Below are 55,917 nucleotides of genomic sequence, written 5' to 3'. Positions count from 1 at the left end.
CGTTGGCTCGTCGCGGTCGCGTACGGGTGGCTCGAAGTCACGTGCCATGTATTACTCACCCCGCCAGTGCCTTCGGAATTGTCGCGTGCTCCGGCAGGATCACCCCGCAACCGAGCGAGGCCGCGAAGGCCGCCGCCTGGTAGCGGTAGCACCGCCGGATCTTCAACCGCGCCTGCGTGGACAGGTCGCGCGTGATGGCTTCGATACGCGGCAGATCACCGCGCAGGGGCTCGGTGATGGTCACCAACGCCCCGAAGCGGGTCACACCGTGACCCCGGGCTTGCTCCTCGCGAGCCTGCTGGGTGGCGCCCACCCGCAGGGTCGCCGCCGCGGACACCACACCGCGTTCGCTCTGCTGGGCCACCAGCGCGTTCTTGAAGTCGTCGTCGACGATCTCGGCGGCGTCGGCGGCCGAGTGCGGCCGGTACACGATGGCGATGCGCTTGCGCGGCACTTCGGGATTGGGCGCGAGCAGCCGTTGCAGCACCCGCTCGTCCACCGCGCCCTCGGGGGCGGCGTCCATCTCCCAGGTGACCGAGCGGCCGCCGTCGTGCACGAAGTGGTCCCACTTCTCGTCGTGCGACACCGGGCCCGCGTCGGCCCAGTCCAGGCCGTGGCCCTCGGGTTCGCTCGACGCGACCTCCAGGTCCGCCTGCGAGGCCGGGTCGTAGCTGCGCCGGATGAACGCGATGACCTCGTCCGCCGACATCGGCTGGGCGCGCACGCCCGCCTCGGCCAGCGCCGCGCAGATGCCGGGCAGCCTGCGGCCGATCTCGACCGCTTCCTCCGCCGGGTTCTTGCGCCGCTCGGCGGTGGTGGCCTTGAACGTGATCGCCACGCGCGGCAGCAGTTGCACCCGCTCCTGCGGCAGCTCGGTGGCGAGCTCGTACATCACCTGCTGCGCCAGCTCCGGCGCCTCCGGCCGGGTGATCGTGGAAACCTCGGTGAGCAAACGGTTTCCGGTCTCCGGCACGGTGTCGATCACCGGCACGACCGCGACGATGTCACTGGTCTGGCCGACCGAGGCGAGGAACGTGCCCCAGGCCGACACCCAGCGGTCGATCACCGGCTGATCCACCGCCTCGTGGCCTTGCGGCCAGGCCCGCAGCACGACCGTGTACTGGGCGAACTGCGGCAGGTGGATCATGCCGAAGCTGTAACCGCCCGCGTCGATGCCCTCGTAGAGCTTCGACGGCGCGAGCAGGCCCGGCAGCCGGGTGACGCCGCCCGGGATCCGGGAGAACCGGCCACCCCGGTACACGTGCTCGCCGTTCTTGCGCGAGCGCATCCAGTTGAACATCATCAATCCCGTCTCGTAGCCCGAGCGGCCCCCGGTCCGCCACACCAGTGGAACCATGATCACGACGCCGGTGACTCCGACGATCAAACCCCATTTGAAGCCGCCGACCATCGCGGTGATCAACGCCGTGATCACCACCACGAAGCCGATCACGGTCTCTTCCCAGCGCAGGCCGAAAAGTCCTGCGCTGCGGGGCTTCTGCCACAGCCCGTACGAGCGACGCTCGTAGGTATCGTTCGTCGTCATCGTCATCGCGGAATGGTGCTCCTCCCGAGGTCGGGCGAGCGATTCGCCCAACGGTCACCGGCCACATCACCCATTGCCTGGTCGGCACGGTTCAGGCTGCTCGTCGCGGCCCGCGCCGCACCGATCCGCCCCGCCGCCCTGGTCGCACCGGACGGTACTCCCGCCGCGCCCTGGGGCCCGGAGGCGCGCGGTGCCGCACCACCGGCCGGACCGCCGCCACCGCGCGGCGGCGTCGGGCGCGGGGCGCCGCTGCCGCGTCCGCCCGCGCCGCCCGGCGGGCGCGGACCCGCGCCGCTGCCGCCGACGTACCCCGGCGCGCCCGAGGCCGCGGTGCCTTTCACGCCAACGGCCTTGGTGCCCATGGCACCCAGACCGGCGACGGCGAGCAAGGTGCCGCCGGTCGCGGTCAAACCGGAACCGCCGCTGCCGACGATCGCGACCGCGGGCGTGACCAGCCGCATCAGCGCGGGCAGCACGAACGCGACGCTGCACAGCAGCACGATCGCGACCAGCATCCGTTGCGCCTGTTCACCATCCGGCAAACCGTTGGTGCCGGTCAGCGAATCCACGTGGCCCGCGGTGGTGAACGCGATCATGTAGACGATCGCGGCCACCGGTTTCCACAGCATGAACGCGATGATCCAGCCGATCAGCTTCTGGTAGGACTGTTTTCCGACGTTCATCCCGGACGCGGCCGCGGCCAGCGGCAGCACACCGGCCGCGATGATCAGCAACCCCTGCCGGACGATGGCCAGCACGATCTGCGCGAGCGCGCCGAGCAACCCGACGATCGCGATGATCAGCACCAGGCCCGGCGAAAACGCCTGCAGCTTACTGGTTTTGACCATCAGCTCGGCCAGGTCCTTGGCGTTGCCGTTGGTCGAGTCGTTGATGATCCACTCGGCGAACCGATCCGAGGCCTGGGTGCCCGCGACGATCACCGCGCCGAGCATCCAGGAACTGAACACCACCCTGGCGAACATCCGGAACGATTCGGCGGCCTCGTTCATCGTGGCCCCGCGTCTGGCCTCGGCCAAGCGCGCGCCGGAAAGGATCACCGAGGCGATCAAGAGCAATATCTGCGCCTGATAGGTGTATTCGTTGATCTTGGTGAACAACGAACCGCCGTCGCTGGCCGCCTCGTTGGGCACCTTCATCCAGAAGGTCAGCGCCAGGATGATGGCCTCGCCGAGGCCGTTCATCAGCGAGTCGACCACCTTGCCGAAGGTGGAGTCCCACGCCTTGTCCTTGACCGCGGTGGCCGCCTGGCCCGGATGCGAGGCGGCATTGCCCGCCTTGCACGCGGCGGAGGCGGCATCGCCCAGGGAGATGCCGGGCAGGCCGACGTTGTCGAGCGTGTCGTGGATCTCGTTGCACGTCTCGTCGAAGCCGTACTGCTGTCCGTAGGCCACGGTCGGCGTCGCCATCATCACCGTGAAGATGACCGCGAAGATCGTGAGTAGTCGCCTCACCATTGTCTGCACCCCTCGCTGCTCCGCAGGTCGGCCATCGTGTTCTCGTCGTGTCCTGCCCATCGTGCTCACCATTTCGTCCACCCGCTCAGCGATTCGACGTACTCGGTTTGTGCGGTATTGGACGTCGATGGCTTGAGTCGCCAGTCGCCGGCATCCCAGACCATCACCAGGCGGATCGCCGCCCATAACTGTTTGCCGTCGACCACCGGGCCGCGCGAGGCGAGCCGGATGATGGCCAGGTCGTCGGCGTAGTCGTCGACCTTGAACGCGTCGGAGGCGACGAAGTACTTGGTGACCCGCTCCGGCTGCTGCTCGGGCAGCTTGTTGCTGCCGAGCGCCTTGTCGTAGGCGGCGATCTGCTGAGCCGAGACGCGCACCTGCGTCACGTACAGATCGCGGTCGGCCGGGCGGGCGTTGAGCCGGTAGGTGATCTGCGCCGCGGCCAGCACCGCGCCCTGCGGCGTGTGCGAATAGCCAACGGCCAGGCCGTCTTCGATGCGCGTGGGCCCGTCGGAGGTGGAGAACGGCACGGACGCGCCGTACACCCGCTGCCAGCCGTGCGCCGCGGTGGTGCCCGCCGGCGCCGCGGTCAGCCAGTCGCCGTCCGAGGGCTTGCGCTGCCGGGTCGGGTCCTGCGGAAGCGGTTGTCCGGCAGCATTGTTCGGCACGTCGACGCGCCGGCCGAGGATGTCGACCTCGGGGGCGGCGAAGCCGGTGCCGCCGGCCGACTCGGCGGGCGCGGGCCCGCTGACCGCCGGGCTGCTGTCGTCCCGGCTGATGTAGACGACGATTCCCACGATCACGATGAGCGCCAGCACGGCTGCGGACGCGACAGCACCGAAGGAGACGCGATCACGCGCGTACGACCCCTTCTCGGTCACTTCGGTGCCTCCAATTTCACTGAGTCATCAGGTATTACGTCGATCGCGTCGATAGGTCTCTCGGTGGCGCCCGGATCGGGCAGGCGTAAGCGCCAGTCCTGGCCGAACCATTCGACGGTGGTGTGGTTCACCGCCTTGGAGTTGTCCGAGTACTCGGTGTGCACGTCCACGGTGCTGCGCTGGTCGGTGTAGCCGGTGACCTTGTAGCCGAGCACCCGCGGCGCGTAGTCGGGGCTGGCCGGCCCGCTGATCGACAGCTGGATCCGGTTCACCGCCCACTCGTCCTTCGCGGCGCCCGGAACCACCTCCCGCGCGGCCACTTTCGCCCACTGACTGTCCGCGGCCACGGCCAACCGCACCGCGTGGGTGATCGCCGCGACGCCGGCTCCGCGCGGCGAATGCTCGAAACCGGTCGCGGCGCCGTCGGCTGTCGACTTCGGCCCCTGGTCGGTCTGCGGCAGCGGCACACCCTGGAACGGCTGCCACCGCACCCCGGTCGGCGCTGCGGACAGGTCGGGCCCGGAGCGGCCGTCGCCACCGCCGCAGCCGACCGCGGCGATCAGCACGATCGCGCCGAACGCCCCCGCGGTCCCCCGATGTTCGGTCATGTCGGCAGGAAAGCCAGCGCGATTCCCGACGCTGTGCTCGCCACGATCGCCCCGAGCAGGCTCATCAGCACCCCGTGCGAGGCGTCGTTCATCGCGAGGTCGCTGCGGAACGCGATCCACAGCTTGCCCGCGGAGAGGATCATCCAGGCCAGACACACCAGCAGCACGAACCACAGCAGCCAGTTCAGCAGCTGCATCAGCGGTTCCAGCACCTCGGCGGGCATCTGTTTGTAGGCCAGCAGCTCGGCTGCCGACGCGCGCACGGTAGATATGTCGGACATCAGGTTCCAATAACGGCGTTCATGATGGTGCCGGCGCTGGTCGCGACGACGCCGCCGATCATGGCGCCGGCCACCATCTTCGGCGATTCGAGCCCGCCGCCCGTCCACTTCTCCCACGCGAACTTGCCGCCCGCGTAGGTGATTCCGCAGATTCCGGACAGCAGCACGAACCAGGTCAGGTAGCGCACCAGCTGCAGGATCTTCTCCGAGCCCGGAGGTGCCTCGGGCGTCGGATTACCGACCTGCGCGAGTACGGTGCCGTACGTGTCCTGCACGGCGAGGAGAATCGTGCTCATCGGGTGCCTTTCTCGAAAGTAGTTGAGTCGTCGCCGATTCGATGCGTACGTTCACTGATCGGGTGGCTTTCTGCTTGCCCGGTCCTGCGCCGGATCGCCGAGTTGCGCCTCCTCCAGTGCCGTTCGAGCCGCCGCCACGATGTCGGCGCCGAGCTCCCGGACATCGAGCGGTACCTCTTCCAAGGGGTCGATCTTGCGTTTCTTCGATGGCAGCGGGTCACCGGGCGCCCACACCGGCAGCTTCTCCGGTTCCACCAGCGTCCATTCCTCGTACCACGGGACCTGCCACAGCTGCCCGGCCAGCGAGCCGACCACGTCGCGGTAGCGCCGGATCTCCGCGGGCAACCGGCCGGGGCGCGCGGCGACGGTGATCAGGCCGAGCACCTCGCAGGAGCCGGCGAACCCCGAATGATGTTGGCGCAGTAAGTCATGCGCCCGGGTGAGACCCGCGATGGTCTCGCGCGCCACCAGCACGACGAACGGGGATTCGCGGTCGTAGACGCCGGGCCAGCGGCGGCTCGAATCCGCCGCCGGCGCAAGCACATGCGCGAGGCTACTGGCTCCGGCGCCGCCGTGCACACCCATCACCCACACCAGCGGCGCGCGGCCGACCCCGGGCACCGGACGGTCCCAGATCGGCGCGCGGCGCGACTCCGGCGGGGCGACGACGCCCGCGGGCGCGGATTCGGTCTGACGGCGAAACTTCATGGCGGCCGTCATGATGCCACCCCGGCCAGCAGCCGCCCATACGCCCGGCGCGTATCGAGAGCCAGCGACGCGTGCCGGACCAGCTCACCCCTGGCGAGGTGCGGGTCGTAGGGGATCTCCCTGATATCGCGGACCCAGCCGGACAGATGTTCGCGCAAATGCTCGGCTACGCCGGACTCGGTACCCGGATGCTGGTGTGAGACAACGATTGTCGTGTCGCCGACGATGCCGCCGCCCTGCCCCTCCGCGGAGTCGCCGAACTGGTCGTCGAGCCATTCCAGGGTGACCCGGAGCCGGTTCGCGGCGTCGGCGCGCGCCGGAATGGCAAGCACCAGAGCAACATCCGCGTCGTCGAGCAGCGGGCGCAGCTGCCGTCCGGCAATCGGGTTGCCGCCGTCGTAGACCGCGGTGAAGCCGGAGTCGTACACCGCGCGCGCCACCGTGAGATAGGTCGCCCGCCTGCGCAGCGGCGCGGAATCGCGCCACAGTAAACCGATTCCGGAGGTAGCCCGGGACAGGCACTCCTTCAGCGGTGCCGGTTCGTCGTCACCGCGCCCGTACAGCCACGATTGCAGGCTGATCGGGTGCAGGTGTTCGTCCGCGCCGCGCAGCGCGAGGTCGCTGCCCGCGGCCGTCGCGTCCACCGCGACGGTCGGGGTACCCGCCATGCCGAGCTCGCCCGCGATCCCCAGCGCCGTCGTAGTGGTGCCCGCACCACCGCAGCCGCCGACCACCAGGATGGGCCGCTGCAAGGGTTGTTCCGCGCCGGAACCGCTGCCCTTGCCGCGCCGCAATCGCACCACCGGAGCCTTGGAGCGCGCAGGCCGGCTCGACGGTTCACCCGGCTCGGGCGCCTCGTCGAGCCAGCGGCTCCAGTCCTCTCCCATCGCTTCCTGCTCTCCTCTATCCGGCCGCGATGCCCGTGATCAGGGTGCGGCCGTCGATCACCGCGGTGGTGACCGTCTGCTTGTTGTACGTGGCGGGCACGCCGCCGGGGCGGTACTCGGTGACCTCCACCGAGTACCGATTGTCCGAGATGGTGACGATCCGTACGCAGTGCGTGGTGCCGACGGGGATGGTATCGATGCCGCGCTGAATCGTCTGCGCGGGTGAGACATTGGCGTCCGGCGCGACGACCTGACGGACCTGTTCGCCGGAGCGCTCGACGTAGTACGCGTACTGGAACGCCAGGATAGCGTCGGGACCCGTTGCGGTGCCGCCGGTTTCGGCGCCGCGCACGATCGTCGCGGTGCGCTCGGTCGGGCAGGGACCGGTCGCGCGGTAGGTGGTCACGCCGGCCTGCGACTTGCCGCGCAGGCTGTCGGTGCTCACGCCGGCCTGGGCATTGTTCGCGGGCAACTGCATCGAGGCCCAGCTGACCGGGGGCCGCGGGGCCGCGGCGCGCGAGTTCGAGGTGTGCAGCAGGAACAGCACACCCGCGGCCGCCGCGCCGAGCAGCAGCACGGCGATGACGAGGACGACGAACACGCGTCCGCGCCGTGCGTACCTGGCGCGCGCCTCCAGTCGCAAGGCGCTGGACGAGCGCGGTCGCGGCTCGTCCAGCGGGTCGTCGTAATCCTCGTCGTCGGGCCAGGGGAAACGCACCAGGTCCGCGTCCCGCGGGACGTAGTCGTCGTCGGGGCCGGGCGCCCGGCCGACCCAGTCCGACCAGCCGCCGGTGAACTCGCTGCGCTGCGGCAGATCGGCGGGGACCTCGGGCTGCGGTTCGTCGCGAATGTAGTGCGGATACCGAGCCGGTCCGTCGTCGTCGAGCGGCACCCCCGCGGCGCTCGGCGGCACCGGCGCGGTCTCCGGCTCCAACGCGGCATACCACCGGGACAGTTCTTTGTACGACTTCAACATTCCCCCATTCCCGCTGCGCGAGGCACATAGCTCATCGTCGGACCCTCTCGGCGATCAGTTCGTGGAGAACGGGTAGGTGTTGGGTGTGCCGGGTCGATCGGTGGGCGGAATCGACGTCGCGCCGCCGGATGAGGCGCCTTCGGCTCCTGTCCCGAACGGAAATTGTCCCGTACCGGATGAATTAGGCGTAGTCGACGCGCCGGATCGCTCGCCGAAGAATCCCGTCGGCGGCTTGTCCGCGCCGCCCGCCGGCCTGCTGTTCGCGCCGAACGCACCGGCGATGTCGCGGGCGATCGCGGCGAACCAGTCGGCGACGAAGGCGGTCGGCGTGTCGCCGTTCGCGGCGACCGTCGCGGTGTTGTACGCGCCGTGCCGCTGGATGGTGTCCCAGTACCGCACCCAGGTGGCGGTGTTCAGCAATTGGCTGTTGTCGGTGATGTTCTGCACCACCGCGTCGAACGCCTGGGTGACCAGGCGGACTCCGGTGGTCGGCGGGACCAGCTGGGCGACCGCGCCGACCAGCTTGGTGCCGAGCGACAGCAGCGCGGCGGGCGGGTTCGACAGGCCAGCGGTGGCGAGTTCGGCGATGGTCGACGGGTTGATCACCGCCTTGACCACGGTGACGACCGCGTTCAGGCCGATCATGCCGACCTTCAGCAGCGCCTGTAGCGCGGCGGGGAGGTCGAGCGGGGTGCGGGGGTCGGCGGCGTCGGCGAGGCGCTGCGAGATCGACTTCTTGGGCGAGATGGCCAGCGTCGCGAGCGAGTTGCCCTGGATGTCCTCGTTGGCGACCTTGGTCGCGGTTTTGATCGAGGTGTACGCCAGCGCCTGCGCGATCGAGACCAGCGAGGCGATCGGGTCGCCGCCGCTCAGCTTGGACTGGCCGACGACATTGGTGACCGCCTTGAGGATCGGCGCGCCCGACGGTGCGTCACAGGCGAGATCGCCGGCCGCGCAGAAACTGGCCACCCGGCCGGTGAGCGCGCCGAAGTTGGCCGCCCGGTCCCGATCCGGGCCGATGCCGCCGCCGTCGGCGGGGATCTGCGGCAGCGCGGCGATCGCGGCGAGTTGATCGCCCGCGGTGCCGGGCGCCGGATCCGGTGATGCCTTGCCCGGCGAGCCGGGGAACAGCGGCGCGCCCGGGTTGCGGGTCGGATCGGCGAACAATGCGACCGCCGCGACCTTTTCGGCCGGCAGCACGCCTTGGCCCTGCCCGACCTCCTGGGCGAACATCGAGGCCACGTGCGCGCCCTGCGAATAGCCGACCACCGCGAACCTGGTGTCCACGCAGCGATCGGCGACGGTCTTGGCCATCGTGCGCAGCCGGGCCAGCCCGCCGGTCACCGATTCGGCGTACGGCGCGGCGCCGCCCGCGGTGGCCCCGCCGAAGCCGGATTCGTAAGGCACGTAGGCCCGATCGACCAGTCCGGGATCGGTGGCCTTGGCCAGCATCGGCCGGAAGACGGTGGACAGCATGCCGGTGTCGGTGGACGGTGCGGCATCCGGTGACGATTCGCCGGTGCCCTGAATCCCCAAGGCGTACAATGCCGGACACGCGCTGAGCGCGATATCGGTCGAGGGGCCTGCGGGATTCGACGGACCGGCCACGGCGGTACCCGCCGTAGCCACCGTCACGGCGAGTGCTGTCAGCACCCCCGTGACTCTTGCCGCATAATCAGTCATAGCGATCCGCAATCAATCCGTGTTGCCGCAGTTACCCTCAACGCCATGAAACGCAATAGACCGTAACAGATTCCGACTATTGCCGGGGCGTCGCCGAAAACTTTCCATGAACTGCCGAAACGGGTTTCACACATTCCCGCGTGCCGAGCAAACCTACCCGGCAAGTTTCCGGCGGTCCGAAAACGAGAGCAACCGCTCGGCGACCCACCCGTAACGCCAAATCCCTACCGGGACTCCAGCTTCCGTTCGCCCGAAGGCTTCGGCATTCATGCAGATATCCCGGTCTGCGCGAATGGTTCGCCGAGAGGTTGCTACACGCAGGACAATTGACACGTCAAGGGGAGCTGACCCTGCCGGACTATTTCAGGCGGGCCCGGAACATTCGTCTGCTACGCCGCGGAAGTGACGCGGTAGACGTCGTAGACGCCCTCCACATTCCGGACCACATTGAGCAGATGCCCGAGGTGCTTCGGGTCGCCCATCTCGAAGGTGAACTTGCTGATCGCGACCCGGTCACCGTGCGTGGCGACGGACGCGGACAGGATGTTCACCTTCTCGTCGGCCAGCACCTTCGTCACATCGGACAGCAGGCGGGTGCGATCGAGCGCCTCGATCTGGATGGCCACCAGGAACACCGACGACGGTGACGGAGCCCAGGACACCTCGATGATGCGTTCGGCCTGATCCCGCAGCGAGCCTGCGTTGGTGCAGTCGGTGCGGTGCACGCTGACCGCGCCGCCACGGGTCACGAAGCCCATGATCTCGTCGCCGGGCACCGGGGTGCAGCACTTGGCCAGCTTGGCCACGGTGCCGGAGGCGCCGGGGATCAGCACGCCGGCGTCGCCGGTGGTGCGCTGCCGGTTCGGCGTGGTGGACGGGGTCGACCGCTCGGCCAGCTCGTTCTCCACGTCACCGATGCCGCCGAGTTGCGCCATCAGTCGCTGCACCACGTGGTGCGCGGAGACCTGATGCTCACCGACCGCGGTGTACAGGGTGGAGATGTCGGTGTAGTGCAGTTCGTGCGCGACCGCGGTCATCGCGTCCACGCTCATCAACCGCTGCAACGGCAGCCCGACCCGGCGGACCTCCTTGGAGATCTGCTCCTTGCCGTTTTCGAGCGCCTCCTCGCGGCGCTCCTTGGCGAACCACTGCCGGATCTTGGCCTTGGCGCGCGGCGAGACGACGAAGTTCTGCCAGTCCCGGCTGGGTCCGGCGTTCTGCGCCTTCGAGGTGAACACCTCGACGACCTCACCGTTCTCCAGCTGTCGTTCCAGCGCGACCAGTCGCCCGTTCACCCGAGCGCCGATGCACTTGTGCCCGACCTCGGTGTGCACCGCGTAGGCGAAGTCCACCGGAGTCGACTTCTGCGGCAGCGTGATCACGTCACCCTTCGGGGTGAACACGAAGATCTCCGGCGACTTCAGGTCGAAGCGCAGCGACTCCAGGAACTCGGCCGGGTCGGCCGCCTCCCGCTGCCAGTCGAGCAGCTGGCGCATCCACGCCATGTCGTCGACCTCGGTGGAGTCGTTGGAGTGCTTGCCGCGGGTTTCCTTGTAGCGCCAGTGCGCGGCGATGCCGAACTCGGCGGTGCGGTGCATGTCCTGGGTGCGGATCTGCACCTCGAGCGGCTTGCCGTCCGGACCGACGACGGTCGTGTGCAGCGATTGGTACACGCCGTAGCGCGGCTGGGCGATGTAGTCCTTGAACCGGCCCGCCATCGGCTGCCACAGCGAATGCACCACGCCGACCGCGGCGTAGCAGTCGCGCACCTCGTCGCAGAGGATGCGAATGCCGACCAGGTCGTGGATGTCGTCGAAGTCCTTACCCTTGACGATCATCTTCTGGTAGATCGACCAGTAGTGCTTCGGACGGCCCTCGACGATCGCGTTGATCCGGGATGCCGCAAGGGTATTCACGATCTCGGCGCGCACCTTGGCCAGGTATGTGTCGCGTGACGGCGCCCGGTCGGCGACCAGGCGCACGATCTCGTCGTACTTCTTCGGATGCAGGATCGCGAACGCGAGGTCCTCGAGCTCCCACTTGACCGTCGCCATGCCGAGCCGGTGGGCAAGCGGCGCAATGACTTCGAGCGTTTCCTTCGCCTTCTTCGCCTGCTTCTCCGGCGGCAGGAAGCGCATGGTGCGCATGTTGTGCAGGCGGTCGGCGACCTTGATCACCAGCACCCGCGGGTCGCGCGCCATCGCGATGATCATCTTGCGGATGGTCTCGGCCTCGGCGGCCGCGCCGAGGTTGACCTTGTCCAGCTTGGTCACGCCGTCGACCAGGTGCGCGACCTCGGCGCCGAAGTCCAGGGTGAGCTGCTCGAGCGAGTAGCCGGTGTCCTCGACGGTGTCGTGCAGCAGCGCCGCGACCAGCGTGGTGGTGTCCATGCCGAGCTCGGCCAGGATGTTGGCCACCGCCAGCGGGTGCGTGATGTACGGGTCGCCGGACTTGCGGAACTGGTGCTTGTGCCGTTCGTCGGCCACGTCGAACGCGCGCTGCAACAGCGTCAGGTTCGCCTTCGGGTACAGCTCGCGGTGCACGCTGGCCAGCGGCTCGAGCACCGGCTTGACCGCGGCGATGCCGCGCTGACCGGTCATCCGGCGGGCGAGGCGGGCACGGACGCGGCGGGACGCGGAGGTCGGTACGGCGGCGGAGGTGCCCGGCTGACGCGGCTGCGCGCCATTGCCCGCCGGCTTGCTCTGCTTCGACTGTTCTCCTCCGGTGGCGGCACCGTTCGACTGCGGGGCGTCGTCCGATTGCTCGACATTCGCCTCGCCCAAGTGCTGAGTCATGCCACCACCTCTCAGTGCCCGATTCCGGCGCTCCCGGTCCCTGTCGTGGGTACGCAGGCAACCGCCTCCGGGCCTGTCGTTCACGCCGCGTGCCTCGATCGAACCACCCTATCCGACCGCTGCAACCGCCCAGGCCACCAACTTTAGTCCCGGCCGCCCGCCGGCGTCCGGCACGCGGTTGCGGCGGGCGTCCTGCGGGTTCCGCGGCCGGGATGGCGCTGGGTTCGCTGGGGGCTGTGCGAGGCGTAGGGGACAGCGTGACAGATCACGCGGCGATCTGGCGGCGTTGTGACCGAACGGATGGTCTAGCGAATGGTGGCGGGCGCGGCGGGCTCGCGGTCGAGCATCGACCGGCCGTCGAAGTCGGGGCTCGCCGGGACGTGCAGCAGGTCGACGATGGTCGGGGTGATATCGACCAGGGTGTAGCGGGAGGTGGTGTCGCCCGCGCGGAAGCCGGGCCCGCGGGCGATGACGAAATTGGTTGTCTCGTCCGGGGATTGGCCGCCGTGACCGCCCCTGGGCCGGTGGCCGTGGTCCGCGGTGACCAGGATGGTCCAGCGTTCGGCGGGGTTGGCCGTCGCCCTGGCGTCCACGGCGGCGGCGATGCGGCCGACCTGTTCGTCGATCCGGCGGACCGCGTCGAGGTACTCGCCGGAGGCGGCGCCGTCCCGGTGACCGGCGTGGTCGACCTGGTCGAGATGGGTGAAGAGGAAGTCGGGGGCGAACTTGCCGATCGCGGCGGTCACCGCGGTGGCCGTGGCCGCGTCGGTCTCGGCCTCATCCGGGTCGTCGGGGACCGGTGGGGTGGAGACGACCACGTCGGCGCGGGGATCGCCGCTGCCGGACATGGTGGCGATCTGGTCCCAGGTGGCGATGGAGTGGGTCTTGCGGGCCGGGTCGGCGCGCTCGATCCGGGTGAAGACCGTCGGATACTTCGCGAACGGGGCGGCGGTGAAGGTGTTGTCCTCGATCCCGTGCTTGCGGTCCCAGACGCCGGTCAGCACGGTCGCCCAGGACGGACCGGAGATGGTGATGTGCGGGGCGATCGAGGAGCGGCTGAGCAGGCCCTCGGCGGCGAGCCGGATCAGGTTCGGCGCCTCGACCTGGAGGACCTTGTCGTACATGAGGCCGTCGAGACCGATCAGGACCACCTTGTCGACGCGGTCGTCGGCCTGTGCGATGCCCGCCGCGCCGGTCAGCGGGAGGAGGGCAACAGCCATGACCGCAACTGCTTTCGAGAAGAACCGGAGCCGACTCCTACGCTCGCTCATAGTCCGAACCATGCGGGGCGGGGCGACCCGGCGGAAGCCTGCCGCGGCACTGTTCATGGACGTTTCATCGGTCGAGCCATCGCCGGTCGCCTCGCTGAACGCGGGCTGAACTCTCGATAGCCGGAAGCTATGTCGGCAGCTCACGACGGGGTGGCGGGCGGATGAACGGCAGCTTGCGGTTGACACGTCGCCGCCGATGTGGCTGGCTGACGCCATGCCAGCCGAGCCAGCGCAGCCGAGCATCCGGATCGCCGCCGTCGCCGATCTGCACATGCGCGGCGCCGTCGCGGGACGGTTCCGGCCCGAGTTCCTGCGGGTGGACGAGTATGCCGATGTGCTGCTGCTGGCGGGTGATCTCACCGAGGGCGGCGGGTCGGCCGAGGCGGACCTGCTCTGCGCCGAAATCGCCGGTCTGCCAGTGCCGGTCGTGGCGGTGCTGGGGAATCACGATCACGATCGCAAGCAGGGGTTCCGAATCTCCGCTCAGCTCAGCGATATCGGGGTGCACATGCTCGAAGGGACGGCGATCACGCTGGAGCTGAACGGGATTCAGCTCGGTATCGCCGGGGTGATGGGCGGCAGCGGTGGGTTTCCCGGCTATCCGGGGACTCCCGACGAAGGGACCGAGGAGCATCGGGAGCGGATGCGGCGGGGGCCGCTGGACGCGCTGCTGCTGCGTCAGGCCCTGGACACCTTGGACACCGAGGTCCGGGTCGCGCTGACGCACTTCTCCCCCGTCGTCGACACCCTGGCCGGTGAGCCGCCGAAGATCTATCCGGGGCTCGGTTGCCATGCGCTCGGTGAGGCCATCGATGCCGGGCGGGCGTCGCTCGCGGTGCACGGGCATGCGCACGGCGGAACCGAAATCGGTGGTACCGCAGGTGGAGTGCCGGTGCGCAACGTTTCGTACCCGGTGATCGGGCGGCCGTACGCGGTCTACGACCTCATTCCGGTGCGGTCGTCCTGCGGGGGCGATGGGTAGCAGACTGTTAGCTCGTGGCCGGCCGGCCCGCACCGGCGGCGCGCGGCGAAAGTCTGCCGGGGCGCACCGGGCCGGTACTTTCACTCCATGACCGTCGCCCGCTCCCTGCTGCTGTTCGCCTTGGCCGCCGTCGCCGAGATCGGCGGGGCCTGGCTGGTGTGGCAGGGCTGGCGGGAGCATCGCGGCATCCTGTGGATCGCGGCGGGCATCGTGGCGCTCGGGGCCTACGGATTCGTCGCCACGTTCCAGCCGGACCCGAACTTCGGGCGCATCCTCGCCGCCTACGGGGGTGTGTTCGTCGCGGGTTCGCTCGCCTGGGGAATGCTCGTCGACGGGTTCCACCCCGATCGCTGGGACTATCTCGGCGCGGGCGTATGCCTCGCCGGAGTCGCCATCATCATGTACGCGCCGCGATAGCGTTCTCCCGCATCGGGATTCGGGACCGGAAATCGGGATGGCCGCGGAGGTTCCCGGCGTTACCTTCAGCACTACCGTCATCGAAACGATCTCGCGAGGAGCCATCGTGGCACAGGACAGCCAGCCCATCACCGACACCCAGCGGGCCGCGGCAGCCGCCTTCCGGGCGCTGCACGAACAAGGCATCTTCGTGCTGCCGAACGCGTGGGACGCGGCCAGCGCGGCGGTGATCGCGGCGGCGGGCGCTCCGGCGATCGCGACGACCAGCGCGGCCGTGGCCTGGTCGCTCGGCACCGGCGACGGCGAGCGGCTCACCAGGGCGGACGCGATCGGCGTCATCCGCAGGATCGTCGCCGCCGTCGAGGTGCCGGTGACGGCGGACATCGAGGGTGGGTACGGGGCCGCGCCCGAGGACGTCGCGACCACTGTCCGCGCCGTGGTCGCCGCCGGGGCGATCGGGATCAACCTGGAGGACTCGACCGCGCCGGGCGGGCCGTTGTTCGAGGTCAGCGCCCAGGCCGAGCGGCTGCGCGCGGCCCGCGCCGCCGCGCGGGCGGCCGGCCTGCCGGAACTGGTGATCAACGCCCGCACCGACGTCTACCTGTTCGGCATCGGCGCACCGGAAGACCGTTTCGACGACGTCCTCGCCCGGGCCGCCGCCTACGCCGAAGCCGGCGCCGACAGCCTGTTCGTCCCCGGCCTCCTCGACCTCCCCACCCTCACCGACCTGACCGGCAAATCCCCGCTGCCGATCAACGTCATGGCCGGCGCGGGCGCGCCCTCCGTCGCCGACCTCGCCGCCACCGGCGTCCGCCGCGTCACCGTCGGCTCCGCCGTCGCCCAGGCCGCCTACAAACTCGCCGAAACCGCGACCGCCGAACTCCTCGAACACGGCACCTACACGTCCCTGGAATCCGCCCTCGACTTCGGCACTATCCAATCCCTGCTCACCCGCTGACCCTGGGCGCCGAGGCCGCGCCTTCGGGTATCTGCTGTCGCGCAGTACTTTTCGGCTAGGCGTTCGCGCCGAAGGCCCACACTGCGGCGGGTCTGCCGGTGGCCTTGACCCGGCGGCGTTCGGTGGTGCGGGTCAGGCCGGGGAGGGCGGCGAGGGTGCGGTTGAGATTGGCGGGGTCGGGGCGGGCGCCCGCGAGGGTGGTGGTGGCCGCCACCGCTCTGGTGGCGGGGAATTCGTCGCCGAGCAGGGCTCGGGTGAAGGCGAGATCCTTCCAGAGCAGTCCGGCGAGCAGGCCGCGGGACGCGTCGACGATGCGATTGTGGTCGAACGCCAGCTCGGGGACCTCGTCGAAGCCCACCCAGTGCGCGGGTCCCGCGTGCGGGCCGACCACCGCCCACATGGCGATCGACAGCGTCGGCCCGCGCGGATCGCGATTGGGCTCGTCGAAGGTCACCAGCTGCCCCACCGCACCGATCGCCGCCTCGGGCACCCCGAGTTTCGTATGCACCGCCCGCCGCGCCGCCCCCACCAGCCGTTCCCCGCGCCCGAGCAGCACACCCGGCAGCGCCAACTGCCCGGTGAACGGCGCCATCGCCCGCGGCGCGATCCCCACGCTCACCCCGGCGTCGTCCGCCCAGAACCGCAACGCCACCACATCCACCGACACAACGGATTGCTCCACGCGTCCCAATCCTGCCGCACCCGACCACCCCTCCCGCCCACCGGCACCCACCGAATCCTGACGAACCCCCGCTGGTTCGAGTAGCCGGTAGGGCGGGTGCCGCTGGTTCACGCGGCGGCGATGGTTGTCGAGGTTGGGGTGCGGTGGGTTCGGGTGGGGCCGTTCGAGGTCAGGACCACCGGTGTGTCGAGGGTCTGGGCGAGCCATGGGGGCACGTCGTCCGGCATTTCGGTGAGGATCGGGCGGGCGGCGGTCAGAAGGTCGGTGAGGCGTTGCTGGTGGTCCAGGTCCTGCCAAGCGCCTGGCGTCAGGCAGTCGATCACGCCTTCGTCGGTGGCGTATCCCGTTGCCGCGTAGTGGGTGCCATGAGCGTCCAGGTGGGTCAGGGCCAGGCCGTCGATGCCTCCGGATACCGCGATGGCGTAGTGGAGCAGGATCGGGTCCAGGTGGCCTCGGCGGAACTCGCCTTGGTAGCGGCCGGTGGCATTGTGCGGCTCCGGATGGGTGAGGGTGGGGTCCTCGGTAGGGAGCGGGCCGGCGCCGTGTCGGGTCATGTAGGTGCGGGTGACGCCGAGAACGTAACCGGGCGCGTCGATTTCGGCGAGCAGGGCGCGGGCGTTGCGCGGTTCCACGGTGGACCAGGTGGTGTGCGGATGGAAGCCGCGCCATTCGTCGAGCAGGACGCCCTGGGCGCCCTCGAAGACCAGGCGGCCACGCCGGGCGAACCGGGCGAGCTGTTCGCCGCCGACGATGCGGACGGCGGCGGCGAACTCACGGTACATGTCGATCAGGACGTCGATCGGCTCGTAGCGGTGCTCGCTCGGAGCGATCAGCGCACCGTAGTGCGCGGCAAGCGCCTGGAGCTTGTCCCGAAGAACGTTGGGGCGCAGGCAGTCCGACACGGTGGGCGCGTCGTGCTCCAGCGCGTACCAGGCCGTCTCGCCGATCCCGCGCCCACAGGAACCGTGCCGCGAGGAACCCCTCGCGTCCTCGCGGGCACGGTTCGCGGCGATGTGGATCGGCGTGGTGAGCAGCGCCCGGCCGTCGATGTGCAGCAGCGCCAACGGATCCCGCACCCCGAGCACGGCCAGCTGCCGCGCCTCCCCCGCCAGCGCGATCGGCTCGACCAGCACGTGCCGCGAAAGCAGGGTCGGCACACCGGAAAAGGTCCCCGACCCGAACTGCGCGAAGGTGTGATGCTTGCCGTCGGCGATCACGTTGTGCGCCGCCTGCGCGCCGCCGTTGAACCGCACCACGGCCGAGACACCCAACCCCGCCGCCGCGGAGCAGAGCCAATCGACCGTGGCTCCCTTCCCGGCATCCCCGAAACCGAGGTCGACCACCACGATGTGCGACTGAAACACAGTGCGCTCCCTCCTATCTCGATCCACCCGACCACCGCACGCCAAGGCGGCCGGCAGCTCCCCTCCCGACGTGGCCGCCTGCCCGAGACCGGCGGACCGGCGCACGGTCAGCTGCGACCGCTGGACAGCGCCCGCATCCGCCGGCTCGTGACCCCCAGCGCCTTGCCGACGGACTTCGCCTCAGCGGCCGACCCGACATCACGCAGATCCGCGAGCCCGGCATCCATGTCCACCCGCCCCTCCGCCAAACCGACGGTCAGCGCGATGAGTTCGCAGACCGCAGCCGGATCGTCGAGCCTGAGGAAGCTCTGCCCGAGCAGCTCGCGCCAGTGATCGGCGATCTCCGGATCGTCGTAGTAGCTCGACTGGTTCGGCAGGATGTAGTGAACGTGCCAGCGTTCGGTGAGTTCGCGGTAGATCGATGCCACCGAAACGTCGCGCCGCACCGGATCACCGATCACGCTGCGGATATGCCGTGCGGCGAGCTTCGGCTTGTTCAACTCGTCGCCGATCAGGAACAGGTAGCCCTTCTTGTTCCGCTTCTCCCAGGCGTCGGTGACGATGTGGGTGGCCATGAAATAGGCGGCCAGTTCATAGCTTTCGGACTTCTGCCCGCCCCCGCCGCCTTCGAGCAGGATGGCGCGCAGCTGCTCGTCCATCCGGTTGTCCGACTCGAATTGCCCGACCTGCAACGGAACCCGGTCGGTGTCGGCATCCCCGACGGCGCCGAACAGGATCTGCGGGTCCTCCGCGTATCCCTTGCGCTGCAACAGCCCGTGCAGCCTGCCCAGCTTCTGCTGCATGATCCGCGGCACCCGGCCCATCGAGCCGGTGACATCGAACAACACCGCGATGGGCAGCGAATTGCCGTGATCGGCCGAGTCCCGGCATTCGCGCACGTCGACACCCAGCGGATCGAGGGTCGGGTGCGCCTGCCAGTCCTCGTACGGCACGGCCTGCAGCTCGGCGGTGTAGCCGAAGTCGTCGAGGCCACGGCTGGCGCGGAAGGTCTTCGCCGCCCGATAGGCGGTGTCGTCCCAATTTCCGTATCCCATGTGATCACTTCCTCTCGTGGATCCTGTTTTAGTGTATGTGACTAAAACTCTGACCGTCAAGGAACTCCCTCGGCGAATCCGCTTCCCTGGCAAGATCGGAGCGGTGGAGCTCCTACAGCGCAATCCGACCGAAGGCGTCTACGCCGCCACCGACGACTATGTGCACGCGATGGAGGTCCGAGGCGCCGAGCGGCTGCTATTCGTCTCGGGCACAATGGGTCTCGATCCGGACGGCAAGCCGGCCGCGACCCTGACCGAACAACTCGACCTGATCTGGTCGAACCTGCGCACCATCCTCGCGTCGGCGAACATGACCGTCGACAACATCGTCCGGCTCACCAGCTACCTGCGCGACGCCTCCGACGCCGAGGCGAACGCCGCGGCCAGGGTGGCGGCGCTGGGCGGGCGGGCCGTGCCGACCACCGCGATCGTGGTGCAGACCCTGGACAACGACTGGCTGGTCGAGATCGAGGTCGTCGCCGCAGGCTGAACCGGGAATGCGGCGCGGACCGCCGACGTTGGTTCGACTCGACATCATCGAACGTCGAGGGGAATTGCATGTCGCCGATCGTGACCGTCTACGGCGCCTACGGCCACACCGGCCGCTTCATCGTGGCCGAGCTGGCCCGGCGCGGCTGGACGCCGATCCTGTCCGGCCGCAACGAATCTCGGCTGCACGAGGTTGCCGCCGACTACCCGGGCACGGCGGTGCGTCCGGCGGCGGTCGATGATCCCGCGGCCCTGGATCGCGCGGTCGCGGACAGCGTCGCGGTGATCAACGCGGCAGGACCGTTCGGTGACACCGCGCCTCCGCTCGTCGAAGCGGCCCTGCGCGCGCGCATCCACTATGCGGACGTCTCCGCCGAGGTCGAGGTGGTCGCGAAAACCGTTGCCACCTACCAAGATCGAGCGGCGGCCACGGGAGTGGTCGTCGCGCCGGCCGTCGCGTTCTACGGCGGACTCGGCGATCTGCTGGCCACCGCCGCGCTGGGCGACCTCCCGGCGGCGGACGAGATCCGCCTCGCCTTCGCGCTGGACAGCTGGATCCCCACCGAGGGCACCCGGGCGGCGGGCCGCGCGTCCCGCGGCCGCCGCAACGGAAAACGCCTCGTCTACACCGACGGCGAACTCACCCTGCGCGACGACGAGGCGCCGATCACCGACTGGACCTTCCCGGCTCCGTTCGGAAAGCAAACCGTCGTGGGCGATTTCACCACCGCGGACAGCGTCACCATCCCCCGCCACGTGAAAACCGCTGCCCTGCATACCTATATGACCACGGCCCCGCTGGCCGATCTCGCCTCCACCGCCGACCTCGCGGCGCAACCCGCGGACGAGCTCGGCCGCTCGCCCCAGCGATTCCTGATCGAGGCGGTGATCAGATCCGGCGCCACCGAACGCCGCGCGGTCGTCGCCGGCCGCGACATCTACGCGGTCAGCGCACCGATCGTGGTGGAGGCGTTGGCGCACATCACCTCCGGGACCTACACCGGACTGCGCACCGCGGGGCAGATCGGGGCGCCGGGCGAGTTGCTGCGCGCCCTGCTCCCCGTGCATATCGATCGCCTCGAGATCGACGAGCGCTAGCCCGGGAAAATTGCGGGCCCGCAACCGGGGCCGCGGTTTAGGATCGCGGCCATGGACGAAATCTCCCGGAAGCCGACCGTGCTCGCCGTCGAGGCCGCCCTGCGCGCCGCCGGAGTCACCCCGCGGGTCCGGGTGCTCCCGGAGACCGCGCCGACCGCGGCCGCCGCGGCCGAACAGCTCGGCTGCCCGGTGGCCGCGATCGCCAACAGCCTCGTCTTCGACGCCGAGGGCGCGCCGCTGCTGGTCCTCACCAGCGGTGCGCACCGGGTGGACACCGGCAAGGTCGCCGCGCACCTCGGCATCGCCGAGCTGTCCCGCGCGAGCGCCGAGTTCGTCCGCACGCACACCGGTCAGGCCATCGGCGGCGTCGCCCCGCTCGGACATCCCGCGCCGCTCCGGACGCTGATCGACGAGACGCTGGCCGATCAGCCGGAGATCTGGGCCGCGGCCGGACATCCGCACACCGTCTTCCCGACCACCTTCCAGGAGCTGGTCGCGGCGACCGGAGCGGAGCCGGTAGCGGTCAACTGACCACCGTCAGCTCGGCGCCACCATGTGGTCGCCGACGAGCATCGTCCCCGGCCCGCGCTGCCCTCCCGGCCCCTGGTGAAACCGCACGTTGTCCGCGGTCAGCGGGGACCCGCACTCCCGGCACACCACCACGCCGGCGGTGACCTTCCCGCAGTCCGCGTGCACGACCAACGCGGGCGGCCCCTCCGGCCCGGCGAGCCAGGTGTCGCCCCAGGCGGCGAGCATGGTCAGAACCGGATACAGGTCGCGCCCCTTGGCCGTGAGCAGATACTCGTGCCGCACCGGATTCGACTGGTACACGCGGGTTTCCACGATGCCGTGCGCCTGCAACGCGGCCAACCGGGCGGTGAGCACATTCGAGGCGATACCGAGATCGCGCCGAAGGTCCTCGAACCGGGTCAACCCGACGAACAGGTCGCGCAGGATGAGCGGCGTCCACCGCTCACCGACCGCGTCCAGCGTGCGCGCGATCGAGCAGACGATATCGGACAGGGCAGCTTTGGGCACCCCGCCATCGTAGTCCATTGCTTTTTGCAAGCGACTCCGGCAGGGTTCAAGCTATGCCACTAGGAGAAGCAACCACCGACTCGGTAGCCGAGTTCTGCGCGGCGACCACGGCCGCCGACTTCGACGCACTGATGGACACCCTCACCCCCGACGCCACATTGGCCTCACCGCTGTCCGGTCGCTTGGTCTTCCGCGGCAAGGACGACCTGCGCATCCTGCTCACCGCCGCCTACGGCGGACTCTCCGACCTGCGATGGACCGAACAGATCGGCGACGGCCGGCGCCGGGTACTGCTCGCCGAGGCGACCGTCGGACCGTTCCGCCTGACCGAGGCGCTCGTCCTCGAACTCGCCGAAGACGGCCGGATCCGGGCGATGAACCCGCACCTGCGCCCGTGGCTCACCCTCACCGCGCTCGCGGTCTGGCTCGCTCCGGGGCTGCTCAGGCACCCCGGCGTGCTCCGAAGGGCGATGCGCGGAGCCGCCGCGCCGTAAACTGCGCCCATAGACCCGTTGACGCGGATCCGCGCGATCTGCCTGGAGCTACCGGAGTGCAGCGAACGGCTCAGCCACGGCTGCCCGACCTTCTTCGTGCGCGGGAAGACCTCGTTCGTCAAATACATCCCCGGCGGATACAACGAACCCGGCCCGACCATCTGGTGCCCCGCACCCGACGGCGTGCAGGCCGAACTGGTCGACGCCGAACCCGACCGTTTCTTCGTCCCGCCCTACGTCGGCCACAGCGGGTGGATCGGCGTCCGCTTGGACGCCGACCCGGACTGGACCGAGTTCGCCGAGATCATCCACGACGCCTACCGCAGGGTCGCGCCGAAAAAGCTTGTCGCCGAACTCGATTGATGACAGCCGCACACCCTCTGACCGGCCGCACATCGAATCGCAGGCGAATACGTGTGCGGGAGGTCGAGGGGTATGCGGCTTGCTACTCGATCAGCCCGTCGGCGGTCAGCTCGACCCGCCGGGTCAGACCGATGTCGTCGAGGAAGCGCGGATCGTGGCTCACCACGACCAACGCCCCCTCGAAGCCGGCCAGCGCCTGCGTGAGGTGCTCGAGACTCGGTAGGTCGAGGTTGTTGGTCGGCTCGTCGAGCAGCAACAACCTCGGCGCCGGATCGGCCAGCAGCAGCATGGCCAGGGCGGCCCGCAGGCGTTCACCGCCGGACAGCGCCGCGACCGCCACGTCGGCGTCGCCGCCCCGAAACAGGAAGCGAGCCAACTGCGCCCGGATCTGTTCCGGCGACGCGTGCGGCGCCGTCGACGCCACGTTCTCGAACACCGACCGCTGCTCGTCGAAGATATCGAGGCGCTGCGGCAGCATCCGCCACGGCACCTTCGGACCCGCCGCCGAGATCCGTCGCAGCAGCGTCGTTTTACCGATGCCGTTGCGTCCGGTCAGGGCGATCCGTTCCGGTCCGCTGATCCGCAGCGAAACCGTTGGCCCGCAGGCCAGCTCGACCTCGTCCAGGTCGATGACGTCCTGTCCGGGATAGAGCCGGGTGGCGGGCAGATCGACGCGGATCTCCCGGTCGTCGCGCAACAGTTCCTGGGCCTGCTGGAGCTGGTCCTTGGCCGTCTCCAGCTTGCCGATGTGGTTGTTGCGCAACTTGCCCGCGGCCACCTGAGCTTGCCGCTTGCGCTGGGCCATAATGATTTTCGGTTCCCGCTTGGTATCCCACATCTTCTGCCCGTAGCGCTGCCTGCGGTCCAGCTTGATCCGCGTCTCGACGAGTTCGCGCGCCTGCTTGCGCACGTCGCCGCGCGCGTCGCGGATGGCCGCCTTGGCCGCCGCCTGCTCGGCCTCGATGATCCGCTCGTACTCGCTGAAATTGCCGCCGAACATGCGCAGTTCGCCCTGGCGCAGCTCCGCGATGGCGCCCATCCGCTCCAGCAGCTCGCGGTCGTGGCTGACCGTGAGCACGGTGCCGGAGAATTGTGCGACCACCTCGTAAAGCCGTTCGCGGGCAAGCCGATCCAGGTTGTTCGTCGGCTCGTCCAGCAGCAGGATGTCCGGTTCGGCCAGCAGTTCGGCGACCAGCCCGAGCAGCGTGGTCTCGCCGCCGGAGAGGGTCTCCAGGCGGCGATCCAGCTGGTCGGCCGAGTCGGCGACATAGTGCAGGCCGAGCCGGGCCAGCAGGGCGATGGCCCGTTCCTCGACGTCCCAGCGGTGACCGACGAGATCGAAATCGGACTCGTCGGCACCCCCGGATTCGATGCGGTGCAAGGCTTTCCGAACCTCGGCGATGCCGAGCACGGCATCGACCCGCTGCCCGGCGGCGAGGCCGAGGTCTTGGCGCAGGTAGCCGAGATGGCCGGTGACCGTGACCGACCCGAGGGCGGGGGTGAGCTCACCGGCGATCAGCCGCAACAGGGTGGATTTGCCCGCACCGTTGCTGCCGACCAAGCCGACATGCCCGGGACCGAGGACGCCGTCGAGCCCGTCGAACACCGGTGTGCCGTCCGGCCAGGCGAAGGTGAGATCGGAAAATGACAGATTTGCCATGATGACTCCAGAGGTCGCTCAGAAAACGCGGCGCGTGACAGCGGGCCGCCCGAGTGGCTACCTCAGGAAATCAACGTTAGGGCTCCGATCAACGGGAACAAGACCTGTCCAGATTAACCACACCCGCGCCGAAGTCGCCAGTGATATTTGGATCACACCAGCTCACAACCGTTTTCCGGCTACCCGGCCCCGATCACGCCCGCGATCTCCGTGGTCAGCGGGTAGGGCCGCTCCACCGGCAGCGCGCGGGCGGCGGCGTCGAGTTTGCCCTCGGCCACCAGCCGCCCGATCCGCTGCGCCTCGGCGGTGATATCGCGGATGCCGGTGACCCAGCGGTCGACGTACAACCCCACCGCCGGACCACCGAGCCCGACCTGGAGCGATCGATGCGCCAGCGGCCGGTGATGCAGGTCGCGCTCCGGATCCCACTGAATCCGGACCGGACTCACCCGCAGTCGGTCCATCCACGCCTGCCGATCCGAATACATTTCCGGCACATAGTGACTCAGACAGGACTGCCACAGCGCCCACTCGAATCCGCTGCGCGTGATCGACACCGCGAGCACCCGCTCCTGCCCCGGTTTCGTCGCCCACCCGCAGCGATACATCATCCAGAGGAACGAAGGCTTGATCCACGTCATCCGGTCCCGTTTGAACGGGTCGACGAAAGTTCCTGCGGCAACGGCCGCTTCGGCGATCTCCGCCGGATATGCCTGATAGACAACCACGGTCGCCGTGTCGTAGTCAGCTCTGACCTGCCGCAGGGGCGGCGCAACACTCACGCGCAGATCCTTGCAGTCCGATCGCCGGCTGCCAACGGGATTCGCGCTATCCGGACGACGCTCCGGAAAACGTCCGGCTCAGCCGTTGGTGAAGGTGAGGCTGGTGGCGTCGTAGCGGGTGCCGGCGATCTGCTCGCGCGGGGCGGCGGCCTCGATGGCGGCGAGGTCGTCGGCGGACAGCTCGATGGCGAGGGCCGCGAGGTTTTCCGCCAGGTACTGCGTGCGGCGGGTGCCGGGGATCGGCACGACGTTGTCGCCGCGGTGCTGGACCCAGGCCAGGGCGAGCTGCCCCGCGGTGACGCCCTTGGCCTCGGCCAGCTCGTTCAGCTGCGCGACGATCGCCAGGTTGCGTTCGAGATTGCCGTCGGCGAACCGCGGCTGGGTGCGCCGCACGTCGTTGTCCGCCAGGCCGTCGACCGAGTTGTATTTGCCGGTCAGGAAACCGCGACCGAGCGGGGAGAACGGGACGATGCCGATGCCGAGTTCACGGCAGGCCGGAGCGATCTCGGCCTCCAGGTCGCGGGTCCACAGCGACCACTCGCTCTGCAACGCGGCGATCGGGTGCACGGCGTGCGCGCGGCGGATGGTGTGCGCGCCGGCCTCGGACAGTCCGAGGTGGCGGACCTTGCCCGCCCGCACCAGCTCGGCCATCGCGCCGACGGTCTCCTCGATCGGCACCTGCGGGTCGACTCGGTGCTGGTAGTAGAGGTCGATGTGGTCGACGCCGAGACGGCGCAGGGACGCGTCGCAGGCCTGGCGCACGTAGGCGGCGTCGCCGCGGATGCGCGTCGGCTCCCCCAGCTTGTTGGCGAAGCCGAACTTCGTGGCCAGCACGACCTCGTCACGCCGGCCGGCGATCGCCTTGCCGAGCAGCTCCTCGTTGTGCCCGGAACCGTAGAAGTCGGCCGTGTCCAGCAAACTCACGCCGAGGTCCAGGGCGTGCCGCAGCGTCTCGATCGACTGCGCGTCGTCCGCGTCCCCGTACCCGTGACTCATGCCCATGCAGCCCAGCCCCTGTGCGGAAACCGCTAGCTCACCGAGGTGCCGGGTGGGGACGTTGATCATGTTGTGCCTCCTGAGATCCGAACTTGCTACGCACAACGCTAGGAGTTGGAGCGCACTCCATGTCAAGCGATGATCTTGTAGCTATCGGATGGCACTCGGACCGGGGAATGTGTCGGTGGGTGCGGATAGCGTGGCGGCATGGTCGCATCGCGGGACATTCGGACGGGTGACGGGCGGATCGTGCGCGCATACGACAGCGAGCACGGTGGCGACGCGGGAGTGCTTGTGTGGCACCATGGTTCGCCGCAGACCGGCGTGCTGCTCGACCCGCTGCTGGCCGCGGCGAACGCGCGCGGAATCCGGCTGGTCTCCTATGGGCGACCCGGTTACGGGGGTTCCACCCGGCTGCCAGGGCGCGATGTCGCGGCGGCGGCGCACGACGTCGAGCGGATCGCCGATGCGCTGGGCATCGAGCGATTCGCGGTGATGGGTGCATCCGGTGGCGGACCGCACGCCCTCGCGTGTGCGGCCGGGCTACCGAACCGGGTCACCGGGCTGGTCTGCCTGGCCGGAATCGCGCCGTTCACCGAGGACTTCGACTGGTTCGCGGGCATGGTCGCGCCGGGCGGGCTGCGCGCCGCGATGAACGGGGCAGCGGCCAGGACGGAATTCGCGGAGATCGACGAATTCGACAGGGACAGTTTCACTTCCGCGGATTTCGACGCGCTGGCCGGCGCGTGGGCGAGCCTCGGTGCGGACGCGCGGCGCGCCGGGGAGGCGGGCAGTGCCGGGCTGGTCGATGACGACCTCGCGTTCGTCAACCCCTGGGGCATCGAACTGAGCGCGATCACCGCGCCGGCGCTGCTGGTTCACGGCGGGCAGGACCGCGTCGTCCCGCCCGCGCACGCCGACTGGCTGCGGCAACGACTTCCCAAGGGGCAGTTGTGGAGTCGGCCGGACGACGGACATGTCTCCGTCCTGCGCGCGTGCCCGGACGCCATGGACTGGCTGCACGGAAACTAGTGACACCTAATCGGCGCGCGGGCAATACGATGCTGTCGCATGATCGAAAAGACGGAAGTGCTGACCGGACGCCAGGTGCTCTGGCAGGTCCAGGAGACCGCGGGATTCGAATCGTCCTGGATCGCGCTGGACGGGTTGCGACTACAGGGTACGGGCCGGGCCGTCGGTCAGCTCCCGGAACCGTATTGGTTGACCTACACCCTCGACACCGACGCGGACGCCGTCACCGAGCGACTACAGGTCACCTGTGTCACCGCGACCGAACACCGTCAGCTGGATCTGCGGCGCGCGGACGGCGTCTGGACGGTCGACGGGGAGCCGCGACCGGACCTCGCCGACGCACGCGACTGTGACCTAGCCTGCTCGCCGCTGACCAACACCATGCCCATCATCCGCACCGGACTGCACCGGCATCCGGGTACCGCCGAGTTCCTGATGGCGTTCGTCGAGGTGCCGACCTTGCGCGTGGTCCCGTCCCGCCAGACCTACACCCATCTCAGCCTGGCCGAGGACGGGTCCGATATCCGTTACGCCTCCGGCAGTTTCACCAGCGACCTGCACATCGACGAGGACGGCCTGGTCCTGGTTTACCCGACGCTGGCCCGCCGGGTGCCGCCCAAGACGACCATCACGGATGGCGAACGCCAGCGCGGGCCGGGCTCCGCGCGGCCCGACGCCTGACCGCTACCGCCGGTGGCGCCCCGCCATGGTCGCGGGACGGGTCAGCGGGACGAACTGTCCGGTGGACGGATCTATTCTGTGCGGCGACAGACAGCGCGGATCGCCGGAAGTCGCGACCGCGAGATTCGGCACGTCATCGTGGTACTTCGCGGCACTCTGCTTGGCCGCTTCGATGGCTTCGGCTTCATCGGCGCGTTGCGCGCCACGGAAGACGGTGACCGAATGCAGGTGCCGGATCTGGCCGGTCCTCGGCTCGTACAGCGCCACCACCAGCGTCGACTCGACCGCGGGCGGCGATGCGTAGCGCTTGTCCGTCCATCAACTCCACCTCGTTTCTGTTTACCGATGACTCGGTACGCGTGCCGCCGGAAACGGAAGTGGTCATACGTAGCGGACTACTCGATTTACCGCGACGCTCGCCGTGGTCTACCCATCGACGCAGGTAGGGCGGCTATTCAGTCACCAGGTGACGGGAAGACGCGGTACGCCGTAGACACCGATGGTGTTCACGCGGGGGCGGATCTCGTCCACCGGTACCGCGAGGCGCACGGTGGGGAACCGGGTCGTCAACGCGGTCAGCGCCGTGCGCATTTCGACCCGGGCCAGCTGCTGGCCGAGGCAGCGGTGCGGGCCGTACCCGAAAGCCAGGTGGCCCAACGCATTACGTCGCAGGTCGAGAAGGTCCGGGTGATCGAACACGGCGGGGTCGCGATCGGCGGCCTGCAGCGCGAGCGCCACCGGCGCACCGGCTTCGATCTGCTGGCCGGCCAGTTCGACATCCGTCAGCGCGGAGCGGGTCGCGGTGTGGGCGATGGTCAGGTAGCGGAGCAGCTCCTCGATTGCCCGGTCCGGGTCGGCGCGCCACGCGGCCAGCTGTTCCGGGTGGCTCAGGAGCGCGAAAGCGCCGAGGGCGAGCATGTTCGCGGTGGTGTCGAAGCCGGCGATCAGCAGCAGCACACCCACGCCTGCCAGTTCGAGATCGGTGAGATCAGTGCCGGTCAAGTCGCTGAGCAGGTCGTCGGCCGGCGCGGCGCGTTTGGCGGCGACCAGGTCGCGCAGGTATTCTTGCGCCGCTTCGAAGGCGCCGAGGCCCTGTTCGAGACGCTCATCCGGCGCAAGTGCGGGATCGTTGAACTTGGTGACCAGGTCGGCGATCAGCCGCCCGAATAGCTCCCGGTCGGTTCCGGGCACGCCGAGCAGCTCGCACATCGTCAGCGCCGGAACCGGATACGCGAACGTCGTCACCAAATCCACTGGACCACCGGCCCGTTCGAGCGCGTCGAGAAGGTCGGTGCTGATCTCCGCCACCCGCTCGGTGAGCAGTCGCATCCGCCGGGCAGTGAACTTGCCCGCCAACAGCTTTCGATAGCGGGTGTGCTCGGGCGCGTCGAGGTTGAGGAAGTTGCCGGGCGGGGCCGGTGGGAGCGGGCCGAGATCTACCAGCGGGGAATGCAGGAGTTCCGCGCGCGCACTGAAGCGGGGGTCGGCCAGGATCGCGCGCACCACGGCATGCCCGGTCGCCAGCCAGCCGTGCTGGCCGTCCGGAAACACCATGCGGGTCAGTGGGTTTCGCTCGCGGATCCGCGCGTATTCGGTCGGCGGATCGAACGGGCAACCCGCGGGACGGGTGGCGGGCAGCGACAAGAGCGGGGTCTGCGGCTCGGTCATGGTGATCCTTCTGACGCGCGAGTTTCAGTAGGAGCCGAACGCTAGGTTGCGTTCAGTGATCACTCAACAGAGATTGCCCGACTATATTCTTTCACCCCAGGTAGATTCGATTTCATCCGTGCAATGACCTTGCCGTCGAACGCACGCGCACGACACCCGGCAGGCAATGAGCTGCCACTGAACGCATACCGAGGAGAACCGCGCGATGCCGGGAGGCCGACTCACCCTGGGCGAGCGAGAATGCATCGCCGCCGCACTGGCCGAAGGACTCGGCTACACCCAGATCGCCGGCCAACTCGACCGCCCCGCCTCGACGATCAGCCGCGAGGTGACCCGAAACGGCGGCCCAGGCCGGTATCGCGCCGACCGAGCCCACCGCGCGACCGCCGCCCGCGCACGCCGCAGTAAGGCCGCCACCCCGCCGACGGCCTCGGCGGACCTCCCGGTCGACAACGAAGCCCTCCGCGATTTCGCCACCCGCTTCACCGACCTGCTCGTCTACGACGGCATGCCCCGAATGCAAGCCCGCGTCATGGCCGCACTACATCTCACCGACTCCGGCAGCCTCACCGCCGCCGACCTGGTCCGTCAGCTGGCGGTCAGCCCCGCCTCCATCTCCACCGCCGTCAACGCCCTGGAGAAACGAGACCTCATCCGGCGCGACCGCACCACCCACCGCCGCGACCACTACTACATCGACAACAACACCTGGCACCGCACCACCCTCAACCTCGCCCACGCCGCCCAGGCAAAAGTCGAGGCCGCCCGCCACGGCGCCGACCTCCTCGGCCGCACCACCCCCGCCGGCGCCCGCCTCCACGAAATCGCCCAATACCTCGACTACCTCGGCAACCAAATGGTCCAAGTAGTCGAACGCTGGCACGACCACTGACTACGGCGGTTCACCTTCGGTCGGAGGCGACAGCCTGAGCCTCGGTGGCGGCGATAAGCCCTCGCCGACCCGAGGCACCCGGCCTCGGTGTGGACCTCGGCCACGGCGGACGAACCGCGAACGATCAGACCTTGACGATGGAGGTCAGGGGGTAGTTGCCCTGGTGGTCGCGGCCGTTCAGGAAGGTGAGTTCGAGGACTACGGCGGCGGCGATGACTTCGGCGCCGGCCTGGGTGAAGAGGTCGGCGGCTGCGGCCAGGGTGCCGCCGGTGGCGAGGACGTCGTCGAGCAGGAGGATGCGTTTGCCGGCAAGCGGCACTCCGTCGGCGGGGATCTCCAGGGCCGCGGTGCCGTATTCGAGCTGGTATTCGCGGGTGATGACGGGCGGGGGCAGCTTGCCCGCCTTGCGGACCGCGAGCACGCCGGTGCCGAGACTGGCGGCAACCGCGGCGCCGATCAGGAAGCCGCGGGCGTCCACGCCGGCGACCAGGTCGGCGTCGGGACCGCAGGAGGCCAGGCAGTCGACGACGGTGCGGAAGCCTTCGGCATCGGCGAAGACGGGCGTGAGGTCGGCGAACCGGACCCCGGGGGTGGGGAAGTCGTCACGCCAGCGGGTCAAACGCTCGACCGCTTCGGCGGCCCGGCCGGTCCGATCGGCGGCTAGCTCGTCGGATTCGATCGCCGCGTGCTTACTCATCGACACCTCTCCATCATCACAACACCACAAGCACCTGTCACCGCTTCAACACCCAGCGGTCCATGTTCCACCCTGACCCAGCCTGGTTCGGCGCAGCTATCCCGTTCTGCAGACCGGCGCCGAACGCGATGGTGCGCGGCGAGGCGAACAGGGGGATGCTCGGCAACTCCGCCCACAGCAGGTTTTCGGCCTCGGTGAGCAGATTCAGCTGCGTGGTCGAGTTGTCGTCGGCCGCAAGCTGATCGGTGATCGCATCGTAGCGGCCGTTACCGAATCGGCCGAAATTGAGCCCGCTACTACCGCGCAACGCACTCATCGCCGCGACACCGGACAGCGACCCGGCCGGACCCGGCGCGGACGCGGTGCTGCCCAGGATGGCGTCCACTTTGCCCTCGGTGAGCTGCGACGGCGTGAAATCCGCGGCCCCGGCGTCAACGATGTTGATGCCCGCGGGTTTACAGGCCTCGGTGATCATCGCCACGGTCTGCGCACGCCGGTCATCAGGGCGCAGATAGCCGATCCGCACGGTCGGATTGTTCGCCCGCGCCGCGGCGACCGCCTGGGTGGCGCCGCCGGTGTCCCCGCCCTTGAACTTGCCCGCCGCACCGGTCACCGACGGGTAGTAGAGCGAATCCTGTTGCACGATATGCGCGTTCAACGGACCCGAACCGAGCCCCTCCTTCGGCGCGTCCGGCACCTTGCCGAGCTTGTCGAACAGCGCCTGCCGCGGCACGCACAGCGCGAGCGCCCGGCGCATGTCCACCGAGCCGAACACTCCCCCGGTGGCCAGCACCAGCTGCTCGACGCCCCGCCCCGCCACGGTGCGCACCTGAAATCCGTCCAGGTTCAGGTCTTTCACCGATCCGGTGCCGAGGTCGACGACACCCGCGGCGCTGTCCCTGACCTTGGACGCGAGATCGACGTTCTTGGGCCACACCATGATCCGGCCGGTCGCGGGCTTGTTCCCCCACCACCGCTCGTTCGCGACCAGGACCAAACCGTCCTTGTCGCTGAAGGATTCGATCCGGTACGGCCCGGACGACGGGAACTTGGTCAGGTCGAGATTGCCGCCGGCGAAGTTCCAGCCGGTGTTCCAGAAGTCGGCGATCCGGCCCAGTCCGCTCGGATCGCCGGTCTGCAAGGCGGACACCACATTCGGCACGTTCGCCACCCGCGCGACCACATGCGCGGGCATCAGCTCGCCCGCGGTGAACAGGTTGCGCCACGGCGTGTAGTGCCGGTCCGGCCGGAACACCACGGTGGCGTCGCGCGAACCGGGCTGGCAGTCCACCCGCTCGATATCGGCGTAGCCCGCCGTACTGGCCGCGTCGAACAGCGGAACCTGGCCGCGGTCACCGGGTTTGGTGAACCGGCCGCTGCGCGCGGCCCAGGCGAGCACCAGATCGTCACACGAGGTCGGCACCCCGTCGGAGTACACACCGTCCGGGTTGAGCCGGTACTGGATGGTCTGCACCTCGCCGGGAACCTCTTTGGCGGTGCCGAAGTCGGTGTCGGCGACCTGCTGACCATCCGGCCCGGTGTAGTAGAACCCGGTGACCACCCGGCTGAACACCGCGTTCGATCCGGTGCTCGCGCCGAGCGTGCTGCCGCCGTTGTAGCTGGCGATGGTGGCATCGACGGCGTAACCGATGGACGGCACCTGGTTCTTGCTCGAGCACCCGACCACCAACCCGGCGGCCAGGGTGCTCGCGGCCAGCACTCCGATCAGACGTACCGCTCGGCTATCCGGCTTGCGCATGAAACCCCTTGCCTGTGTGTCAGTTCCGCCGCTTCTGCCGTTTTCCGCTGGGGCGCGCGCCCGGCCGGGGCGCCTGCCCCGGTTCCCGCGACCGGCGCGGTTCGTCACCGTAGCCGCGACCGGTCGCGGCGGTCGCGCGGCGCTCGGCCTCGACTCCCGCCCGCGCGCTGGCCACGCCGGCGCGCTTGGCCTTGACCTTGTCGGTGTGCCGGGCCACCGGCCCCCACCGCTCCTTGATCGACACCAGCAGCGGCGTCGCGAAGAAGATCGAGGAGTAGGTGCCGACCAGCAGGCCGACCAGCTGCACCAGCGCCAGGTCCTTGAGCGTGCCGACGCCGAGCATCCAGACCGCGATCACCATCAGTCCGACGATCGGCAGGATGCCGATGAGGGCGGTGTTGATCGAGCGCATCAGGGTCTGGTTCACCGCGAGGTTGGCCTGCTCGCCGTAGGTGCGGCGATTCAAATGCAGGATGCCCCTGGTGTTTTCCTCGACCTTGTCGAACACGACCACCGAGTCGTAGAGCGAGAAGCCGAGGATGGTCAGGATGCCGATCACGGTCGCCGGGCTCACCTCGAAGCCGACGAGCGAGTACACGCCCGCCGTCACGGTGACGTCGAAGACCAGGGCGGCCAGCGCGGCGATCGCCATGTGCGGTTCGAAGCGCACGGCGATGTAGACCGCGACCAGGACCAGGAACACCGCCAGCGCGATGAGCGCCTTGCGGGTGATCTGGCTGCCCCAGGTCTCGCTGACGTCCGAGGCGCTGATCGCGGCCCGGCTCGGGTTGCCGTCCTTGCCCTTGGGCTGGAACTTGGTGAACAGCGCGTTGTTCAGCGCGTCCACCTGTTCCCGGCTCAATGCCTCGGAACGGATGAGGATGGTGGCGTTGCCGCCGCTGCCGACGGTCTGCACCGAGACCGGATCGGAGCCGATAGCGGACCGGTAGACCTCCTCGACCTGGCTGGTGCTCGCCCCCTGTGCCGGGAACTGGATCCGCGAACCGCCCTCGAAGTCGATGCCGAAGTTGAAGCCGCGGAACAGGATGCTGCCCAGCGAGATCAGGATGATCGCGGCGGTGATCAGGTACCACATCCGGCGCTTGCCGATGACGTCGATGGCGCCGGTGCCGGTGTAGAGGCGGTTGAAGAAGCCGTGCTTGGGCTGCTCGGTCACCGCGGCGAACACGTCCGTGGTCTCGGCCGGGTTCGGGGTGCGCGACGTGCTGGTGTGGTTGGTCATCTCGTTCACGCCTTCCCGAGTGCGGCCTCGGCCGCCTTACGCTCGCGCGCGACCTGCTGGATCGCACCGAGCCCGTTGACCGACGGCTTGGCCCAGTAGTTCGTGCGCGAGGCGAGCAACACCAGCGGCGAGGTCACCAGGAACACCACGACGACGTCGAGGATGGTGGTGAGGCCGAGGGTGAACGCGAAGCCCTTCACCTGGCCGACCGCGAGGATGTAGAGCACCGCGGCGGCGATGAAGCTGACCGCGTTGCCGGACAGAATCGTCCGGCGGGCCCGCTGCCAGCCGCGCGGGGCGGCGGAACGGAAGCTGCGGCCCTCGCGCATCTCGTCCTTGATCCGTTCGAAGAACACCACGAACGAGTCGGCGGTCATGCCGATACCGATGATCAGACCGGCGATGCCGGCCAGGTCGAGGGTGAACCCGATCCATCTGCCGAGCAGCACCATGATCCCGTAGACCGCGAAACCCGAAGCCACCAAAGACAATCCGGTGACGAAACCGAGCATCCGGTAGTAGGCGAGGCAGTAGAGCAGGACCACGGCCAGGCCGACCGCGCCGGCGAGCAGACCCGCCTTCAGCGAGGACAGCCCCAGCGTCGCCGACACCGTCTCGGCCTCGGAGGTCTGGAACGACAGCGGCAGCGAACCGTACTTCAGCGTGTTCGCCAGTTCCTTCGCCGAGGCGGCGGTGAAGTTGCCGGAGATCTGGGTGCGGCCGCCCTGCTGCGGGCCCTGCTGCACGGTCGGCGCGCTGACCACCTTGGTGTCGAGCACGAAGGCGACCCGCTTGTACACGTATTCGCCGGTGAGCTGGGCCCACGCGTCGCTACCGCCGGACTTGAACTCGAGGTAGACCTCGTGCCGCGCCTGCTGGGTGTTCAGGCCCGAGCTGGCGGACTTGATCTCCTGGCCGTCGATGCGGCTCTTGTCCAGCAGCAGGATCTCCTGGCCGTCGGTGGAGCAGGCGACCAGCGGCAGGTTCGGATCGTCGTTGCCCTGCAACGGGTCGGGCTTGTTGCAGTCCAGCGTGGCCATCGCGGCCTGCTGGATGCTCGGATCGGTGCTCTGCCGGATGGCCTTGGCGTCCTGGATGTCCTTGGTCGCCTGTTCCTGCGGCGTGAGGTTCGGGTCCGCGGGCGGCTGCGTCGGCCCCTGCGCGGGGAACACGCGCTGCTGCGGCACCGGATCGACGGTCGCGCCACCCGAGGCGGGGGCACCCACCGACGGCTCGCCATTCGGGGCCGGTGGTGCCTCGCCCGGCGGCGCGGGCGGCACCGCACCCGGCGGCGTCGCACCCGGCGCGGGCTGCTGACCGCGCTGGGCGGCGGGCACGGCATTGAGCACCGGACGGATGTACAGCTTGGCGGTGGTCGCCAGCGCGCGCGCCTGCTGCCCGTCGTCACCGGGCACCGTGATCACCAGGTTGTCACCGTCGATGATGACCTCGGACCCGGCCACGCCGAGACCGTTGACCCGGTTCTCGATGATGTCCTGCGCCTTCTTCAGGCTGTCCTGGTTCGGCTTGCCGCCGTCCGGCGTTCGGGCGGTCAGCGTGACCCGGGTACCACCCTGGAGGTCGATGCCGAGCCGTGGGGTCGAGGATTTGTCACCGGTGAAGAACACCAGCGCATAGATCACGGCCAGCAGCGCGGCGTAGACGCCGAGCAGCCGGAGCGGATGCGCCGATCCCTGGGAAGGTGGCACAGTACGTCATCTCCTAGGCGGGAAGTCGAACATGGAACAGGCAGGCACGCACCGGCGACGCCGGTGCAGGCGGTAGTGGCGCGAGCCACGGGGCCCGCGGATCGGACGCCGCCGCGCGTCGGCCGAGGCCGTGGTCGCGGCGGCATCCGGCGCGCGGGCGCACCGGGGACGGTCAGTCCTTGGTGAGCCGGGTCTCGGTCTGCGCGGCGGATTCCTCGACCGCGTCGGTCACGTGCGCGCCGTTGGCGTCGGCGGCGGCCGGCTCGACGGCGACCGTGTCGGCGTCGGCGTCGATCGTGTCGGCATCGTCGGCGATCGTCTCGGTGTCGGTGCGCACCTCGCGGATGGCCGCGCGCAGCCACGTCGTGACGACCTCCTCGGCGATCTCGAGGTCAACCGTGGTGTCGTCGAGATCGACGACGGTGCCGTACAGCCCCGACGTGGTGATGACCTGATCGCCCGCCTTGAGGGTGTCCTGCATCTCCGTGACCTTGGCGGCTTCCCGCTTCTGGCGGCGGACGCCGAGGAACATCGGCACGAGCAGGGCTACCAGCAGCAGCGGAAACAGAAGTTCCATCGTCGAAGTCAGTCCCTAGTCTTGTGGGTGGGATGGGTATGTACCCCGACAGTCTGCCAGTTCATGTCTCCGCCGCCACACCGGCACACCTGCTGGGGAGCACCGATGTGCCGATCTGACATATCCCATGACGAATCCGGCGGGGTCACCGGAGTCCGAAGTGCCCGGTCGGTTTGCCCGGAAATTCTCCGGCGGGAAACCGGTCCGTAACGAATTCTGTTGCCTTACAGTAGAAATCGCAGGGAATTCATCAGCGCAGGACGTCCCGACGGCGTGGCCGGGGAGCCTGATCTACGCACGAACTCATCGATCTTCGAGCCGTGTCTCGGGACCTTCTGTGCCTTCACAAAGGGGACGATGATGGCCAAGGAAGCCAGAATCGACGTCAAAACGCTCATGCAGCAGGCGGCGGGCGATCTTTCCGCGCCGGAGCTGTACGACCTGGCGCGCAGCGCCGAATCGGGGCCGTGGTTCGGCACCCCGATCGCCCGTAACGGTGAGACCGCGCGGCGTCCGGACTATGAGTGGCCGCTCGTATCCGAGCATGCCTACCTGGGTAAATATGGCAGAGGCACGGCAGCGGTGCATCTGGGGAACGGGCACGAGCGGCTGATGAATCCGATGATCTTCGCCGACGGGTTCAACTACGGCCCCAGCGACCTGGACGGCCTGTGGCAGTGGTTCAACCACCCCTATTCCGACGCGGGTGAGCGCCTGTTCGACCAGTTGCTCGCGGCCGGCATCGACATCGTGCTGCTCGGCTTCGACGCGCGCCACGACTACGTCCAGGTCAACGCGGGGGTGGCGCGCGCCTGCATCGGCAAGGTGATGGCCGAGCAGCAGGGCACGACGCCGCTGATCACCGGCGGGGTGAGCATGGGCGGCCTGATCACCAGGTACGCGCTCGCCGCGATGGAGAAGGCCGACGAGGACCATCGGACCGGGACCTATCTGTCCTGGGATTCCCCGCACAACGGGGCGTGGATTCCGCTGATCCTGCAACAGATGGCCTACTTCTTCGAGTTCTTCGAGACGCTCACGCCCGGTAAAGCGAGCAAGGCCAGTCTGATTCGCAGCCCTGCGGCGCAGCAGTTGCTGTGGGCCTGGGTGGAGGACGCGCGGTATTCGGGTCCGGTCGCGACCGCGTCGCCGTTGCGCGCCCAATTCGTCCAGGAGCTGGCCGATCTCGGCGGCTTCCCGCAGCGTCCGGTGCGGCTCGGCGTGGCGAACGGGCGCGGTGACGGGCAGGGGCCCGAGCTCCCCGCCGGGGAGGTCGTGTTCGACAAGAAGTTCCTCGGCGGCCTGGTCGGCAGCGCCACCGCGCGCTATCAGCCTGCGTTCGGGGACAAGCAGCCGATCGGCGGCATGCATCTCGGGCTGACCGCGCGCACCTCGACGACCACCGCGGTGGCGCCGTTCGACGGCGCGCCCGGCGGCCTGCTGGATTCGTTCGGGCAGGTCGCGACCACGCTCGGGATCGACCTGGAGGAGGCGAAGCGCTGGAGCTGCTTCGTCCCGTCGGTCAGCGCGATCGCGCTGGACTTCGACCCGATGACCTGGGAGGTCGAGCTGGACAAGGATCTGCGCAAGGTGACCGCCGAGCACACGGCGCTCACCGAATTCTGTTGCAACGCAACCAATACCGAACACTCGGTGGTGACGCCGATGCTCGCGGAATGGGTGCTGCGCAAGATTGCCAAGTAACGAACGCGAGCCCCGCCGGATCGATCCGGCGGGGCTGGCGCAACGGAAATGCCCAGGGTCAGGCGGACTTTCCGTAGACGTAGTCGTCGAGCGGGAAGCTGACCGCCTCGCGGTGCGCGTTGAGCGTGCTGGTCGGGCGTAGCAGCGCGGCCTCGCCGTGCGGGTTGAAGTAGTAGCTGCGCGCGGTGGCGCAGTTGCCGCCGTAGAAGACGGAGGTGCCCAGCTTGTCGGTGACCCGGTCGAGGAAGCCCGCGTTGGCCTGCTCGGTCACCTCGAACGTGTGCTCGCCGCGGCGGAACAACTCGGTGAACAGCCGGCCCATGTGCTTCATCTGCGCCTCGATGGTGGTGAAGTAGGACAGGCCGCTGTAGGAGTACGGGCTGTTGAGGCTGAGGAAGTTCGGGAACTTCGGCACGGTGATGCCCTCGTAGGCCTGGAAACGGTTGTCCCGCCAGAACTTTCCGAGGTCGACCCCGTCCCGGCCGATGATCTCGATGGCCGGGAAGTTCACGTCCCACAGGTTGAAGCCGGTGGCCAGGATCAGCGTGTCGATCTCGGTCTTGTGCCCGTCGGCGGTGACGATGCCGTCGGCCTCGATGTGGTCGATCGAGTTCGTCTCCAGCCGCACGTTCGGCTGGTTGAACGAGCGGAAGTAGGTGTTGGAGAAGGTGGGGCGCTTGCAGCCGAAGTCGTAGTGCGGAGTGAGCTGCTTGCGCGTTTCCTTGTCCCGGACCGAGGTCCGCAGGTGTGCCTTGGCGAGCAGGCCCGCGGCCTTGTTCAGCGGCTTGGCCTGGGTGTAGTGCAGCACGCCGACCACCATGAGCGCCTCGAGCAGGCTGGTGTTGAACAGCCGCGCGGCCTTCTGGGTGGCGGGCACCCGATCGAACAGCTTCTGCACCGGCTTCGGGATGGCGGTGTCGATCTTCGGCACCACCCAGATCGGGGTGCGCTGGAAGACGGTGAGCGCCTGCGCCTGCTTGGCCACCTCGGGCACCAGCTGCACGGCGGTGGCGCCGGTGCCGATGATCGCCGCCTTGCGACCGGTCAGGTCGAAATCGTCCTCCCACGCGGTGGTGTGGATGATCTTGCCGGCGAACGAATCGATGCCGGGGAACGGCGGGGTGTAGGGCTGGGACAGGAAGCCGGTCGCGGTGAGCAGGTAACGGCCCGTGAGGGTTTCACCGCCCGCGATCGAGACCACCCAGTGCTGGTGCTCCTCGTCCCAGCGGGCGCCGTCGACCACGGTGCCGAAGCGCATGCGGCGGCGCAGGCCGTACTTGTCCGCGACGTGCCCGGCGTACTTCTTCAGCTCCGCGCCCGGCGCGAACAGGCGCGTCCAGTACGGGTTGGGCTCGAAGGAATACGAGTACGTGACCGAGGCGATGTCGACCGCGAGGCCCGGGTAATGGTTGACGTGCCAGGTGCCGCCGAGATCATTCTCGCGATCGAGGATGACGTAGTTGCTCAGGCCGAGCCGATCGAGCTCGATGCCCGCCCCCATGCCACCGAATCCCGCACCGACCACGACCGCGTCGTACTGAGGCGCCACTCCGAACCTCCAGGTATGTGAACCGTTTATCACAGAATGACACATCATTCCGTTTGTGACGACTGTATCATCGGGGGCGTGACGAAGCCATTGACGCGTGCCGAGCGGCGCAAAGCCGAGCTCCGGCAGGAAATCATCGACACCGCCTTCGTCTGCTTTTCGGAGAAGGGCTATCACGGCACCGGCATCGCCGATATCGCCGGTCACCTCGGCATCGGGCACGGCACCTTCTACCGGTACTTCAGCAACAAGCGCGACATCATCGACCACGTCATCGACGACCTGTCCGCCAAGATCATCGACACCCTCGGCACCGAGAACGCGCCCGACGCGGCCACCACGCTGGACGAATACCGGGCGCAGACCGACCGGATCGGCCAGGCGCTGACCCACATCCTGATGGACGACCGCCGGGTCGCACAGCTGCTGCTGGTGCACGCGCCCGGCATCGACGACGAACTCACCGCGCGCCTCTACGGGCTGCTCGACATGGCCGACGCGCTCACCGCCGGGTATCTCGACCACGGCGTCGAACTCGGTTATCTGCGAGCGGATCTGGACACGGTCAACACCGCGCGGGCGGTCACCGGCATGCTGCTGGCCGGCATCGTGCACGGCCTGCGCGATACCGACGAAGGGGCCATCCAGGGGCTCAACGAGGCCATTCGACGGCTGCTGATCGACGGTGTCCGCAAGGATTGAGCAAATCGATAGGCCCCCTGACGGCGTCGGCGGCGTTAAGGTGGGGGAACAGTTCCGACGAGTCCGCCAGGGGGCGCTCGTGGTCGCTAGAGACCAGGGAGTACGAAAAACGCACATTCCGCCGGCCCGGCGCGTGGGGCCTGACAGAATGTCGCCCGTGACCCCCGAGGATGTGAGCCGAATCAGTTTCGCGACACCACCATTCGGGCAGCGTGGTTATCACGCCGACGAGGTGGACGCGTTCCTCGACCTCGTCGCCGCGACGATGGCCGGGCGAGGGTCGCTCGCGGCCGACGATTTGCGGCATGTCACCTTCGACGCGCCGCGGCCCGGGGCGCGGGGATATCGGGCGGATCAGGTCGACGAGTACCTGGACCAGGTGCGGGTCGAACTGGAGATCCGGCAGCGCGGGGCGCGGCCTGCCCCCGCAGGCAACGGGCATTCGATCCTGACCCCGGATGATGTGCAGCGCATGCGCTTCACCTATGCGCCGGTCGGTCGCCGCGGATACCACGAGGACGAGGTAGACGCGTTCCTCGACCTGGTCGCGGCGACCCTGGCCCACGGCGGGCCAGGCAGCCTGACCGTCGCGGACGTGCGCTCCGTACGCTTCAGCGGAGCCCGCCTCGGCACCCGCGGCTACCAGGGCGACGAGGTAGACGCCTTCATGGACCTGGTGGTCGCGGCATTACAACACGCCGAGCACCAACACCACCGCTGGACACTGCACCGAGACGCGGGCGAATAACGCCGCACTACTGGGCAATTCGCACCCATCGGTACGGAGCCGACCGCCCGAAGATGTGCGACACCAACACCCGCACACCTTCTGATGCCCCGCACACCAACACGCGTGCGTACGCCAAAAGGTCTGCGGCGCAACGGCAGCTCGATCGAGTCGAGTCGAAAGGTCGCTGGATGATCTTCGACAGCGACCTTTTGACTCGGTTCGATGGGTTACTCGAATAGGTCGAGGGTGGGTTGGGGGTTGTGGCTGCGGACTTCGATGGAGCCGAAGACCAGGTCGGGTGGGGGGACCAGGCCCAGGTGTTCCCAGGCGGCGGCGGTGGCTACGCGGCCGCGGGGGGTGCGGGCGACCATGCCGGCGCGGACGAGGAATGGTTCGCACACCTCTTCGACGGTGGCGGCCTCCTCCCCCACGGCTACCGCGAGGGTGGAGACGCCGACGGGGCCGCCGCCGAAACTGCGGACCAGCGCGGCCAGCACGGAGCGGTCGAGGCGGTCAAGGCCGAGCACGTCGACGTCGTACACCTCGAGCGCGGCCTGCGCGATGGGCCGGGTGATCAGGCCGTCGGCGCGGACCTCGGCGTAGTCGCGGACGCGGCGCAGCAGCCGGTTCGCGATACGCGGCGTGCCCCGCGAGCGACCGGCGATCTCGGCGGCGGCTTCGCGATCGATCTGCACGCCCAGGATCTGAGCCGAGCGCAGAATGATCAGCAGCAGTTCCGCGGGATCGTAGAAGTCCATGTGGCCGGTGAAGCCGAAGCGGTCGCGCAGCGGGCCGGTGAGCGCGCCGGACCTGGTCGTCGCGCCGACCAGGGTGAACGGCGCGATATCGAGCGGAATCGAGGTCGCGCCCGGACCTTTGCCGACGACCACGTCGACGCGGAAGTCCTCCATCGCCAGGTAGAGCATCTCCTCGGCGGGCCGCGCGATGCGGTGGATCTCATCGATGAACAGCACGTCGCCGTCGACCAGGTTGCTGAGCATGGCCGCCAGATCGCCGGCGCGTTCCAGCGCGGGGCCGGAGGTGATGCGCAGCGCGGTACCCAGTTCGCCCGCGATGATCATCGCCATGCTGGTCTTGCCGAGGCCGGGCGGGCCGGACAGCAGCACGTGATCCGGGGTGCCGCCGCGCTGTTTGGCGCCGCGCAGCACCAGCGCCAGCTGTTCGCGCACCCGCGGCTGGCCGATGAAGTCGTCCAGCGACTTCGGCCGCAGGCTGGCCTCGATCTCGCCGTCCGACTTCAACAGGCTTGGCGTGACCTGGGATTCGTCCGGTTCCGCGTAGTCCATGCCGAACTACCGATTCCGGCCGAGCAGGTTGAGCGCGGCGCGCAACCCGACGGAGGTGTCGGCGGCGGGCTGTTCGGCCAGGACGGAGTCGATGGCCTGCTCGGCCTGTTTGACCGGGAAGCCGAGGCCGGTGAGCGCCTCGACCACCTGCTCGCGCACCGGAGTGATGACCGGGGTGGGCGTGCTGCCGGGCGGACCGGATTGCACCGGAACGAGATTCACCTTGTCCCGCAGCTCGACCACCATGCGCTCGGCGCCGCGCTTGCCGATGCCGGGCACCCGGGTGAGCGCGGCGACATTGCTTTCGGCGAGCGCCTTGCGCAGCGCCTCGGGTTCGAGCACCGCGAGCACCGCCATGGCCAGGCGCGGGCCGACACCGGACACCGTTTGCAGCAGACCGAACAGGTCGCGCGCCTCGGTGTCGGCGAAGCCGAACAGCGTCATCGAGTCCTCGCGGACGATCATCGCCGTGTAGAGCCTGGTTTCCTCGCCGCGGGTCAGCGTGGACAGCGTCGCGGGGGTGACATTGAGCCGGTAACCGATGCCGGCCGCCTCGATCACCGTGTGGTCGAGGGCGATTTCCAGCACCTCACCGCGAACCGACGCGATCACCTCTTTACCGCCTTCCGTTGTTCGGCAAGCCGTTCCGCGTACTTGCGTTGTGCCTCGGCCGCCTGGGCTTCGGCCTTGGCCATCCGCTCGATCAACGGCGCCCGCCAACAATGGCAGATGGCCAGTGCGAGCGCATCCGCCGCGTCGGCCGGTTTCGGCGCGACCTGTAGTCCCAGTATTCGGGTCACCATGGCCGTGACCTGTGCCTTGTCCGCGGTGCCGTTGCCGGTGACCGCGGCCTTCACCTCGCTGGGCGTGTGAAACGCGACCGGTATGCCGCGGCGCGCGGCCGCCAGCGCGATCACCCCGCCGGCCTGCGCGGTGCCCATGGCGGTACGCACATTGTGCTGGGCGAAGACGCGTTCGATCGCGACGGCCCCCGGTTTGTGCGTGTCCAGCCACAATTCGGCGGCATCGGAAACCTGGAGCAATCGCCGCGCGAGGTCCATGTCGGGCGGGGTGCGAACGACATCGACGGCGATGGCGGTCACCTTCCGGCCGATACCGCCCTCGACGATGCTGAGGCCGCACCGGGTGAGACCGGGGTCGACACCCATCACCCGCACGAAATCCCCTCTCGCAGACACGAACAACTGTTCGAGAGTTTAGCCGAGGGTGGGGGTCTCGCGGTCCAGCGACACGGTCGCCCATCGGTCGGGCGGGGCGCCCGCCGGTGTCAGGCCGGCCCGGGGAACCCGAGTAGCTCCGGGATTTTGGCGCGTGCCGCCCACTCGCGCGCCGGATCGGTGACGAGGCGTCGCGCCCGCAGGTCGAGGAGACCGCTGACGTTGGTGACGGTGGCGGCCACCTCGCCGTCCGCCCGGGTGAGGGTCTGTTCGACGCGGTAGGTCTTGCCGGTCCCCCACAGCCAATCGCAGGACACGTCGACCGCGTCGCCGCCGCGTAGTTCCTTGTGGAATTTGATCGTCGTCTCGAGGTTCACCGGGCCGAATCCGTCCGCGATCAACTCGTCGACCGAGATACCCGCCGCCTGCACGCAGGCGAAACGGGAGTGGTCGGCGAACTGGTGATACGCAGCGCCGGTGACATGCAACTGCGGATCCAGGTCGGACACACGAACTTCGATACGCGTACTGAAGGGCACCGGGCCGACTATGCCAGCACCCACCGACAGGTTCCGGCACCCAGGTTGCCTGGAGCCGATTCACAGGATCGCTCGAGGAACGGTGTCGACAATGCCGTACGTGTCTGCCCCTGGAGTGCCGTTTGCCGCGCCCGCGATCCCGGCCCCACCGCCGGCCCCGCAGTTGCCGTCGGCGGATCTGAATCCGAATTACCAGAACACTTTTCATCACGGCATCTCGCTGCTGCACGGATGGTTGCCGTTGACCGTCGAACTCGTCGGAGTGGCGCTGCTGCTGCTCGCCGTCGCGCGGAGAACGCGGCGGTGGTGGGTGATCCAGGTGCCGGTGTGCGTGCTGATCGGCGTGGCCGGTGCGCTGGTCGCGCGGTGGTATGTATCGAATCAGGGGCTGGCGTCCGATCCCGCGCCCGCGGTGCTGTGGGCGTGCGTCGGCGCGACGGCCGCCGCGCTGGCCGTCGCGGTGCTCGGCTGGCGCGGCGCCCGGTGGTGGCGACGCGCGGTGGCCCTGCTCGCGATTCCGCTGGCGCTGCTCAGTACCGGAATCGTGCTCAATCAGTGGGTCGGCTACTACCCCACCGTGCAGGCCGCGTGGGGTGCGGTCACCGCCGGTCCGCTGCCGCATCAGACCGATCTCGACGCGCTGGACGGCCTGCGCGACACCGACGTTCGGACGGGCCGGGTGGTGCCGGTCCGAATTCCGGACTCGGGCAGCGGTTTTCCGCATCGCACCGAGTACGTGTATCTGCCGCCCGCCTGGTTCGCCGGGCCGAAACCGCCCACGCTGCCGGTGGTGATGATGATCGGCGGCGAGTTCAACACTCCCGCCGACTGGATGCGCAGCGGCCAGATCATGCCCGCCGTCGACCAGTTCACCGCCGCCAACGGCGGTCGCGCGCCGATCCTCGTCTTCGTCGATGCCAGCGGCAGTTTCAACAACGACACCGAATGCGTGAACGGCCCGCGCGGCGACGCCGCCGACCACCTGACCCGAGATGTGCCGAGCTACCTCGAATCCGAGTTCGGCGCGTCCGCCGATCCCGCGCAGTGGGCGGTGGTCGGCTGGTCCATGGGCGGCACCTGCGCCGTCGACCTGGCCGTCATGCACCCCGAGCTGATCCGCACCTTCGTCGACATCGCCGGCGACATCGGCCCGGTCTCCGGCACCAAGGACCAGACCATCGCCCGCCTCTTCGGCGGCAACGCCGACCAGTGGGCCGCGTTCGACCCGATGACGGTCATGGCCGAGCACGGCCGATACACCGGAACCGCAGGCCTTTTCGACGATCTCACCCCACCCCAGCGCCACCCGAACGGCAACGCCGCACCCCGCGCCCACCGTCCCCCCGTCGAGGACGACGACACCGCGGGCATGGGCGGCCACGACGGCATCATGGACACCGGCGAGGTCGGCGCCGCCGAAAAGCTCTGCGACCAGGGCCGCGAGCTGGGCATCGACTGCACCATCCACACCACCCAGGGCGGCCACACCTGGCAATTCGCCGCCGCAGCCTTCACCTCCTCCCTCCCCTGGATCACCGCCCGCCTAGGCCTCCCAGTCCCCAACACCCCCTAACCCGCCAACGGGACACCACGGAGCTCCCACTCGCACTTTGCCGCCGCCATGTCCCGTTCAGCGCAGCCCGCGCGCACCTGGCCTACGCCAACCCGACACCACTTCATGACCAACGGGACACCACGGGGAGTCCACTCGCACTTCGCCACCACCATGTCCCGTTCCGCGCGGCCCGCCGCACATCGGCCCACGCCGACCCGACGCCAGTTCATGATCAACGGGACACCACGGTGAGTCCACTCGCACTTCGCCACCACCATGTCCCGTTCCGCGCGGCCCGCCGCACACCGGACCCATGCCAACCCGACGCCAGTTCATGACCAACGGGACACCACGGTGAGTCCACTCGCACTTTGCCGCCGTCATGTCCCGGTGATCATGTGAGCTGGTATGCGCGCCGTCGGCAGATCGTCAGGGGGAATCGACTTCAGGCGGGGGCGAAGGTGCGGCGGTAGGTCTGGGGGGAGACGCCGATGGCCTCGTGCAGGTGCTGGCGGAGGGAGGTGCCGGTGGCGAAGCCGACCTCGCCGGCGATGCGATCGACCGTCATGTCGGTCGATTCGAGCAGGTGGCGGGCGCGGAACAGACGCTGCTGGATGAGCCAGCGGCCTGGGCTCATGCCGACCTCCTCGCTGAACCGGCGGGCGAAGGTGCGCTTGCTCATGCGCGCGGCGGCGGCGAGTTCGTCGACGGTGAGCGGTAGGTGCAGGTTTTCCAGTGCCCATTGCCGGGCGGCGGCGGTGCCCGCCGAGGTGGACGGCGGAACGGGCTGCTCGATGTATTGGGCCTGGCCGCCATCGCGCCAGGGCGGCATGACGCAGCGCCGGGCGACCGCGTTGGCCACCGCACTGCCGTGGTCGCGGCGCACGATATGCAGGCACACGTCGATGCCCGCCGCCGCGCCCGCGGAGGTGAGCACGTCATCGTCGTCGACGTAGAGCACGTCCGGATCGAGCCGGACAAGCGGGAACGTGCGCCGGAACAGATCGGCCTCCCGCCAGTGGGTGGTCGCGGGACGACCGTCGAGCAGACCCGCGGCCGCCGCCACGAACGACCCGGTGCAGATGGCCACGAGCCGCGCGTCGGGCCGGATCCGGGCGAGCGCGTCGCGCACCGGTTGAGGCAGCTCGCCGCCGAGGGTCATCCGGATATCGCAGGCGGGCAGGATCACGGTGTCGGCGGTGTCGAGAATGCCGCTGTCGTGCGCGACGGCGATCGAGTAATCCGCGACCGTCCGCACCGGCTGACCGTCGAGCGAGCAGGTGCGGATCTCGTACCGCCCGTCCGCACTGCCGAACACCCGGGTGGGGATGCCGAGTTCGAACGGATAGACCCCGTCCAACGCCAGCACGACGATCCGGTGCACCGAAGACCTCATGGCACGATCATATCGAAGAATGGCAATCGTGCCATTTTCCTGCCGTGTTCTCCGGGGAAGACTCGACGCCATGAACGAAACCATGCGTGCGATCAGTCAGAACACCCTCGGCGGCCCGGAGGTGCTCACCGAGGTGCGACTCCCCCGCCCCGTTCCCGGTCCGGGCGAGATCCTGGTCCGGGTGCGCGCGGCCGGCCTCAACCCGACCGACTGGAAGCACCGGGCCAACGGTGGATTCCTCCCGGCGCCGCCGTTCGTCCTCGGCTGGGACGCCTCCGGCGAGGTCGCCGCGACCGGCGTCGGCGTGACCCTGTTCCAGCCGGGCGACGAGGTCTTCGGCATGCTGCCCTACCCGTACGGCCATGGCGCACTGGCCGAATACGTCGTCGGCCCGGCCCGCGCCTTCGCCCGCAAACCCGCGAGCCTGGATCACGCGCAGGCCGCCGCGATTCCGCTGGCCGCGCTGACCGCCTGGCAGGCGCTGGTCGACACGGCCGAATTGCAAGCCGGACAGCGGGTCTTGATCCACGCGGCGGCAGGCGGCGTCGGGCACTTCGCCGTCCAGATCGCCAAGGCCCGCGGCGCGTACGTGATCGGCACGGCCAGCGCGCCCAATCACGAATTCCTGCGCGGCATCGGCGCGGACGAGGCGATCGACTACCGCACGACCGATGTCGCCGAGGCGGTCCGCGACGTGGACGTGGTGCTGGATTCGGTCACCGACGACAACAGCGTCCGTTCGCTGCGCACGTTGCGTCCGGGCGGCCTGCTGGTCACGCTGCGTCCGATCGGCGAGGTCGATCTCGCGGCCGAGGCGAGCAAACTCGGCGTGCGCGCGCAGCGCATGCTGGTGGAGGACGACCACGCGGGCATGGTCGCGCTGGCCGGGCTGGTGGACGCCGGCCAGTTGCGCCCGACGATCGCGGGCACGTTCCCGCTGACCGACGCCGCCAAGGCGCACGCGTTGGGCGAGACCGGCCGTACCGTCGGCAAACTAGTTGTCACCGTGCCCTGACACCGAAATTTTTTCCGCGCGGCGCTTCGGTGAATCCACGAAATCGGGACGGTCACGCTTCTACCATCCGATGATGAGCACTGTTGTGAAGGCTGTCCTCGAGGGCGGGCCGAAAGACATGCCCGCGCGTATCGTCCCCATCACCCCGCCGGGGATCGAGCTGAAAGTCCCGTTCAAGGGTGGTTACGAGCACTTCAAGGTGACCCGCAAGGAGAAGGACACCCCGGAGGGGCGGTTGCGTGTGTACGAGTGGTCCAGCCGGACCGAACTCCCGAAGTGACGCGCGAATAATCGTCCTGTGCGGCCGGTCGGATCATCGACCGGCCGCCTTCTCCCGGGTCACCCAGGGAATCCGGGGCAACCCATGGACAAAAGCGTAACCACTTGGTTACGCTTTCTGGGTGGACGAAGTGGCCGGCGCGATCGCCGATCCGGTACGGCGGGAGATCCTGACGCTGCTGCACGGGACCCGGCTCACCGCGGGGGAGATCGCGGGGCAGTTCGAGATCAGCAGGCCCGCGATCAGCAGGCACCTGCGGGTGCTGCGCGAAAGCGGGCTGGTCCGTGACGAACTCATCGGCAGGCAGCGGTACTACGTGCTCGACCCGGAACCGTTGCACCAACTCGCCGACTGGATCGCGCACTTCGACACCAGCACTGCGTGGGCGCACCGGCTCGACGCACTCGACACCGAGGTCTACCGGACGCGCCGCGAGCACCGCGCCGCGCCGGCCGACCGGAACCCCAAGGAGAACACGGGATGACCCTGCGACCCACCGGACGCCTGGACCGCACCGACGGCAAGCGCGACCTGATCCTGACCCGGACCTACCGCGCGCCGATCGCGGACGTGTGGGCCAGCGTCACCGAATCCGACCGCACCGCACGCTGGTTCGGCCCGTGGGAGGGCGAGCCGGGCACCGGCCAGAACATCAAGGTGCAGATGGTGCACGAGGAGGGCGCGCCCTGGTGCGACGCCCACATCGACGCGTGCGAACCACCGCACCGGCTCGCGATCACCACCACCGACAGCTACGGCAGCTGGCACCTCGAGGCGGTGCTCACCGAAACCGACGGCGTCACCGAACTCGTCTTCACCCACCACCTCGAGCCCGAGGCGAAGATCGCCGAGGTCGGCCCCGGCTGGGAGTACTACCTGGACGCACTCGGGGCGGCCCGCGCAGGCACGGACCGCCCCGAATTCGACGACTACTACCCCTTCATGCAGGAGTACTACGAATCGCTGCCGGACTAGTCGTCCAGCTGCGCCAGGATCTCGTCGGAGATGTCGACGTTGGTGTACACGTTCTGCACGTCGTCGCTGTCCTCGAGCGCGTCGACCAACTTGATCACCTTGCGCGCGCCGTCGGCGTCGACCTCGACCGACACCGACGGCTGGAAGCCGGATTCGGCGGAGTCGTAATCGATTTCGGCGGCCTGCAACGCCTTGCGCACCGGGATCAGATCGCCCGGCTCGCTGATGATCTCGAACGAATCACCGAGGTCGTTGACCTCCTCGGCGCCCGCGTCGAGCACGGCCATCAGGACGTCGTCCTCGGACAGGCCGTTCTTCTCCAGCGTCACGACGCCCTTGCGGTGGAACAGGTACGACACCGAACCCGGGTCGGCCATGTTGCCGCCGTTGCGGGTCATCGCGACCCGGACCTCGCCGGCGGCGCGGTTGCGGTTGTCGGTCAAGCACTCGATCAGCACCGCGACACCGTTGGGGCCGTAGCCCTCGTACATGATGGTCTGCCAGTCGGCGCCGCCGGCCTCTTCACCACCGCCGCGCTTGCGGGCCCGCTCGATGTTGTCGTTGGGCACCGACGACTTCTTCGCCTTCTGGATGGCGTCGTAGAGCGTCGGGTTGCCGCCGGGGTCACTGCCACCCGTGCGGGCCGCCACCTCGATGTTCTTGATCAACTTGGCGAAGAGCTTGCCCCGCTTGGCGTCGATCCCCGCCTTCTTGTGCTTGGTGGTGGCCCATTTGGAGTGGCCGCTCATTCCCTACTTCCTTCAGGTCGATGGCACGTTTGGTGGTGTGTACCGTACCGGCCCGGCCGGACGAACAACTTCTCCAGCCTACTCGGCCGGTCGCGGCGGCCTGAACGGCGCGTGAACTACGCGTCCCGGACCAGGTCCACGAACATCCGGTGCACGCGCAGATCGCCGGTGACCTCCGGGTGGAACGACGTCGCCAGCACGTTGCCTTGCCGCACTGCCACAATGCGGCCGGCGAACGGTCCGTCGGGCACGGTCGCGAGCACCTCGACGCCGTCGCCTGCCCGCTCCACCCAGGGCGCCCGGATGAACACCGCACGCACCGGACCGTCGTCGAGGCCGGTGAAGTCCAGGTCGACCTCGAAGGAGTCGACCTGACGGCCGAAGGCGTTGCGGCGCACCGTCATATCGATGCCGGACAGGTGTTGCGCGTCCGGCCGGGTGTCGAGCACCTCGTCGGCCAGCAGGATCATGCCCGCGCAGGAACCGAAGGCGGGCATGCCTTCTCGCAGTCGCGCGCGCAGCGGCTCGAGCAGTTCGAAGACCTCCAGCAGCTTGCTGATGGCGGTCGATTCACCGCCGGGCAGCACCAGCGCGTCGACCGCGGCCAGCTCGGCGGCGCGCCGGACCAGCACGGGTTCGGCGCCGCAGTGCGCGAGGGCGGCGATGTGCTCGCGCACGTCACCCTGCAGGGCCAGCACGCCGATGGTGGGGGCCTGCGCGAGGTCGGCGGCGGCGGGTGCGGCGACCGGGGATGCGTTCACGACGGAAAGTTTACGAGTCGTCGCGATGTGGGGCTGCTCACGGTCTCCGTCAGGGTTCCGTCAACGGCGGGGTCGATCCGCGCGCAACGGGTCGACACTCTGAGGGTGATAGCTGTGTTGCCGCGCAAGGTCTCCGCGCCGCGCGGAGGGGTGAATGGTGTCCGTGCCCGTAGGGGGCTCACCGTGCCGACCGGATTGGCGGGACTTTCCCTCGACGCGATGGCGTCGGTGTCCTACGGTCCCGAGGCGATCGTGCTGGTGCTCGCCACCGCGGGCGGGGCCGGGCTCGGGCTGACGCTGCCCGTGACGCTGGCGATCGCGGCCCTGCTCGCGGTGCTGGTCGCCTCGTACCGGCAGGTCATCGCGGCGTTCCCGGATGGCGGCGGGGCCTACGCGGTGGCCAAGGCGCACCTCGGGCATCGGACCAGCTTGACCGCCGCCGCCGCGTTGATCATCGACTACGTGCTCAACGTCGCGGTGTCGATCGCGGCCGGGGTTGCCGCGCTGACCTCGGCGTTTCCGGCGCTGCTGCCGTACACCGTGTGGTTGTGCGTGGCCATTCTGGTGGGCATCACGGCGTTGAATCTGCTCGGGATCACCGAGAGCGCCCGGGCGTTCATGGTGCCGACCGTCGTGTTCGTCGCGGGGATCTGCACGGTGATCGTCGCGGGGTTGCTGCGGTCCGAGCCCGCGAGCGTCAGCCAGGGGGCGGCGACCGTGCTGGATGCGCACACCGTCGGAGTTCTGTTGCTGCTCAAGGCTTTCTCCAGTGGGTGCGCCGCGTTGACCGGCGTGGAGGCGATCGCGAACGCGGTGCCGAGCTTCGAGGCGCCGAAAGTCGTTCGCGCGCAACGGGCCGAGGTGGCGCTTGGCGCGCTGCTCGGGGTCATGCTGATCGGGCTCGCCTTGCTGATCGAGAAGTTCCAGGTGCATCCGATCGATGGCACCACGGTGTTGTCGCAGTTGACCGAGGCCGCGCTCGGGCACGGAATCGGTTACTACGTGGTGCAGTTCGCGACCGTCGTGCTGCTGGCGCTGGCCGCCAACACCTCCTATGGCGGGCTGCCGACGCTGACCAAGATTCTGGCTGACGACAACTGCCTGCCGCATCGGTTCGCGGTCAGCTCGCCGCGGCAGGTGTACCGATACGGCGTGCTGACCCTCGCCATCGCCGCGGGCGTGCTGCTGATCGGCGCGAACGGCAACATGAACGCGCTGGTTCCGCTGTTCGCGATCGGGGTGTTCGTCGGATTCACCATCGCGCAGGTCGGCATGGTGCGGCATTGGCTGCTGCACCGGACCTCGGGGTGGCGATGGCGGTTGGCGCTCAACGGATTCGGGGCGGTGCTCACCTTCGTCGCCGCGCTCGTCACCACCGCGATGAAATTCGCCGAGGGCGCGTGGTTGATCGTGGTGATCCTGCCCGTGCTGGTGGTCGGGATGGAGCGCATTCGCGACACCTACGGCAAGATCGGCGCGTTCCGGCGCTCCGACGAGGTACCGCCGCCGCCGCGACCGCGCGACGCCGTCATCGTAGTGCCGGTGTCCGAGGTGTCCGACCTGAGCTGTGAGGCACTGTCGGCGGCGCTCTCGATCGGCAAAGACGTTGTCGCGGTGCATGTTTGCCTGCCCGGCGAGTCGATCAAGGCGTTCACCAAGGCGTGGGAGGCGTGGCATCCCGAGGTGCGGCTGGTGCTGCTCGAAGACAGCGACGCCACCGTCGGCGGGCCGGTCGCGCGCTACGTGCGGGACAACTTCGAGGGGCGGCGCAAGGTCGTCGTCATCGCCGAGGTCGACCCGCCGGTCGGCTGGAATCGCGTGCTACCCAGCCATCGCAGCGACGAACTCGAACGCGTGCTGCGCCGGATGACCGACACAGTGGTCTGCCACCTGCGCGTCCAGGTGGGATAGAGCCTGAGCGAATTCAGGCGGCCGCGGTGGTGTGCGTCGGCCACACGCACACCACTGCGGTCGACAAATCACGCACGGTTCGTCGCGCCGAGATTTCCGGCCCGCCAACGGCCAGGCCGGTGCGCACCAATTCTCCTGCCGCGCATCTGTTTGCCGGCGATTCCGGCTGCCGCGCGCCATGACGCTCGGCGACCGGCGGTCACTCGCGGAGGTTGCGGATGAGGCCTTCCTGGACTACCGCCGCGACGAGTTGACCTTCGCGGTTGAAGATCTTGCCGCCGGTCAGCGCGCGGCCGAAGCCCGCCGACGGCGACGCCTGGTCGTAGAGCAGCCAGTCGTCGGCGCGGAACGGGCGCAGGAACCACATCGCGTGATCGAGGGACGCGTTCTGGGTCTGCTCGTCGGGGTGGATCACCTTCGACGAACCGAGCAACGTCATATCGCTCATGTAGGCCAGGGTGCAGACGTGGAACAGCGGGTCGTCGGGCAGCGGGTGCCGGTAGCGGAACCACACCTGCTGCTGGGAGACCACGCCGTCGCGGCGGGCCACCTGATCCTGCGGGACCGTGCGGATGTCCCAGTGCTCCCACTCGCGCATCGCCCACAGGCGTTCCGGGCTCATCGTGGTGCTCGCGTCCGGGAGCTCGTCCGGCGGCTGGACCGGCGGCATCTCGTCCTGATGCTCCGGCCCCTGGTCGCCGGTGTGGAACGACGCGGACATCGTGAAGATCGCCTGGCCGTCCTGCACACCGGTGACCCGGCGGGTGCAGAACGAGCGGCCGTCCCTGATCCGTTCGACGAGATACACCGTCGGCTGGTCCGGATTGCCCGGACGCAGGAAGTATCCGTGCAGCGAATGCACCTGATACCGCTCCTCGACCGTGCGCACCGCCGACACCAGCGCCTGGCCGGCAACCTGTCCGCCGAAGGTGCGCGGAAGCTGAGTCTTCGTGGACGCCCCACGGAAGATGTCGCGCTCGAGCCGCTCGATCTCCAGCGCCTCTTCGATTGTCGCCATGGGCTGAGATTAACTCGCCACGCGGTTCGAGTCGTCTTCGGCCGTCGGGTGATCGGCCAGCAATGAGGTTCCGGTCCCGGTCGGTGTGTGCTCGGCTCCGACTACCTTCACGGATGCCGCCGACAGGGGACGTCCCCATGGTTTGCTCTGATTGACCGGTGCCCCAGTTCGTTCCGATCACCCAGGACGCGCTCATCGAACGTCTCGTCGAGCGCGTTCGCGCCCTGCCCGGCCATCGGGTGATCGCCATCGACGGCGCCGACGCGGCCCGGCCCGTCGACCTCGCCCAGCGAACCGCCGCCGCACTGCGCGACACCGGCAGGCCCGCCGAGGTGGTCTCGCTGCACGATTACGTCCGTCCGGCATCGCTGCGCGCGGAGTTCGGCCGCGACGATCTCTCCTACCGCACCACCTGGTTCGACTACGAAGCGCTCCGCCGCGAGGTCATCGACGCGCTGCACAGGGAGGGCCGCTGGCTACCCGCCCTCTGGGACGAACCCACCGACCGCTCGGCCCGCGCGACCATCCGCCCCGCCGCCCCCGGCACCGTCCTCCTCGTCGCCGGCCCCATGCTGCTGGACCACCACCTCGACTTCGACCTGACCCTCCACCTCGACATGTCCGAACAGGCCCTCCGCCGAACCACCCCACCCGAAGACCACTGGACCATCCCCGCCCTACGCCAAACCTCCCCCACCCCAACCCTGTTCGCCCGCTGGGACCACCCGGACCGCCCAGCCCTCCGCCTCCCCGACTAGCCCCCTCCGTGAACCCACCAGAATCCCCGGAGTCTCCCCTCCCCTCCTTGCTTTTTGTCCCACGGCCTCCCACGATCCCGCTCGGCAGTCCAAATAGATAGATGCGCATATCCACGTAACCAAATGCATCAAACTCAACACACGGCCACCCCTCCGCTCACGATTCCCAGCTACACCCACCAGCCCAACACCATCCCGGCGAACGCCCCACGGCCCCAGCACCACCCGCACTTTGCCGCAACCATGCCCCGTTCAGAACCACCCACCCCACCGAACGGGACACAACAGCAGCACCACTCACACATTGCCGCAACCATGCCCCATTCAGAACCACCCACCCCACCGAACGGGACACAACAGCAGCACCACTCACACATTGCCGCAACCATGCCCCGTTCAGAACCACCCCCCACCGAACGGGACACAACAGCAGCACCACTCACACATTGCCGCAACCATGTCCCGTTCAGAACCACCCACCCCACCGAACGGGAAGTGGCGGCGGGGGTTCTCGTACGTGGACAGAGACATGTCCCGCTGACCGTCGTTAGTGTGGTCGGATGGGGAGTGAATGCGCTATCTGCGCCAAACATCAAGGGGTTGGGCCACTTGTCGGGCCGGTGATCTTCGAAAACGATCTGATCGTGGTCACCCACCGCCCCCTCGATCAGGCCACCCCCATCCCGGGCTACCTGTTCGTGGAAACCCGCCGCCACACCCCCACCGTCGCCACCCTGACCGACCCCGAAGCCGCCGCCGTCGGCATGGCGGTGACTCGCGCAGCCCGAGCCCTGCAACAAGAGCTGACCCCCGAGCATGTCTTCTCCGCCATCACCGGCCGCTCGGTCCCCCACTTCCACCAACACGTCTTCGCCCGCCCGCACGGCACCCCACCGACCACCCCCTGGACCGACGTCGGCTCCTGGCCCGACTCCCCCCGAATCACCCCTACCGCCCTGAAAACCTTGTGCGCCCGCCTATCCACCCACTTCCCCACCCCATAAGCCGCCCACCCCGACCCACCCCGTCCCGCCCCCTTCACCTCCCAACCGAGCGAGCCATCGCAGAGCACCCACTCGCACTTAGCCGCAGCCATGTCCCACCCCACACCCCCCTGACCACCGAACGGGACATGACGGCGCACCCACTCTCACTTAGCCGCAGCCATGTCCCACCCCACACCCCCCTGACCACCGAACGGGACATGACGGCGCACCCACTCTCACTTAGCCGCTGCCATGTCCCACCCCACACCCCCTTGACCGCCGAACGGGACGTGGCGGTGCGGCTACTAGTACTTTGCCGCTGCCATGTCCCGCTCAGGGCCTCCTCACCGCCGAGCGGGGCACGACGGCGGCCTCCGCCCGTCACTCCCTAGCGATACTTCTGCCGTTGCACGTCACCATTCGCGCAAGGCACACCGACGCTGGACATTTCACCCCCTCCACCAATATCCCCTTCGACGTTCACCGATCCATCGAACGGGACACGGCAGCGGAACCACTCGCACTTTGCCGCCACCACGTCCCGCTCAGAGCCTCCTCACCGCCGAGCGGGGCACGACGGCGGCCTCCGCTCGCGACTCCCTAGCCATTCTTCTGCCGTTGCACGTCACCATTCGCGCAAGGCACACCGACGCCGGATACTTCACTCCCCTCCACCAATATCCCCTTCGACGTTCACCGATCCATCGAACGGGACACGGCAGCGGAACCACTCGCACTTTGCCGCCACCACGTCCCGCTCA

Annotated in this window: 58 protein-coding genes (1 of these 58 only partly in view); 22 read left to right on the top strand and 36 right to left on the bottom strand. The window is 68.9% G+C overall.

Annotated elements, in window-relative coordinates; translation table 11 throughout:
• From ACFQ9K_RS37465 to ACFQ9K_RS37405, 13 genes are all read right to left on the bottom strand, one after another.
• A protein-coding gene (locus ACFQ9K_RS37465) for a hypothetical protein (RefSeq protein ID WP_378722949.1) crosses the window boundary here: on the bottom strand, positions 1–48 show its 5' end (the start). It extends 2,217 nt beyond the left edge of the window; only the first 48 of its 2,265 coding nucleotides appear in the window; it begins with the start codon at positions 46–48; the stop codon falls past the left edge of the window.
• A gap of 7 nt (positions 49–55) precedes the next feature.
• Positions 56–1,546: an SCO6880 family protein gene (locus ACFQ9K_RS37460; protein ID WP_378722964.1), complete on the bottom strand. Its 1,491-nt coding sequence runs from the start codon at positions 1,544–1,546 to the stop codon at positions 56–58.
• Between the two features lie 2 nt (positions 1,547–1,548).
• Positions 1,549–3,021, bottom strand: coding sequence for a hypothetical protein (locus ACFQ9K_RS37455; protein ID WP_378984230.1), 1,473 nt, complete (start codon positions 3,019–3,021; stop codon positions 1,549–1,551).
• 65 nt (positions 3,022–3,086) lie between these two features.
• Positions 3,087–3,902, bottom strand: coding sequence for a hypothetical protein (locus tag ACFQ9K_RS37450; protein ID WP_378726698.1), 816 nt, complete (start codon positions 3,900–3,902; stop codon positions 3,087–3,089).
• A complete protein-coding gene (locus ACFQ9K_RS37445; protein WP_378726700.1) occupies positions 3,899–4,510 on the bottom strand; it encodes a hypothetical protein in 612 nt (203 codons plus the stop codon). The genes ACFQ9K_RS37450 and ACFQ9K_RS37445 overlap by 4 nt, the downstream gene beginning before the upstream one ends.
• Positions 4,507–4,791, bottom strand: coding sequence for a hypothetical protein (locus ACFQ9K_RS37440; protein WP_378726702.1), 285 nt, complete (start codon positions 4,789–4,791; stop codon positions 4,507–4,509). Before ACFQ9K_RS37440 ends, ACFQ9K_RS37445 begins: the two co-directional genes overlap by 4 nt.
• The gene (locus ACFQ9K_RS37435; RefSeq protein ID WP_014351788.1) at positions 4,791–5,087 is read right to left on the bottom strand and encodes a hypothetical protein; all 297 of its coding nucleotides are present in this window, start codon (positions 5,085–5,087) and stop codon (positions 4,791–4,793) included. Before ACFQ9K_RS37435 ends, ACFQ9K_RS37440 begins: the two co-directional genes overlap by 1 nt.
• Before the next feature lie 51 nt (positions 5,088–5,138).
• Positions 5,139–5,807, bottom strand: coding sequence for a hypothetical protein (locus ACFQ9K_RS37430; RefSeq protein WP_378726704.1), 669 nt, complete (start codon positions 5,805–5,807; stop codon positions 5,139–5,141).
• On the bottom strand, positions 5,804–6,682 hold the full coding sequence (locus tag ACFQ9K_RS37425; RefSeq protein WP_378726706.1) for a MinD/ParA family protein: 879 nt from the start codon (positions 6,680–6,682) through the stop codon (positions 5,804–5,806). Before ACFQ9K_RS37425 ends, ACFQ9K_RS37430 begins: the two co-directional genes overlap by 4 nt.
• A gap of 16 nt (positions 6,683–6,698) precedes the next feature.
• The gene (locus ACFQ9K_RS37420; protein WP_378984227.1) at positions 6,699–7,658 is read right to left on the bottom strand and encodes a hypothetical protein; all 960 of its coding nucleotides are present in this window, start codon (positions 7,656–7,658) and stop codon (positions 6,699–6,701) included.
• Between the two features lie 54 nt (positions 7,659–7,712).
• Complete coding sequence (locus ACFQ9K_RS37415) at positions 7,713–9,341, bottom strand: cutinase family protein (RefSeq protein WP_378722167.1); 1,629 nt, start codon at positions 9,339–9,341, stop codon at positions 7,713–7,715.
• Positions 9,342–9,730: 389 nt separating this feature from the next.
• A complete protein-coding gene (locus ACFQ9K_RS37410) occupies positions 9,731–12,136 on the bottom strand; it encodes a RelA/SpoT family protein (protein WP_378722168.1) in 2,406 nt (801 codons plus the stop codon).
• A 305-nt stretch (positions 12,137–12,441) separates the two neighbouring features.
• Complete coding sequence (locus ACFQ9K_RS37405; RefSeq protein ID WP_378722169.1) at positions 12,442–13,356, bottom strand: alkaline phosphatase family protein; 915 nt, start codon at positions 13,354–13,356, stop codon at positions 12,442–12,444.
• Between the two features lie 265 nt (positions 13,357–13,621).
• Between ACFQ9K_RS37405 and ACFQ9K_RS37400 the strand changes: the two genes are divergently transcribed.
• From ACFQ9K_RS37400 to ACFQ9K_RS37390, 3 genes are all read left to right on the top strand, one after another.
• Positions 13,622–14,389 (top strand): metallophosphoesterase, encoded by a 768-nt coding sequence (locus ACFQ9K_RS37400; RefSeq protein WP_378722170.1) that lies wholly within the window; start codon positions 13,622–13,624, stop codon positions 14,387–14,389.
• Positions 14,390–14,476: 87 nt separating this feature from the next.
• A complete protein-coding gene (locus ACFQ9K_RS37395) occupies positions 14,477–14,806 on the top strand; it encodes a YnfA family protein (RefSeq protein WP_378722171.1) in 330 nt (109 codons plus the stop codon).
• Positions 14,807–14,912: 106 nt separating this feature from the next.
• Positions 14,913–15,764 (top strand): isocitrate lyase/phosphoenolpyruvate mutase family protein, encoded by an 852-nt coding sequence (locus ACFQ9K_RS37390; protein ID WP_378722172.1) that lies wholly within the window; start codon positions 14,913–14,915, stop codon positions 15,762–15,764.
• A 55-nt stretch (positions 15,765–15,819) separates the two neighbouring features.
• Here the strand turns inward: ACFQ9K_RS37390 and ACFQ9K_RS37385 are convergent, their stop codons facing one another.
• The 3 genes from ACFQ9K_RS37385 to ACFQ9K_RS37375 all read right to left on the bottom strand — a co-directional run bounded on the left by ACFQ9K_RS37385 (position 15,820) and on the right by ACFQ9K_RS37375 (position 18,865).
• Positions 15,820–16,446 (bottom strand): NUDIX hydrolase, encoded by a 627-nt coding sequence (locus ACFQ9K_RS37385; RefSeq protein WP_378722173.1) that lies wholly within the window; start codon positions 16,444–16,446, stop codon positions 15,820–15,822.
• A 107-nt stretch (positions 16,447–16,553) separates the two neighbouring features.
• A complete protein-coding gene (locus ACFQ9K_RS37380; protein ID WP_378722174.1) occupies positions 16,554–17,810 on the bottom strand; it encodes an adenylosuccinate synthetase in 1,257 nt (418 codons plus the stop codon).
• Between the two features lie 107 nt (positions 17,811–17,917).
• On the bottom strand, positions 17,918–18,865 hold the full coding sequence (locus ACFQ9K_RS37375; RefSeq protein WP_378722175.1) for a hypothetical protein: 948 nt from the start codon (positions 18,863–18,865) through the stop codon (positions 17,918–17,920).
• Positions 18,866–18,968: 103 nt separating this feature from the next.
• Here ACFQ9K_RS37375 and ACFQ9K_RS37370 point away from each other — a divergent pair, with 103 nt between their 5' ends.
• The 3 genes from ACFQ9K_RS37370 (at position 18,969) to ACFQ9K_RS37360 (ending at position 20,983) form a co-directional block, all read left to right on the top strand.
• A complete protein-coding gene (locus ACFQ9K_RS37370) occupies positions 18,969–19,355 on the top strand; it encodes a RidA family protein (protein ID WP_378722177.1) in 387 nt (128 codons plus the stop codon).
• Positions 19,356–19,423: 68 nt separating this feature from the next.
• Positions 19,424–20,452, top strand: a complete 1,029-nt coding sequence (locus ACFQ9K_RS37365; protein WP_378722178.1) for a saccharopine dehydrogenase family protein — start codon at positions 19,424–19,426, stop codon at positions 20,450–20,452.
• 51 nt (positions 20,453–20,503) lie between these two features.
• Positions 20,504–20,983 carry a YbaK/EbsC family protein gene (locus ACFQ9K_RS37360; protein ID WP_378722179.1) on the top strand — a complete coding sequence of 160 codons (480 nt, stop codon included), beginning with the start codon at positions 20,504–20,506 and terminating at the stop codon, positions 20,981–20,983.
• Positions 20,984–20,989: 6 nt separating this feature from the next.
• Here the strand turns inward: ACFQ9K_RS37360 and ACFQ9K_RS37355 are convergent, their stop codons facing one another.
• On the bottom strand, positions 20,990–21,490 hold the full coding sequence (locus ACFQ9K_RS37355; protein ID WP_378722181.1) for a winged helix-turn-helix transcriptional regulator: 501 nt from the start codon (positions 21,488–21,490) through the stop codon (positions 20,990–20,992).
• Between the two features lie 53 nt (positions 21,491–21,543).
• Here ACFQ9K_RS37355 and ACFQ9K_RS37350 point away from each other — a divergent pair, with 53 nt between their 5' ends.
• The gene (locus ACFQ9K_RS37350; RefSeq protein ID WP_378722182.1) at positions 21,544–21,984 is read left to right on the top strand and encodes a nuclear transport factor 2 family protein; all 441 of its coding nucleotides are present in this window, start codon (positions 21,544–21,546) and stop codon (positions 21,982–21,984) included.
• Positions 21,985–22,002: 18 nt separating this feature from the next.
• Entirely contained in the window at positions 22,003–22,347 is a 345-nt protein-coding gene (locus ACFQ9K_RS37345; RefSeq protein ID WP_378722184.1) for an MmcQ/YjbR family DNA-binding protein, read from the top strand.
• 82 nt (positions 22,348–22,429) lie between these two features.
• Here ACFQ9K_RS37345 and ACFQ9K_RS37340 read toward each other — a convergent pair whose 3' ends face one another.
• The 3 genes from ACFQ9K_RS37340 to ACFQ9K_RS37330 form a co-directional block, all read right to left on the bottom strand.
• Positions 22,430–24,007, bottom strand: coding sequence for an ABC-F family ATP-binding cassette domain-containing protein (locus ACFQ9K_RS37340; protein WP_378722185.1), 1,578 nt, complete (start codon positions 24,005–24,007; stop codon positions 22,430–22,432).
• Between the two features lie 179 nt (positions 24,008–24,186).
• The gene (locus ACFQ9K_RS37335) at positions 24,187–24,789 is read right to left on the bottom strand and encodes a DUF4291 domain-containing protein (RefSeq protein WP_378722186.1); all 603 of its coding nucleotides are present in this window, start codon (positions 24,787–24,789) and stop codon (positions 24,187–24,189) included.
• A 78-nt stretch (positions 24,790–24,867) separates the two neighbouring features.
• On the bottom strand, positions 24,868–25,854 hold the full coding sequence (locus ACFQ9K_RS37330) for an aldo/keto reductase (protein ID WP_378722187.1): 987 nt from the start codon (positions 25,852–25,854) through the stop codon (positions 24,868–24,870).
• A gap of 138 nt (positions 25,855–25,992) precedes the next feature.
• Between ACFQ9K_RS37330 and ACFQ9K_RS37325 the strand changes: the two genes are divergently transcribed.
• Positions 25,993–26,817 (top strand): alpha/beta fold hydrolase, encoded by an 825-nt coding sequence (locus tag ACFQ9K_RS37325; RefSeq protein ID WP_378722188.1) that lies wholly within the window; start codon positions 25,993–25,995, stop codon positions 26,815–26,817.
• A 39-nt stretch (positions 26,818–26,856) separates the two neighbouring features.
• Positions 26,857–27,498, top strand: a complete 642-nt coding sequence (locus ACFQ9K_RS37320) for a putative glycolipid-binding domain-containing protein (protein ID WP_378722189.1) — start codon at positions 26,857–26,859, stop codon at positions 27,496–27,498.
• 3 nt (positions 27,499–27,501) lie between these two features.
• On the opposite strand, the gene ACFQ9K_RS37315 is transcribed toward ACFQ9K_RS37320, so the two are convergent.
• Both ACFQ9K_RS37315 and ACFQ9K_RS37310 read right to left on the bottom strand, forming a co-directional pair.
• On the bottom strand, positions 27,502–27,768 hold the full coding sequence (locus ACFQ9K_RS37315) for a hypothetical protein (protein WP_378722190.1): 267 nt from the start codon (positions 27,766–27,768) through the stop codon (positions 27,502–27,504).
• A 189-nt stretch (positions 27,769–27,957) separates the two neighbouring features.
• On the bottom strand, positions 27,958–29,166 hold the full coding sequence (locus tag ACFQ9K_RS37310) for a cytochrome P450 (RefSeq protein ID WP_378722191.1): 1,209 nt from the start codon (positions 29,164–29,166) through the stop codon (positions 27,958–27,960).
• Positions 29,167–29,371: 205 nt separating this feature from the next.
• On the opposite strand from ACFQ9K_RS37310, the gene ACFQ9K_RS37305 reads away from it, so the two are divergent.
• Positions 29,372–30,058, top strand: a complete 687-nt coding sequence (locus ACFQ9K_RS37305) for a helix-turn-helix domain-containing protein (protein ID WP_378722192.1) — start codon at positions 29,372–29,374, stop codon at positions 30,056–30,058.
• Between the two features lie 124 nt (positions 30,059–30,182).
• Here the strand turns inward: ACFQ9K_RS37305 and ACFQ9K_RS37300 are convergent, their stop codons facing one another.
• From ACFQ9K_RS37300 to yajC, 5 genes are all read right to left on the bottom strand, one after another.
• On the bottom strand, positions 30,183–30,755 hold the full coding sequence (locus ACFQ9K_RS37300; protein ID WP_378722194.1) for an adenine phosphoribosyltransferase: 573 nt from the start codon (positions 30,753–30,755) through the stop codon (positions 30,183–30,185).
• 37 nt (positions 30,756–30,792) lie between these two features.
• Positions 30,793–32,514 (bottom strand): ABC transporter substrate-binding protein, encoded by a 1,722-nt coding sequence (locus ACFQ9K_RS37295; RefSeq protein WP_378722195.1) that lies wholly within the window; start codon positions 32,512–32,514, stop codon positions 30,793–30,795.
• A gap of 19 nt (positions 32,515–32,533) precedes the next feature.
• Positions 32,534–33,766 (bottom strand): protein translocase subunit SecF, encoded by a 1,233-nt coding sequence (secF, locus tag ACFQ9K_RS37290; RefSeq protein ID WP_378984224.1) that lies wholly within the window; start codon positions 33,764–33,766, stop codon positions 32,534–32,536.
• Positions 33,763–35,466 (bottom strand): protein translocase subunit SecD, encoded by a 1,704-nt coding sequence (gene secD / locus ACFQ9K_RS37285; protein WP_378720479.1) that lies wholly within the window; start codon positions 35,464–35,466, stop codon positions 33,763–33,765. The genes secF and secD overlap by 4 nt, the downstream gene beginning before the upstream one ends.
• 172 nt (positions 35,467–35,638) lie before the next feature.
• On the bottom strand, positions 35,639–36,043 hold the full coding sequence (gene yajC, locus ACFQ9K_RS37280; protein WP_378720478.1) for a preprotein translocase subunit YajC: 405 nt from the start codon (positions 36,041–36,043) through the stop codon (positions 35,639–35,641).
• 360 nt (positions 36,044–36,403) lie between these two features.
• On the opposite strand from yajC, the gene ACFQ9K_RS37275 reads away from it, so the two are divergent.
• The gene (locus ACFQ9K_RS37275; protein WP_378984221.1) at positions 36,404–37,747 is read left to right on the top strand and encodes a hypothetical protein; all 1,344 of its coding nucleotides are present in this window, start codon (positions 36,404–36,406) and stop codon (positions 37,745–37,747) included.
• Between the two features lie 58 nt (positions 37,748–37,805).
• Here ACFQ9K_RS37275 and ACFQ9K_RS37270 read toward each other — a convergent pair whose 3' ends face one another.
• Complete coding sequence (locus ACFQ9K_RS37270; RefSeq protein ID WP_378720476.1) at positions 37,806–39,296, bottom strand: flavin-containing monooxygenase; 1,491 nt, start codon at positions 39,294–39,296, stop codon at positions 37,806–37,808.
• A 36-nt stretch (positions 39,297–39,332) separates the two neighbouring features.
• Between ACFQ9K_RS37270 and ACFQ9K_RS37265 the strand changes: the two genes are divergently transcribed.
• Positions 39,333–39,998, top strand: a complete 666-nt coding sequence (locus ACFQ9K_RS37265; RefSeq protein ID WP_378720475.1) for a TetR/AcrR family transcriptional regulator — start codon at positions 39,333–39,335, stop codon at positions 39,996–39,998.
• Between the two features lie 148 nt (positions 39,999–40,146).
• Positions 40,147–40,746, top strand: a complete 600-nt coding sequence (locus ACFQ9K_RS37260; RefSeq protein ID WP_378720474.1) for a DivIVA domain-containing protein — start codon at positions 40,147–40,149, stop codon at positions 40,744–40,746.
• A gap of 209 nt (positions 40,747–40,955) precedes the next feature.
• Here the strand turns inward: ACFQ9K_RS37260 and ruvB are convergent, their stop codons facing one another.
• The 4 genes from ruvB to ACFQ9K_RS37240 all read right to left on the bottom strand — a co-directional run bounded on the left by ruvB (position 40,956) and on the right by ACFQ9K_RS37240 (position 43,722).
• On the bottom strand, positions 40,956–42,035 hold the full coding sequence (gene ruvB / locus ACFQ9K_RS37255; RefSeq protein ID WP_378720473.1) for a Holliday junction branch migration DNA helicase RuvB: 1,080 nt from the start codon (positions 42,033–42,035) through the stop codon (positions 40,956–40,958).
• A gap of 6 nt (positions 42,036–42,041) precedes the next feature.
• Positions 42,042–42,647: a Holliday junction branch migration protein RuvA gene (gene ruvA / locus ACFQ9K_RS37250; protein WP_378720472.1), complete on the bottom strand. Its 606-nt coding sequence runs from the start codon at positions 42,645–42,647 to the stop codon at positions 42,042–42,044.
• Positions 42,644–43,213, bottom strand: coding sequence for a crossover junction endodeoxyribonuclease RuvC (ruvC, locus tag ACFQ9K_RS37245; protein ID WP_378720471.1), 570 nt, complete (start codon positions 43,211–43,213; stop codon positions 42,644–42,646). Before ruvC ends, ruvA begins: the two co-directional genes overlap by 4 nt.
• A 110-nt stretch (positions 43,214–43,323) precedes the next feature.
• Positions 43,324–43,722: an acyl-CoA thioesterase gene (locus tag ACFQ9K_RS37240; protein ID WP_378720470.1), complete on the bottom strand. Its 399-nt coding sequence runs from the start codon at positions 43,720–43,722 to the stop codon at positions 43,324–43,326.
• 130 nt (positions 43,723–43,852) lie between these two features.
• Between ACFQ9K_RS37240 and ACFQ9K_RS37235 the strand changes: the two genes are divergently transcribed.
• Positions 43,853–45,325, top strand: a complete 1,473-nt coding sequence (locus ACFQ9K_RS37235; RefSeq protein ID WP_378720469.1) for an alpha/beta hydrolase — start codon at positions 43,853–43,855, stop codon at positions 45,323–45,325.
• 427 nt (positions 45,326–45,752) lie between these two features.
• Here ACFQ9K_RS37235 and ACFQ9K_RS37230 read toward each other — a convergent pair whose 3' ends face one another.
• On the bottom strand, positions 45,753–46,703 hold the full coding sequence (locus ACFQ9K_RS37230; protein ID WP_378720468.1) for a GlxA family transcriptional regulator: 951 nt from the start codon (positions 46,701–46,703) through the stop codon (positions 45,753–45,755).
• A gap of 70 nt (positions 46,704–46,773) precedes the next feature.
• Here ACFQ9K_RS37230 and ACFQ9K_RS37225 point away from each other — a divergent pair, with 70 nt between their 5' ends.
• The 4 genes from ACFQ9K_RS37225 (at position 46,774) to ACFQ9K_RS37210 (ending at position 48,973) form a co-directional block, all read left to right on the top strand.
• Positions 46,774–47,718 carry an NADP-dependent oxidoreductase gene (locus tag ACFQ9K_RS37225; RefSeq protein WP_378720466.1) on the top strand — a complete coding sequence of 315 codons (945 nt, stop codon included), beginning with the start codon at positions 46,774–46,776 and terminating at the stop codon, positions 47,716–47,718.
• A 73-nt stretch (positions 47,719–47,791) separates the two neighbouring features.
• Positions 47,792–47,998 (top strand): DUF5988 family protein, encoded by a 207-nt coding sequence (locus ACFQ9K_RS37220; RefSeq protein ID WP_150406073.1) that lies wholly within the window; start codon positions 47,792–47,794, stop codon positions 47,996–47,998.
• Positions 47,999–48,119: 121 nt separating this feature from the next.
• Positions 48,120–48,482 (top strand): metalloregulator ArsR/SmtB family transcription factor, encoded by a 363-nt coding sequence (locus ACFQ9K_RS37215; protein ID WP_378720465.1) that lies wholly within the window; start codon positions 48,120–48,122, stop codon positions 48,480–48,482.
• The gene (locus ACFQ9K_RS37210) at positions 48,479–48,973 is read left to right on the top strand and encodes an SRPBCC family protein (RefSeq protein WP_378720464.1); all 495 of its coding nucleotides are present in this window, start codon (positions 48,479–48,481) and stop codon (positions 48,971–48,973) included. Before ACFQ9K_RS37215 ends, ACFQ9K_RS37210 begins: the two co-directional genes overlap by 4 nt.
• Here the strand turns inward: ACFQ9K_RS37210 and ACFQ9K_RS37205 are convergent.
• Positions 48,970–49,722 carry a YebC/PmpR family DNA-binding transcriptional regulator gene (locus ACFQ9K_RS37205; RefSeq protein WP_378720463.1) on the bottom strand — a complete coding sequence of 251 codons (753 nt, stop codon included), beginning with the start codon at positions 49,720–49,722 and terminating at the stop codon, positions 48,970–48,972. The genes ACFQ9K_RS37210 and ACFQ9K_RS37205 overlap by 4 nt on opposite strands.
• A gap of 116 nt (positions 49,723–49,838) precedes the next feature.
• Entirely contained in the window at positions 49,839–50,483 is a 645-nt protein-coding gene (gene pdxT, locus ACFQ9K_RS37200) for a pyridoxal 5'-phosphate synthase glutaminase subunit PdxT (RefSeq protein WP_378720462.1), read from the bottom strand.
• A 219-nt stretch (positions 50,484–50,702) separates the two neighbouring features.
• Here pdxT and ACFQ9K_RS37195 point away from each other — a divergent pair, with 219 nt between their 5' ends.
• Complete coding sequence (locus tag ACFQ9K_RS37195) at positions 50,703–52,394, top strand: APC family permease (protein ID WP_378720483.1); 1,692 nt, start codon at positions 50,703–50,705, stop codon at positions 52,392–52,394.
• Between the two features lie 199 nt (positions 52,395–52,593).
• Here ACFQ9K_RS37195 and ACFQ9K_RS37190 read toward each other — a convergent pair whose 3' ends face one another.
• Positions 52,594–53,412 carry an acyl-CoA thioesterase gene (locus ACFQ9K_RS37190; RefSeq protein WP_378720461.1) on the bottom strand — a complete coding sequence of 273 codons (819 nt, stop codon included), beginning with the start codon at positions 53,410–53,412 and terminating at the stop codon, positions 52,594–52,596.
• A 158-nt stretch (positions 53,413–53,570) separates the two neighbouring features.
• On the opposite strand from ACFQ9K_RS37190, the gene ACFQ9K_RS37185 reads away from it, so the two are divergent.
• A complete protein-coding gene (locus ACFQ9K_RS37185; protein WP_378720460.1) occupies positions 53,571–54,170 on the top strand; it encodes a hypothetical protein in 600 nt (199 codons plus the stop codon).
• A gap of 620 nt (positions 54,171–54,790) precedes the next feature.
• Positions 54,791–55,174, top strand: a complete 384-nt coding sequence (locus ACFQ9K_RS37180; RefSeq protein WP_378720458.1) for an HIT family protein — start codon at positions 54,791–54,793, stop codon at positions 55,172–55,174.
• The last annotated feature ends 743 nt before the right edge of the window (positions 55,175–55,917 follow it).

The sequence above is a fragment of the Nocardia sp. NPDC056564 genome, assembly GCF_042793755.1.
In the GTDB taxonomy this organism is placed as follows: Bacteria; Actinomycetota; Actinomycetes; order Mycobacteriales; family Mycobacteriaceae; genus Nocardia.
Note: the sequence above shows the minus strand (reverse complement) of the source record. Positions and strands in the feature narration are given on the sequence as shown.

Excerpts from the sequence above, each read along its gene's own strand:
- ACFQ9K_RS37435 (WP_014351788.1), bottom strand. The coding sequence starts at position 5,087 with ATGAGCACGATTCTCCTCGCCGTGCAGGACACGTACGGCACCGTACTC.
- ACFQ9K_RS37400 (WP_378722170.1), top strand. The coding sequence starts at position 13,622 with ATGCCAGCCGAGCCAGCGCAGCCGAGCATCCGGATCGCCGCCGTCGCC.
- ruvB (WP_378720473.1), bottom strand. The coding sequence starts at position 42,035 with ATGGACTACGCGGAACCGGACGAATCCCAGGTCACGCCAAGCCTGTTG.
- ACFQ9K_RS37295 (WP_378722195.1), bottom strand. The coding sequence starts at position 32,514 with ATGCGCAAGCCGGATAGCCGAGCGGTACGTCTGATCGGAGTGCTGGCC.
- ACFQ9K_RS37460 (WP_378722964.1), bottom strand. The coding sequence starts at position 1,546 with ATGACGACGAACGATACCTACGAGCGTCGCTCGTACGGGCTGTGGCAG.
- ACFQ9K_RS37230 (WP_378720468.1), bottom strand. The coding sequence starts at position 46,703 with ATGAGGTCTTCGGTGCACCGGATCGTCGTGCTGGCGTTGGACGGGGTC.
- ACFQ9K_RS37190 (WP_378720461.1), bottom strand. The coding sequence starts at position 53,412 with ATGGCGACAATCGAAGAGGCGCTGGAGATCGAGCGGCTCGAGCGCGAC.
- ACFQ9K_RS37360 (WP_378722179.1), top strand. The coding sequence starts at position 20,504 with ATGGACGAAATCTCCCGGAAGCCGACCGTGCTCGCCGTCGAGGCCGCC.
- ACFQ9K_RS37395 (WP_378722171.1), top strand. The coding sequence starts at position 14,477 with ATGACCGTCGCCCGCTCCCTGCTGCTGTTCGCCTTGGCCGCCGTCGCC.
- ACFQ9K_RS37310 (WP_378722191.1), bottom strand. The coding sequence starts at position 29,166 with ATGACCGAGCCGCAGACCCCGCTCTTGTCGCTGCCCGCCACCCGTCCC.
- ACFQ9K_RS37365 (WP_378722178.1), top strand. The coding sequence starts at position 19,424 with ATGTCGCCGATCGTGACCGTCTACGGCGCCTACGGCCACACCGGCCGC.
- ACFQ9K_RS37415 (WP_378722167.1), bottom strand. The coding sequence starts at position 9,341 with ATGACTGATTATGCGGCAAGAGTCACGGGGGTGCTGACAGCACTCGCC.
- ACFQ9K_RS37275 (WP_378984221.1), top strand. The coding sequence starts at position 36,404 with ATGGCCAAGGAAGCCAGAATCGACGTCAAAACGCTCATGCAGCAGGCG.
- ACFQ9K_RS37205 (WP_378720463.1), bottom strand. The coding sequence starts at position 49,722 with ATGAGCGGCCACTCCAAATGGGCCACCACCAAGCACAAGAAGGCGGGG.
- ACFQ9K_RS37455 (WP_378984230.1), bottom strand. The coding sequence starts at position 3,021 with ATGGTGAGGCGACTACTCACGATCTTCGCGGTCATCTTCACGGTGATG.
- ACFQ9K_RS37265 (WP_378720475.1), top strand. The coding sequence starts at position 39,333 with ATGACACATCATTCCGTTTGTGACGACTGTATCATCGGGGGCGTGACG.
- ACFQ9K_RS37340 (WP_378722185.1), bottom strand. The coding sequence starts at position 24,007 with ATGGCAAATCTGTCATTTTCCGATCTCACCTTCGCCTGGCCGGACGGC.
- ACFQ9K_RS37440 (WP_378726702.1), bottom strand. The coding sequence starts at position 4,791 with ATGTCCGACATATCTACCGTGCGCGCGTCGGCAGCCGAGCTGCTGGCC.
- ACFQ9K_RS37430 (WP_378726704.1), bottom strand. The coding sequence starts at position 5,807 with ATGACGGCCGCCATGAAGTTTCGCCGTCAGACCGAATCCGCGCCCGCG.
- yajC (WP_378720478.1), bottom strand. The coding sequence starts at position 36,043 with ATGGAACTTCTGTTTCCGCTGCTGCTGGTAGCCCTGCTCGTGCCGATG.
- ACFQ9K_RS37410 (WP_378722168.1), bottom strand. The coding sequence starts at position 12,136 with ATGACTCAGCACTTGGGCGAGGCGAATGTCGAGCAATCGGACGACGCC.
- ACFQ9K_RS37420 (WP_378984227.1), bottom strand. The coding sequence starts at position 7,658 with ATGTTGAAGTCGTACAAAGAACTGTCCCGGTGGTATGCCGCGTTGGAG.
- ACFQ9K_RS37225 (WP_378720466.1), top strand. The coding sequence starts at position 46,774 with ATGAACGAAACCATGCGTGCGATCAGTCAGAACACCCTCGGCGGCCCG.
- ACFQ9K_RS37300 (WP_378722194.1), bottom strand. The coding sequence starts at position 30,755 with ATGAGTAAGCACGCGGCGATCGAATCCGACGAGCTAGCCGCCGATCGG.
- ACFQ9K_RS37425 (WP_378726706.1), bottom strand. The coding sequence starts at position 6,682 with ATGGGAGAGGACTGGAGCCGCTGGCTCGACGAGGCGCCCGAGCCGGGT.
- ACFQ9K_RS37320 (WP_378722189.1), top strand. The coding sequence starts at position 26,857 with ATGATCGAAAAGACGGAAGTGCTGACCGGACGCCAGGTGCTCTGGCAG.
- ACFQ9K_RS37195 (WP_378720483.1), top strand. The coding sequence starts at position 50,703 with ATGGCGTCGGTGTCCTACGGTCCCGAGGCGATCGTGCTGGTGCTCGCC.
- ACFQ9K_RS37405 (WP_378722169.1), bottom strand. The coding sequence starts at position 13,356 with ATGGCTGTTGCCCTCCTCCCGCTGACCGGCGCGGCGGGCATCGCACAG.
- ACFQ9K_RS37220 (WP_150406073.1), top strand. The coding sequence starts at position 47,792 with ATGAGCACTGTTGTGAAGGCTGTCCTCGAGGGCGGGCCGAAAGACATG.
- ACFQ9K_RS37260 (WP_378720474.1), top strand. The coding sequence starts at position 40,147 with ATGTCGCCCGTGACCCCCGAGGATGTGAGCCGAATCAGTTTCGCGACA.
- ACFQ9K_RS37305 (WP_378722192.1), top strand. The coding sequence starts at position 29,372 with ATGCCGGGAGGCCGACTCACCCTGGGCGAGCGAGAATGCATCGCCGCC.
- ACFQ9K_RS37325 (WP_378722188.1), top strand. The coding sequence starts at position 25,993 with ATGGTCGCATCGCGGGACATTCGGACGGGTGACGGGCGGATCGTGCGC.
- ACFQ9K_RS37210 (WP_378720464.1), top strand. The coding sequence starts at position 48,479 with ATGACCCTGCGACCCACCGGACGCCTGGACCGCACCGACGGCAAGCGC.
- ACFQ9K_RS37350 (WP_378722182.1), top strand. The coding sequence starts at position 21,544 with ATGCCACTAGGAGAAGCAACCACCGACTCGGTAGCCGAGTTCTGCGCG.
- ACFQ9K_RS37445 (WP_378726700.1), bottom strand. The coding sequence starts at position 4,510 with ATGACCGAACATCGGGGGACCGCGGGGGCGTTCGGCGCGATCGTGCTG.
- ACFQ9K_RS37330 (WP_378722187.1), bottom strand. The coding sequence starts at position 25,854 with ATGATCAACGTCCCCACCCGGCACCTCGGTGAGCTAGCGGTTTCCGCA.
- ACFQ9K_RS37375 (WP_378722175.1), bottom strand. The coding sequence starts at position 18,865 with ATGGGATACGGAAATTGGGACGACACCGCCTATCGGGCGGCGAAGACC.